The organism is Bovifimicola ammoniilytica (assembly GCF_025567085.1).
Taxonomy (GTDB): Bacteria; Bacillota; Clostridia; order Lachnospirales; family Lachnospiraceae; genus Bovifimicola; species Bovifimicola ammoniilytica.
Map to the genome: position 1 here is coordinate 116,838 of NZ_JAOQJN010000006.1, position 57,671 is coordinate 174,508.

Consider the following 57,671-nt stretch of genomic DNA (forward strand, 5'->3'; position numbering starts at 1 on the left):
GTGGATAGAAGATTTATGTAGAATGATTTAAACTTTTTTACAAAATCATGTTGAGAAACACCTAGCAGATAGAAGGTTTATGTAGAATGATTTAAACTATATGAGAAGCACGGGAAATATGGCATAGATAAAGGAGTAAGGCAAGGGTGTTATCAATGTTCTGGCATATCGGTTCAGTAAAAGCAACAAGATTTTCAAAAACTGATTGTAAGTTTACTAAAAAATCCTATTTAGAGCGTGTGATTTTTGAAACACCTAATATTTATTAATGATTGAAGGAGGTGCCCCCAGTGGCAGATATAAGAAAAACACATGATTTCGACGTTAAGCGGCTTGATAAGTTCCGTGGCCGGAACATCAATTACATAGAACTGGTAGATTATTTTATTGCTGACGATTGCGCAACCCTTGGTTTTAATATGGACAAATGTTATATTAAAGATATAGATGATATTTAGGATGCAATATGATAGAATAGTTACAACAAAAAAGCAGGAATATGAAAATATGGAATTAAGACTATTACGCTATTTTCTGACAGTAGCAAAAGAACAGAGCTTTACAAAAGCAGCAGAACAATTGTATATTACACAACCAACGCTTTCAAGACAAATGGCGGCATTTGAAGAGAAGCTTGGAGTAACATTATTTATTCGAAGTGGGAAGAAGGTTTCGCTTACTGATGAGGGGATTCTATTAAAAAGAATTGAAAGAGATAACATTGACAAATATAAGAAAAGCCTTTAACCTAAAAAGAGAAGTGATTATGGATATTGTGAAATCTAAGCCGATATTTGTTATGAATATTAAGAGAAACAAATTAATGTAAGGAGCAAAGAAATTGATACAGAATAAAACGAATAAACCTATTTATTTAACAATGCAGAATATTAATGAGATATCGGAATATGATATTATAGCTTGGACTTTTGCTCAGCTTGGAGCAATGGGGTGTCCGGGTGAGATTACGATTATAACAATTCATGGGAATGCTATGTGGCTATATAGATTCAGTTATATACATAATGAAAACCTAGAGGTAGAAGTAAGGAGAAGATTTCCGAATACAATAACAAAAGAACCTAAAGAGATGAAACACATAGGTATGGGTATGGGAAATGGTTTATATCTAAAAAAAATGCTTGTTTCAGAATTTGAAAGAAGGCTAAAAGAATCTGGAAAGCACATATATTCAAGTCATGTTAGGTTAATCTATGAAACTGTTTCAAATATGAATTATAAAAGTCAAAGCAAAAGCAATGTCAAGGCGAAGAAAATGTACTTAATCAAGACGCTAAAAGGCGATATTACGAAAATAACAGATGCACAGGCAATCGTGAATGCAGCAAACAACTCTCTTCTTGGTGGAGGCGGTGTAGATGGTGCGATTCACAGAGCAGCAGGACCGGAACTTTTGGCAGAGTGTAGGACACTTCATGGATGTGAAACAGGAGGAGTAAAAATTACAAAGGCATATAATCTGCCATGTAAGTATGTGATTCATACTGTGGGACCGATATGGAAAGGTGGCAAGAATAAAGAAGAGGAACTTCTTGCTAACTGTTATTTTAACTCATTGAAGCTGGCAATGGATAATGGAATCAGGTCTATTGCATTTCCTTCTATATCAACGGGAGCATATAGTTTTCCAGTTGAACAGGCAGCAAAAATTGCAGTACATACAGTAAACAGATTCTTACAGGATAATCAGGATTGCTTTGAACTGGTGGAGTGGGTACTATTTGATACTCATACTGAATCGGTGTATGAAGCCGAGGTTAATAAGATATATGAGGAGAATGAGTAGTATTTAAAAAATATTATGATTGAAATAGCTCTGATAACAAAGAGGAATGAATGATAGATATAGAAAAAATAGCAATGACATTTGGAATAAGTTTCAAGACTGTAAAATGTTATATTAAAGATATAGATGATATTTAGGATGCAATATGATAGAATAGTTACAACAAAAAAGCAGGAATATGAAAATATGGAATTAAGACTATTACGCTATTTTCTGACAGTAGCAAAAGAACAGAGCTTTACAAAAGCAGCAGAACAATTGTATATTACACAACCAACGCTTTCAAGACAAATGGCGGCATTTGAAGAGAAGCTTGGAGTAACATTATTTATTCGAAGTGGGAAGAAGGTTTCACTTACTGATGAGGGGATTCTATTAAAAAGGCGAGCTCTGGAGATTCTTAATCTTGAGGAAAGGACGATTGAGGAACTGAAAGGAAAAGAAGAGGTTGTAGAGGGTACGATAACCATTGGATGCGGTGAATTTGCGGCAGTGGAGATATTGGCGAAGATATGTAAAACATATAAAGAAAAGTATCCGCTGGTACAGATTGTATTGCATACCGCAACAACAGATGCAGTGTATGAGATGATTAACAAAGGACTTGTAGACATTGCATTATTCCTGGAGCCGGTGGACACCGAAGGGCTGGATTATATCCGGATTACGGATTGTGATCACTGGTGTGTTGGAATGAGACCGGATGATCCACTGGCCGAAAAGGAGTTTATAAAAAAAGAAGATCTCATTGGAAAACCATTGATTCTACCAGAAAGAGTGAATGTTCAAAGTGAACTTGCCAATTGGTTTGGAAAAGACTTTTCGAAACTGAAGATTGCTTTTACAAGTAATCTTGGAACGAATGCAGGAGTCATGGCGGCAAATGGACTGGGATATCCGGTATCCATCGAAGGTGCTGCAAAATATTGGCGAGAGGAGATTCTTGTACAGAGAAGAATCTTTCCTGAAATCACGACAAGTACTGTGATTGCATGGAGGCGAAATATTCCATATTCTCTGGCAGTCAGTAAAATGATAGAAGAAATAAATGCTTTTCAGGCATAGAATGGAATTCAATATAAGCATTAGACATAATAAAATTATCAGGTATAAAATAGATGTATAAGAGAAAATCAAATCTTATACATCTATTTTTATGCGAGAAATTTGCGAAGAAAGGAGCTTTTATTATGAGTAAAAAATTAGTGGCATTTTTCAGTGCAAGCGGAACAACAAAAAAGGTAGCAGAGATGATTGCAGAGGAAGCAAAAGCAGATTTATTTGAGATTGAGCCGAAAGTTCCATATACAAAGGCTGATCTTGACTGGATGAATAAAAAATCCAGAAGCAGTGTGGAAATGAGTGATAAGAAATACAGACCGGAGATTATGAATAAAGAGATGGATATGAGTTCTTATGACGAGATCCTTCTAGGATTTCCTAAAATGGAGTACAGTTTATAGTAGTGTATAGCGTGTACCAAGTTATAATTATGGGGTTGAAAATAACAGTATACACAGATAATGTGGAAAAATGTGTATGACGTTTATATAGAAAATAACATTGAAAAAGAAATTCAAGAATGGGTAAATTCATTAAATTTAAAATAGAATAATAATTACATGAGTGACAGAAGATAAGAATCTGAATTCCCTGTCACTTTTATATTATTTGATAAGAAAAAAGAACTGGTTTATATCCGATAAGAATATAGACTGGTTCTTATTTTTAATATGCTATTATATACACAGGGAGTCGGGGAATGTCGAACTATAGCAAGCCGGAAAAGAAAGCATTGATATCGGTATGAAAGAGTTTTGCAAGTGCAACTAATTCAGATGCCTTAATGTTCATGCGATTTGTTTCCAGTTTGGCATAGGTACTTTTGGTGATGGAGATACCCATAAGATTTAATTTTGCAACTACTTGGTCTTGAGTCATATTGTTTTTATATCGAATTGCTTGGATATTTTTACCAATATCCATATCTGGTCTAATCTTTTGCATAATGATGAACTCCCCTTATAAAATAAAAAGATTCGTAATACAGAAATATATATATTGATTCTAAAGAATTTAAATTTTATAATGTTTCGTAATAAGGAATTATTTTTAACAGGAAGAGGTAAAAGTATAATGGATGTGGAGATGGAAAAGAGAAAATTTTTAAATCTATGTGGCAAAAGAGATCGAGCATTATTGTCAGGTGAAAAAAGAATGACATTGGGGGATATGGAACGATTGACATATCTGACAGAATTTTTTGAACTGGAGAACTATGGAATCGCCTTATGGAAAGAATTTGGTGATGATGTAAAAGAGCCATTTGAAGCGATGATGAAAATGTTAGATGAGCCGGAGTGCATAGAAGATCGATGGCTTGATGACGAAGCAAAAGGGGAAAAGTGGTTGTTAGAATTTCAGGAACTGGCATTAACGGAAGAATACAGGGAATGGATTCGAAATTATATCGATAAAAAATATGAAGAAAGAGGATTACCATATCCGACAGGAGCAGACTTCGATTAAGAGGTCTGCTTTTTTCTGGTCTTTTGGGAGGTGATAAGAGGTGGAAGTAAGTATTTATGAACTCTTGGCGGCAGCAAGAGAATCGGCTAAATCTGATTATATAAAAGGGGACAGCATTTTGTGTGAGAAGAGATTTCATCCAGATACCCATTACATGGTAGAAATGGAGCTGTTAGGAAATGATAACAAGCTGGGAGAAAAGGGGAATTACATACGAAAGTTTCTGACAGAACCGGAGTATCTTCCCATTTTACAAAAGCAGGAAAAACACCTCATAAAAATAAAAAGACAGGCGATTGTTCAAAAAGGAAACTTGCGATATATCCCTCCCCCGGACAGGCTGGACCGCCGCCAGGAGAGGGATATTTTATAACCGGCTGCGAAGGAACAGTAGTGTTCCTCTGGCGATAGTGGTATAAAAAAGCCAGATTTTCCGCAGGTTTTGGGACGCTGGAACATGGAAAAGTGTTCACGAATGGCACTTTTGCAACAATCCGTTGCAGCAGTGAAAGCATTTTTGACCTTACGTTAAACAGAAAAATGAAAGGGTGTGATTGTGATAATCATAGGAATTGATCATGGCTATTATGCCATTAAAACAAGACAAGTGTCTTTCCCAAGTGGAATTATTGGGTATGATTACGAGCCGTATACCATGCAGAATGTTCTGCAATATCAAGGAAAGTATTATGTCTGCGGTACGGGAAGACAGACGCTGGTAAAAAATAAAACGTCAAATGATAATTATTATCTGCTGACGTTGGCAGCCATTGCAGAAGAAATCAAGCATCGGAAAGCGGAACGAAAGACAGAGGTAATTCTGGCTGTCGGACTTCCGCTTTCAAGTTTTGGAAGAGAGAAACAGGGATTCAGGGAGTATCTGTTGCGGAAAGAGCAGCCAGTGCGATTTTTATATGAAAGTGAGTTATATGAGATAACAATAAAAGATGTGAAACTGTTCCCACAGGGATACTCTGCGCTTGCTCTGCATCCAGAGTATCTGAAGAATGAACCGTCTGTTCTGCTTGTTGATATTGGTGGCTGGACCGTTGACCTTATGAGGCTGGACAATGCTGTTCCGAATGCAGCAACGTGCAGAAGTCTGGAACTTGGAGTAATCCGATGTATTGATGAGACAGCAGAACAAGTGCGTAGAAATACCGGACTGTCTGTGACAGAAACTCAAATTGAGCGTGTGCTTCGGAGGGAATCTTGCAGTATGGCAGAGGAGGCCAGACGGATCATACAGGAAAACGGACGGAAATATATAGAAAGAATACTGTCTGCGGTGACAGAATCCGGGTTTGATCTCCGGGCAGTACCCACCGTATTTATGGGGGGAGGCTCCGCAATTTTAAAACGCCACGTGACCGCACAGGACGCGATTTGCCGCCCCGTTTTTATAGAGGACGTCCATGCCAACGCAACAGGGTATGAACGGATTGTAGAGCAGATGTGGACGAGATGACACGCCCGGTATATTCGTTCCGCCCGAACCTGAAAAATCCAGAACACCAGAGGGCATGGGAGAAATTTCAAAGTGTTCCAGAAGGGCAGAAAAGCCAGTATCTGGTTCAGGCAATTCTGGAAAAAGAGGATCGGAAATGGATGGAAGAAGTCATTCAAAAGACGATAAAAGAAAGTGTTCGGGAATTAGGAATATGTGGCACTACGGAACAATCGACAACGAAACTATCATCGGAAGAAATACCAGATCAGATGATGGATTTTCTATCTCAAATGGAAAATTTGTAAAGGGGGTGAGGCCTATGATTGCACGATACATACATTGTTGGATCTGCTAGGGGTAAGGCAAGAAATGCATCGATATCTTTGGTGGGTATTGTGAATAGCTTTCCATGCGGCTTTGGAGTATGTTGTGTGTAGCAAAAGTGAAAGGAGAAAGGTTATGGCAGAGATGAAAAATATCTGCGGAAAGATCCCGATGGACTTACATGAGAAAGTAAGAGAAGAGATTGAACTCACAGAAAGCAGCACACAAAAATTTTTACAACAGGTCATTGAAGAACATTTCAACAGAGTGGAAGGAAAAGGAGAAATAAGCATGGGAGCAGTAAGAACAGTAGCAGTACAGGTATCAGAGGAATTATTCCAGAGATTAAAAGTAGTCATCGGAAAGAAACACATGAAACAGAAAGACTTCTTAATTCAGATTATAGAAGAAGCACTGGAAAAGGTAGAGGTCGAATGGCAAAGCAAAGAGCAGCCTGAAGAATCCGAACAGACAACTGGAGAATTGGGAACAGAAGAAACTCAACCGGAAGAAAGAACTGAGCCGGAAAGGGAAAGTGAACCAGAAGAGGAAGCCGAACCGGATGGAGAAAGTGAACCGAAAGAGGAAAACAAACCAGAAGGGGAAAGTGAACCGGAAGAGGAAACTGAACCAGAAGGAGAGACTGATCCGGAAGAATCCAAAGCAGAAGAACCAACAGAATGGTAACCAATTGATACAGAATAACGAAGGGCGGTATGAGAGATCATGCCGCCTGTTTTTATCAGCAAAAAGGAGGTTGATAGCCGCAACCATTCAATTTTTTGATCTCTTTAGCGGAATCGGGGGATTTCGTGAAGGCTTAAGACGGGCAGGAAACTTTGTCTGTGTCGGACATTGCGAGGTGGATACTTATGCGGATAAGAACTACCGATTGCTGTTTGATACGGAAGGGGAGTGGTATTGTAATGACGCAAGAACAATCGAACCAGAACGAATGCCAGATTTTGATTTACTCTGTGCAGGATTTCCTTGCCAGGCATTCTCTATCGCCGGAAAGCGAGAAGGATTTGCAGATGCAAGAGGAACCCTCTTTTTCGAGATTGCCCGGCTTCTTAAAGCTAAAAGACCCCAGTATTTTATCCTTGAAAATGTTCCCGGTCTGCTTTCGCATGACAAGGGGCGGACATTTTGCACCATCCTCAGTACGCTTTCGCAACTGGGGTACCATGTCGAATGGAAAGTGCTTAACAGCAAGGATTTCGGAGTCCCCCAAGCAAGGAAACGGGTGTATATTGTCGGATATCTTGATTTCAGATGTGCCGGAAAAATATTACCTGAACCAGAAACAAATGGAGCAGCTCTTGTTCAAATCCGGGCAGGAAGTCAGGGGAAAAGAGTCTACAGTCCCAAAGGACTAAGCTGTACCCTGACATCACAGGCAGGTGGAATGGGCGGCAAGACAGGATTATATGATGTAGGTGTTCCAATCAAAGAGAATACAAAACTCGGCTACAAACTTGCAAGAGAAGGGGACAGCATCGATCTGGGCTATGCGAATCTCAACAGCAGGAGAGGAAGAGTCGGACACCAGATTGCACATACCCTGACAACAGGTATCCAACAGGGAACACTTCATTTTGTAGATTTGTCTCCGCCACCACTGGTAACTGAAGAATGCAGAAGCCTTAATACCCGACAATGTGGAATCCATAAATACAAAGGAGAATGTTCCGGCGTATTAAGTGAAGAAGGGGCAAGAGCAGTCCTTACACCAGCCAAAGAAAATGTCCGTCAGAACGGCAGACGCATGAAAGAACCAGAAGAACCGATGTTTACAATTACTGCAACCGATCGTCATGGCATCTTGTATCACGGAAGAATAAGAAGATTAGTTCCAAGGGAATGTCTGCGACTGCAGGGGTATTATGATTGGCAAATAAATAAAATCATAGACAGCACTTCTGATGCACAGCTTTATAAACAGGCTGGAAACGGAGTAACTGTCAATGTTATCGAGGCAATTGGCAGATTGTTACAAAAGGCAGACTCCGAACTCAACACACAGGAAGTGTCTGAGAAAGGAATCCATTAGGCATGATCGGTATAAAAGACCAATACTTTGGCACAGAAATCGAGATGACAGGAATTACCAGACAACGTGCTGCAGAACTTGTTGCTGAAATGTTTGGAACAGAAGCATATTATGACGGCACTACTTATGGAGTCTGGTCAGTGATAGATTTGGAAGGAAAAAAGTGGAAATTTATGTCTGATGGGAGCATTTATACACAACGAAAAGTATACGGTCGAATTGTAGACGCAGGTGGAGAATATTCAACAGAAATGGTATCTCCGAAATTATCCTATGATGAAATGGGTAAGTTACAGGAAGTAGTACGATGTCTGCGACAGCATGGCGGTTTTGTAAATGAGTCCTGTGGTCAGCATGTTCATGTAGATGCATCGAATCATACACCGCAGAGTCTGAAAAATGCACTGACAATTATGTATGCAAAGGAAGATATTCTGTTCAAAGCACTGAAAGTGCAGGAGAGAAGAGCAAATAGTTATTGTCAGAGGGTGCGACCGGAGGTATTGGAGAAAATCCGAAAAATACCAAATAAATCAATCACAATGGACCGAGTAAGAAATGTCTGGTATGGAGGCAGGGATGGAAGTCATACCCATTATGATCATACCCGTTATTATGCTCTGAATCTTCATGCTGTGTTTTCAAAAGGAACTTTGGAATGGCGCTGTTTTGAAAGCACACTTCATGCAGGAAAGGTAAGAGCAAATATTACTCTGGCATTAGCCATTTCCGCACAGGCGATCAATCAGAGATCGACACAGATGAAAAAGACACTGATATCAGAAAATCCAGCATTTACATTTCGTACATTTTTATTGAGACTTGGGTTAATTGGAGACGAATATAAAAATGTCCGAAAACATTTGCTGGCAAATCTGGATGGTGATCTTGCGTGGAGATATGATAAAAGCACGTATGAGTGTTTGAAGAAAAATCAAAGGACAGAAGGAGTCAGATAGAGGTGAGAAAAAATGGAAGATAGATATTACTTCGCTTATGGCAGCAACATGAATCTGGAGCAGATGAAGTACAGGTGTCCGGCTGCGGAAGTTGTGGAAAATGTCCGGCTTGAAGATTATCGGCTGGCATTTCGAGGAAAGGCTCCGGGTAACGGAGTAGCAACGGTACTGCCGGAAAAGGGAAGCTGTGTCGAAGGAGTTTTATGGAAAATCACAGAAGCGTGTGAGAAGAGTCTGGATTTCTATGAAGGATTCCCAAGTTTTTATGGGAAAGAATCGATTCAGGTAAAAAATCAGGATGGAGTGGAGAAAGAGGTGTTTGTATATATGATGAACGCTCCGCACAAAGATGTTCCGGCAAGACCATCGAAGTTTTATCTGGATGGAATTCTGGAAGGATATAAGGATAACCAGATTCCAACAGATTCTGTCATGAAAGCGGTGAAGCGTACCAGACAGGAAGTGAAAAAAGAAAAAAATCGATATACAAGATAAAACGTACCGCAGAGGAAACATCTTCTGCGGTATTTAATTAAAAAAATCTATTTATAATTAGGAAGGAAAAGCACATGAAGGTTAGAAAATTAAAGACCAGAATAGCTGCTTTTGGACTGGCTGTCCTGATGGGCATCAGTACCTTGAGCAGTGTAAATGCGTTTGCGGTCGAACAGACAGGCTCGGAACAGCAGACGGAAGTACAGGCGGTAACAAGCCAGAAAGATACATCGGTTACAGCAGATGATATCACAAAAGCGGTTTCGGATGAAACATTTGCGGTGGAAACCTGTATGGAAGGAATCCATTATGATGCAGAAAAAGAAGATGTTACGCTTGTAAGTATCAAAGATGAGAATGGTGGAGAGTATCATTCTGACAAAGCAGGAACATATATTGCCACTTATATGGTCGTTCCAAAAGATAAGAGTGACAGCTATACCATCACCCGGAAAGTGACTCTGACGGATACAGAAGGTCAGGCACATTCTGAAGAAAATGGTGGAGAGAAACAGAAGTCAGATACAGAATCTGAAGATGATTCGGATTCGCCTGTGCAGAACTACACAGATGTAGAAATTGAAACATCCGAAGAAGATGCATCTGCACAGGCAGTCAAAGAACTGAAAGAGGACATCGAAGAGGGAAATGTGATGGTATTGTCTGCGGCTGAAAGAGCTACAAGCAGCGGTTCCACAGTTACATTGACAAAGGGGAGAACTATTTATTATCCAAGTTATATTGGAAATTATCTTACGTGTCTGTTTACCGTAAACGGAAAGATCGCATACTGTCTCCAGTCCCAGAAAGCATCCCCACCGAGTGGAAGTTATGTGGCACAGGTACTGGACAGCAATAAAAATTTGCAGAAAGTCCTTTACTATGGCTATGGCGGGGCAGGAGATCTGACAGGAAGTTATCTGTCCGGGAAATCAGAGGATGAAAAGTATGTGTATACGCATATTGCAGCCAGCTACGCTTACGCAGGAGAAGCCGGATTTACCGGATGTAATTATAATGACCTTGTAAATGCAGGGGTTATCGCATATATCAATTATCTGTTCGGACAGGAAGAACCGCCAAAAGGTGAACTGAGCTTTTCAAGCACAAAGCTGAATGCAGTACGGGATGGAAACATCCAGAAAACACCAAATATCACACTGTCTGGAGATCACAGAAACTATGTGACATTGAGTGTGCCGGAAAATGTGACTGCACATAATCTTTCTAAAGGAACAAGTGTTACAAATGGAAAAATCCAGATTTATGGTGGAGATACATTCTATCTGTCTGCGGATTTATTACTGACAGGCAGTTATGCTTCCGGCAGCTTATATGGTTCTGTCGGAAAGACATGGAGAACGCTGGTGCTGACAACCGGAGATTCCAAGCAGGATATCGGTGTATTTGAAAGCGAAACAGCAGCTCCGGTAAGTTTCAGTGTACAGTGGCTGAATATGACACGCATTGAGTTGATGAAGAAAGATATCAATACACAGAACCCACTATCTGGAGCAGTTTACGGTATTTACACCGATAAGAAGTGCGAAAATCTGCTAATGACGATGACTGCAACCGGAACAGACGGAAAAGCAGTCAGCGATTATTTTGATGCCGCACTCAAAACTGTGTATGTAAAAGAAGTGACTGCACCGACCGGATATAAACGGAATCAGGAAGTCTATCAAGTGGATGTTGCAGCCGGTAAGACATTGACGGTAACAGCAACGGATGAGAGGGTCACTGGAAAAGTAAAGATTGCAAAGATTGATAAGGAAACATTTGCATTCCAGCCACAGGGAGACGGCGCTCTTCGAGGTGCTGTGTATGGTCTGTATGCCAAAGAAGATATCGTGCATCCGGATGGAACAACAGGAGTTCTGTATAAACAGGACAGCCTGATCGCGCAGGGAGTCATCGGAGATGATGGAACACTGGAGTTTTCAGAATTATACCTTGGAGAAATGTATGTAAAAGAAATCACTCCACCGGAAGGATATACACGGGATACTACAAAATATGAAGTATCCGTAACTTATGAAGGTCAGGACGTTGCAGAAGTGACAAGAGAGCTTACGGTAAAAGAGCAGGTAAAGAAACAGGCATTCCAGTTGATCAAAGTCAGTGAAGATGGAGAGCAGACAGAAACAGACCTGGTTGCAGGAGCAGGATTTAAGGTATATCTGATCAGCGACCTGACACAGGTGAAAAATGGGAAACTGAAACCGTCCAATGGAGAAAGCTACACGGCAAGTGATTTCAAGAATTATGACTTCAGCAAAGAGCAGGTGGCAGTCACCTATGAGAATGGAACAGCTGTACCAGTGCCGGAACTGATCACGGATACAAAAGGATATGCAGTCAGCCCGGAACTGCCGTATGGAAGTTATGTTGTAGTGGAAAGCACTACCCCGGAGAATCTGAAAACCATTGATCCATTTGTTGTAAATGTGGAAAATGACAGCAGAGAACCTATGCAGTGGAGAGTGTTTGATGACCGTCCGTTTGAGTTCCTGTTAAAAATCGTGAAGAAAGATGCACAGACTGGGAATACTGTTTTAAAGGCAGGGGCATCTTATAAGATTTACGATGTGACAAATAAGAAATACATTGAACAGGTCGTTCAGTATCCAAAAAAAGAAAAGATCAGCGTATTCCAGACCAATGAGGAAGGATATCTGATCACACCGCAGGAACTGAAGTGCTCTACCTACCGAATCGAAGAAGTGAAAGCACCGGAAGGATTTGTAAGACAGGGAAGCGAAGAGTCCCTGTATGATGGAACAACGATTATTTCACCATTAGAGCAGACTACAAAAGGAACATATAAAGAAAATCCACAGAGCGGTATTGTAATTACAGTATCCTCAAACACTGCACATCAGATTGATCCAGATACAGGAGCAGCGATTGTAGAGGTAGAACAGAAAAACGATGAACAGGTAGGAAGCCTGCTCCTGACGAAAAAGGGAGAACAGCTTACCGAAGTAACAGGAGATTCTGTTCTGGCAAAAGTAAAAGCACTGGTCTCTAAAGTAAGAAATGCTGTATCTGGTAAAGAAGAAACAGGTATCTATAAAGACTTTAAATATGAAGAAACCGGAGTAGAAGGTGCCCAGTTTGAAGTATATGCCAAAGATACCATCTATTCACCGGACGGAGCAAAGGATGAAGAAGGAAATCCAGTTGTCCGTTATGAGAAAGATGACCTGGTAGCCAAACTGACTACAGATGAAAATGGAACAGCAGTTATCTACAATCTGCCACTGGGAACGTATTATCTGAAAGAGGTTGTAGCAGGAGAGAATTTTGTCCTGAATACAGAACAGAAAGAATTTACCCTGACAGCAGAGGATGATACACAGGCAGTTGTTTATGAAGGCGTTACCTATAAAAATGAAAGACAGAAAGTTTCTGTATCGGTAGAAAAGAAGGATTCTGTCACAGGAGAAAAGCTGGAAGGTGTTATTTTTGGACTGTATGCTGCGGAAGATATCGTTTCTAATCAGGGAGAGGTTCTCGTAGAGAAAGATACCCTGCTGGAAAAGAAAGCAACAGATACAAAGGGAACACTTACTTTTGACAGTGATCTTCCACATGGAAAATACTATGTCAAAGAGGAAGTCAGAAAAGCCGGATATCTTCCAAATGAAGAAGTATGGAATGTAGATGCAACCTATGAAAATCAGAATCTTGCAAAGATTGAACTGAACAAAGAAGTTGAGAATCAGCCGACAGAAACACGTATTACCAAAACAGATGCAACAACCGGAAATGAGCTGGAAGGAGCAAAACTGCAGGTCATTGATAAAGACGGAACTGTTTTGGAAGAGTGGATCAGTACGAAGGAAGAACATGTCATTTACGGACTGCCGGAAGGAAGTTATACCTTACATGAAGAACTGGCTCCTTATGAAGATGGTTATGTGTCTGCCAGCGATGTGACGTTTGAAGTCAAAGAAGATGGCAGTGTGACAAAGGTTGAGATGAAAGACGAATATTCCAAAGTGGAAATTTCAAAAATAGACCTAACAACCGGAAAAGAACTGGAAGGGGCAAAGCTTCAGATCATCCGCAAAGACGGAACTGTTTTGGAGGAGTGGATTACGGATGGAAAGCCACATTCCGTTGCAAAGCTCCCGGTCAATGAAGAACTTACTCTGCGTGAGATCACAGCGCCGGATGGTTACGAGATTGCGGAAGATGTTACATTCACATTGAAAGATACAATGGAAGTCCAGAAAGTAGAAATGAAAGATGCCAGAACACCGGAGAAAACAACAGAAAAAACAAATGCACCAAAAACAGGTGATAACCAGAAAGTATGGCCGTTTGTTCTGCTTGCACTGGCATCTGCCGGAACAGCTACAGGAGTGACTGTATACCGCAGAAAGAAGTCAAAAATGACAGACAACAAAGAAGAAACAGAAGAAAAATAAAATAAAAATTACAGGATAAACCAATCTGACAGGGCAGGAGATGCGCATAGAGCAGCTCCTGCCCTGTCTGTAGATAAGGAGAAGAAAGATGAGACGTTTTTATACAGCAGAATCAGTAACAGAAGGACACCCGGATAAAGTATGCGATCAGATAGCAGATGCAATCTTAGATGAATGTCTGCGTTATGATCCATCTTCGAGAGTGGCATGTGAAGTCCTTGCCACAAGAGGAAATGTGTTTGTGGCAGGAGAAATCAGCAGCGGATATGAGCCGCCAGTATTTGATGTGATCCGAAAGGTTCTGGAAGAATGCGGATATTGTACAGATGGAATAGAAATGGATACGTTTGTACACCAGCAGAGTCCAGATATTGCGAAAGCAGTGAGTGTGTCGAAAGAATTTCGGGATAATATTGGTGCAAAGATAAGAGATAGAAGCAGGGGAGCTGGAGATCAGGGTGTTATGGTCGGATATGCTTGTGATGATACTCCGCAGCTTATGCCAATGCCGACTGTTCTGGCACACCGGATCACACGTGAACTTTCGGCTTGCAGAAGAAGCGGATATATCAAAGATATCTTTTCGGATGGAAAAGCACAGGTAACAGTAGAATATGAAGATGGAAAACCAGTGAGACTGGAAAGTGTTGTTGTTTCCTGCCAGCATGGTGCAGAAAAGAACCTGAAGAAGTTAGATGCCGAGATCAGAGAGAAAGTGCTTCGCTCAGCACTCAGATTACTGCCGCCGGATGAGGATACGAAGATTCTGATCAATCCGTCAGGAAAATTTGTGTGCGGAGGATTTGATGCAGATACCGGACTGACCGGAAGAAAGCTGATGGTGGATACTTATGGCAGTATGGTTCCGCATGGCGGCGGTGCATTTTCGGGAAAAGACTGTTCGAAAGTAGACCGTTCGGCAGCTTATATGGCAAGGTATATCGCCAAAAATATAGTAGCTGCTGGGTTTGCAAGCAAGTGTCAGGTGTCTCTGGCTTATGCAATCGGAGTAGCAGAGCCGGTTATGATTGAGGTAGACACCTTTGGTACAGGAAAAGTGTGTGCGGATGATTGTCTGGCGGCAGCAATCCCACTGGTGTTTGGAGTGACACCCGTTCAGATCATGGAATCCCTTCGACTGAATCGTCCGATTTTCCGTCAGACGGCAGTTTTTGGTCATTTTGGAAGAAAGGAGTTTCCTTGGGAGCGGACGGATAAGGTACTGGCTCTTCAGGATGCAATTCTGTAATGCCCTGGGTAACGGAAGAAGAGATTCAGGCAGCAAAAAATATGACTGCGTATGAGTATTTGCGAACGCATCAGGCACAGCGACTGCAAAAGACAAGGACCAGAAATGAATGGCAGTTGACGGATCATGACAGTTTTAAAATCAATGAACTGTCCAGCAAATGGCATTGGAAATCCAGAGATATCGGTGGCGTGTCCGCACTGCGGTTTCTGATTGAAGTAGATGGAATGAAATTTACAGATGCCGTAAAACTGTTGTGCGAAGAGAGTCCGTCTTTTATTCCGACACAGGCTGTGGAAAGGGAAAAACTGCCATTTAAGTTGCCGGAGAGGTATTGTAATTGCAGACGAATCAGGGCTTATTTAAACCACAGAGGAATCAGCGATGAAGTGATCACATATTGTATTTCACATGAAATCCTTTATGAAAGTGTCCCGTACCATAACGCTGTTTTTGTTGGGAAAGATGAATCCAGAAAAGCAAGATATGCATTCCTGCGAGGAATCTATGAAAAAAACGGGAAGGGATTCAAGATGGAGCAGACCGGGAGTGAAAAAAAGTACAGCTTTTGCATTCCACCTGAAAGAGAAACAAAGCGAGTTGCCGTATATGAAGCGTGTATTGATGCATTGGCACACATGACACTGGAAGAGGGAAATAGGGATAAATATCGTCTTTCCCTTGGGGGAATCGCTGCTCCGAAAGAAAACGCACAGATACAGGGTGAACGTTTTAAAAAGCCGCCGGATGCACTGGAAGAGTTTTTGAAGAACCATCCGGAAATCAAAGAAATTGAAATCTGTACCGATAATGACTTTGCAGGAAGATGGGCGAAAGAACAGATGAAAAAGCATTATGAGGGAACGTATCAGATTATCTGCAATCTGCCGGAAAAAGAAGGGGCAGATTACGCAGACCTTGCGAAAGAAAAAAAGCAGGAAAATAAATGCAGGGACAGACCATTAGAAAGAAGGTGATAGAGAATGGAAGAAAAAGAAACGATACACGTACAGATGTTGACGGAGCTGACTGGAAATCTTTTTTCCGAAGAATCCGAATGGGAAGAAGATTGGTCGGAGAGTGATGAATATGGAATGCCGTTAGATGGAACAGAACTTGCCGATTATGAAGATGCCATCCGAGAAGAACTGGAACGCTATGGGGAAGATGATCTCATGCAGTATTTTGATGGAAGTGAGTCCATTCATGGAAAAATACAAAGTGCAGTTGTTACGATAGAAAACAAAGATGGAATCCTGTACGGCTGTACCAAACTGGAATTAAATGAATTTTTAAGTCAGGAAGAACTACAGGAATTCACCGAATACATTACAGGGCAGTACAGTGACGGTTGGGGTGAAGGATTTGAGCAGAGGGATATCAAGGTAGATGGTGGAATGCTGAATGTGCATTTCTGGCATCCTGATATGGAGCAGCCGAAAATCTATGAAAAGAAAACAGAGCAGATCCCGATAAAGCTTGAGAAACAACGTCCCAAGTTACAACTCCTTGGACATGATGGGAATATTTTTTCCATTATGGGCGATGCCTCAACTCTTTTGAAAAAGAATAAACAGACAGCAGAAGCAAAAGAAATGTGTAAAAGAGTATTGGAAAGTGGGGATTATTACAAAGCACTTTTGATTATCAGTGAATATGTGGAAACCGAGTTGAGTCCACCACCAAAAGAAAATAAAAAGACAAAGAAGAAAAATCAGCCGGAACGCTGAGAAAAGAAAGGATGATGCCTATGACAAATGGCCTGAGTTTGGAAGAACTTATGAAAGAGGGAACATACCCGGAGGAATATGCCGAAGGGAAGAACTGGAAGATTTTACATGGAGATACGCTGAAACTGGTCAAAGCATTCCAGCCGGGAATCTTTGATGCAGTCATTACCGATCCACCGTATGCGTCCGGTGGAACAAAGCAGAATGAAAGAAATCGTACTACAAACCAGAAATACAGCAGTATGAGTGCTGCAAATGCACTTCCGGATTTTGATGGGGACAATAAAGATCAGAGATCATGGACTCACTGGATGGCCGAGTGGCTTTACGATGTGCGGAAAGCCTGCAAGAAAGGAGCTCCGATCTGTCTGTTCATTGACTGGCGTCAGTATCCATCGATTACCGATGCATTGCAGTGGGCAGGATGGATTTGGCGAGGAACAGCGGTGTGGGATAAGGGAAACTCCCGTCCACAGAAAGGCCGTTTCCGCCAGCAGGCTGAATACATTGTGTGGGGCAGTAACGGACCGATGCCAATCAACCGTCCAGTATCTTGTCTGCCGGGCGTCTTCCGATATGGAAATCCGCAGAACCGGATTCATGTGACAGAGAAGCCGTTGCAGCTTATGAAAGATGTCATCCAGATTTGCGAACCGGGAGGTCTGATCCTGGACCCGTTTGCCGGGGCAGGAACGACTGTCCTTGCAGCGGTTATGACAGGTTATCGTGCAGTGGGAATTGAGGTAACAGATGCCTACTACAAACTGGGAAGTGACAGAGTGAAAATTGCATTAGAAGCAGAGCAGAAAGAGGATGAAAAGTAGCCGGGATGTCCAATTGGACATCTTGTTTTTTATAGAGAAAATCAGTGGCATCCAACTGGATGCAGGAAGGAGATGGAGCGTATGGAACAGGCGCTGGCTTATGTGTGCTGTTCAGCAGAAGAAAGCCGGGTAAAAGTGCAGAAATATTGCAGAAAAATCTATGAACTTGGGTATGTACCAATCTGTCCGAGATTTGTATTCTCACCATTCTTGGAAGAGTCCGATGCAGAAGATATGCAGGGATATGGAAGAATGTCCCATATTCTTTTGCGGAGATGCCGGATGGTAGTTGTATGTGGGAAAGAAGTGACAGGAACAATGAATACCGAAATCAGTATGGCAGACAGACTCCATATCATTTGTACGACACTTGATGGACTGGTGCAGATAAAAGAATCAAAATAAATCAGAATCGAGTTAATCCGGTGCTACAGAAACTGGTGGTACTCGTTTTGCAAGCATAGCGTTTGGATATCCAAACGCACTTTGGGGAGAACCCCAATCCCCCGAATACAAAATGAAAACGGAAAGGAAGGATAAGCTATGTTAAGAGACGGAGTCATGATTATGATCGCATTGATGTGTGGAGGTTGTTTCGGAGTCGTGGTGACCTGCTGTATGGTAACTGCGAAACGGTCGGATCAGGAGCTTGGCGATATGATGAAAGAGAAAAGAGAAGGGACGGTGATGCAATGCGAAAACGAAACCATGTGATCCCGGTGCGGTTAAATGCAAGGGAACTCAGGGAATTGGAGGAACAGGTGGAAAAAAGCGGACTGAGTCGGGAAGAGTTTATGCGTTCGCTGATCTTAGGAGCACAGGTACACGCAAAACCCTGTGAGCATCACCCGGAACTGCTTAGGAAGATAGCGGGTCTGTGCAATAATGCGAACCAGCTTGCCCATGTTGCGAATGCTTCGGGAATGGCAAGTGAGCAGAGTGTGCAGGAAATGCTCCGGCTTACCAAAGAGACATGGCATCTGGTAAAGGAAGAGTGGTAATGACAGATGGCTTATACAAGTGTTATCCCCGTCCACCGCCTGGACCGTTCCATCGAATATGTGAAAGACAAAGAAAAAACCACACAGAAAGCAGACTCTCTGGAGGCTGCCATTGATTATGCCATGAACCGGACAAAGACGGAACAGGCGGTCTTCGAAGATACCATCGGATGTACCAATGAAAATGCGTATGCAGATATGGTGGCAACGAAAAAGAGATTCCATAAGATGGGCGGTGTGGAAGGATACCATCTGGTACAGAGTTTTGCAGAAGGTGAGGTGACACCGGAACTGGCACATCTCATCGGACAGGAACTGGCAGACCGGCTCTTAAAGGGACAGTATGAAGTCGTTATCACAACGCATCTGAATACCAGACATTATCATAACCACATTGTCTGGAACTCTGTGAGCATGGCAGACGGGCGTAAGTACCACAGTAATGCAAAGAGTTATTATACGGAGATCCGGAAGATCTCCGATGAGCTGTGCAGAAAATATGGTCTGTCTATCATTGAATCCGACCAGAAAAAATCAATCCCTTATGTACAGTGGAAAGCGGAACAGGAAGGGAAACCGACATGGAGAAGTGCGATCCGTCTGGATATCAGGGAGTCTGTACAGGAAAGCTACTCCTGGTCACAATTCTTAAAAGAAATGGAAAAGCGTGGATACACATGGAAACTGAACCGGAAATATGTCGCTTTAAAGGCTCCGGGGATGGAACGGTACATCCGGCTACGGTCTCTTGGAAAAAACTATTCCGAAGAGGAGATCCGTGGACAGATCTTACAGCCAAAAGTAAAACGCATCTATCAAAAGACGGTGCAGATTTCTCCAAAGAGGAAACTGACCGGGATACAGGCATTATATTATTCCTATCTATATCAGATGGGAGTACTGCCAAAAAGACCGAGAAGAAGTCCGTATGCCATCAGAGAGGATATCCGGAAACTAGATCAGAGGATTGAACAGATTGAGTTTTTAATGAAGCATGATATTACGACCAGAGAACAGCTTGCCACATACCGTGAGCCGTTACAAAAGCAGATTTCAGAACTGATGAAGGAACGCAGAAAGCTCTATCGGAATGACAGTGAAGACAGTGGAAAAGTACGGCTGTCCGAAATCAATGAGGAATTAAAAAATCTCCGAAAAGAAGTCCGTATGACCGTCCGGATTGAAAAGCATTCATTGGAAATCGAAGAAAGACTTCGAAAGGCAGAAGAACAAATCCAGAATGAGAAACGTGTGGAACACAAGGAAAAAGAGAGTCAGGAGGTGAGATAAGTATGAATTACGGAGCAGAACCGGCAGATCAGGTGGTGCGGTACAGTCTGGAAGGAATGGAATACTCTTTGAAGATTACCGGAAATGTGGCAAAGCATGTGGCAATCTTTATTGCGGCCACCCTGAAAGATCAGAAAAAGACAAGAGGGAAAACAAGGCTTACCAGAATGTTAAAGGAACAGCGCCCGATGAAATTTTTTACCGTTCCGGGTGACCGCTTAAAAGAATTTGCAAAAGAGGCCAAGGCAAGGGGTATCTTATATGTAGTTATCAAGGATAAGGTGAATCCGGATCAGACAGAGGTCATGGTATTTGCAGATGATGCAGCAAAGATGAACCGGGTATTAGACCGGATGAATCTGGATTTTGTAAAAGCAGAATCAGGCTCTATGGTTACAGAAGCAGTGGAAAAAGAGACTGCACCGGAAAAGGCAGAAAACCAGATGGAAAAAGAATCAAGGGAGAATGTACGGACAGAGACCGTTGTCCTGCCGGAAGGCAAAATAGAATTTGAACTGGACGATGCGGAAGAAATGTTCCAGATCGGGGATGAGGCTTTCCCGGAAGGAAATTTTACACAGGCGCAGGAGGGGGAAGAAAAGAATCCATCCGAACCTTTCTCGCGCAACAGAAATACTTCTTCCGATCGGGAAACTAGCTGGAAAGAAAAGAATGAAAAACCATCTGTGCGGAAAGAACTCGGAGATATCCGCAAGGAACAGGAAGAGAAACGCAAGCGTCCAGACAGACGGAAAAATGCCAGAGAGAGCAGGAAGAAACGCAAGAATATGAAAACGAAAGGCAGGTAATGTATATGGATTTAACAGATATGATTTCAGGGGGAACGGAAGAACAGCCGATTCCTGAACAGAAATTGACGAAAGAAGAATATGCAGCCAAAAAACAGCAGGAAAGAGAAGAGGTATGGGCTGAAGTAGATTCGCAGGCACAGGGAGTTTTTCAGGATGGAGAAAAACTGAAAGGTTTTCTGGATTTTATGGCAGAGTGTAATACACAGAGAACACCGAATCTGCTTTTGATCTATGGACAGCATCCGGATTTTAAGGTGGTAAGGTCTTATGAACGCTGGAGAGAAGAACATCGTTCGGTAAAAGCAGGGGAGCATGGCATTACTTATATGATTTCCACTGAATATGAAAAAGATGGAGAAATGCGGAGAGGGTATACGATCGGAAAAGGATTTGACATCAGTCAGATGTCTGGAAAGCCATTGGAAGAACGCCCTCAGCGAAGTTTGACAGAACTGATAGGAACTGTCTTAAAAGACCAGTCGGTACGTGTGCAGATTGAGGATGATCTGCCAGACAAAGTGCAGGCCCAGTACAATCCGAGATACCGTACCATTTATATCCGCAACGGAATGAGTGAAGTAACGACATTCCATGCACTGAACAGAGAACTGGCGTGTGCAGCACTGGACCAGCATACCGGAACCTACAGCCGACAGAAAGTCAGTGCACAGGCTTATTGTGCAGCCTATGTGATTGCGAAACGTTATGGTGTGGATGTTACCGGATTCAATCTGGAGTATATTGCACAGAGAAATGAATGTGGAAAGAAAGATCCACAGGAACTGAGAGACTTTTTAAATGATGTCCGTCAGGCTTCCTATAGTATCCGAAACCATATCGAACGGAATTTTGGTGCAAAGGAACAGGAGTATGTAACCGATGAGTTTGCAATCGGAGACCCTGTAAAAACACCGGAAACCAAGGATGAAAAAGCATCCGGAAAAGAGAAAAAAGCAAAGAGTCAGCCGGAACGATAAAAGTGAAAAAGCTGGACGGTTGGAGTAGCTATTACGGAGGTCTTGTGATATGGTTGGTGTAACAAAAAAAGGAGGTCAGCCAGATGACAAAATACTATTTGAAGATGGATAACATTATGAAAAATATGTTCGTGGTGGCACTGAATGATGAGCTGCAGGCACAGAGTGAGCAGGATGAATGTTTGGAAGAAACGAAAGCTCTTCTGAAAAAAGTAAGTGAATACGACCTCGCCCAGAAACGGCTGCAGATTACAGCCGGGGAACAAAGGCAGATCCGTAAGGCACTGAACAGGCTTAGAAGTAAATATCTTGCAGCCGGAAGATATAGTGATGGAATAGATAAAATCATTATTCAGGTTGCAAAACCGAATACCACCAGACACATGTTCTGGTAGAGAAAGGAGTGGTTGATTGGTCATTTATTCAAGAGAAAAAGTGGCAAGACTTAGAGAACAGTATCCGGCAGGAACAAGAATCTGTCTGAATTCGATGGACGGAGAAGCGGGTATGCCGCAGGGACTGGAAGGAACTGTGCAGTATGTGGATGATGCAGGCCAGCTTGGTGTTAAGTGGGACAACGGCAGAAGTCTCTCACTGATACCGGGAGTGGATTCCTTTCATAAGAAAGAAGGACAGGGACATCCAGAAGAAAAGCCACGCAAGAAAAGAGAATCTGACTTGCAGAGATAAGTACAAAAAAGCAGGACTGGGTTCTGTATCTTGTCTTTCTGCCATTTGTCTGGTGGGTGGCAGCGATTACCGCTTGTGCCATTACACCGGATAAGAATTTTATTCAAATTTTAGAAACGCTGAGCGAAAAACTCGAACAGCCGTTTTTTATCACGTATGCACCGTATACGTTCAAATGTATTCTGATATTCACAGCAGCCTATTTCTTAGGCATTGGTATTTATGAATCCCAAAAAAGAAATTATAGAAGAGGCGTGGAACATGGTTCCGCAAAATGGGGCAACGTGTCCGAAATCTGCAGACGTTACTGCGAAAAGCAGTACACGAATAATCTGCTTCTGACACAGCATTTCCGCATGGGACTGGATGGATATAAGCATAAACGAAATTTAAATGTGCTGGTAGTCGGAGGTTCCGGGGCAGGAAAGAGCCGGACCTATGCGATTCCGAACATCATGCAGTGCAACTGCTCGATGGTGATCACAGATCCGAAAGCAGAACTTCTGCGCAAAACAGGAGGTGTTCTGGAACGGAATGGATATGAAGTCCGGGTTTTTGATTTGATCAATCCGGAGACTTCCTGGTGTTATAACCCGTTTGCGTATGTCCGGGATGATAAGGATGTACTGAAGCTGATCAATAACCTGATCCGCAACACAACACCGAAGGGAGCGCAGAGCTCAGACCCGTTTTGGGAGAAGTCCGAGACTGCACTTTTACAGGCACTTATGCTGTATTTGCTGCATGAAGCTCCACCAGAAGAACAGAACTTCCCGATGATCATGGAAATGCTTGGAAGCGCACAGGTCAAAGAAGATGATGAGGATTACCAGTCACCATTGGACATTTTGTTTGAAAGACTGGAAATGCGGGACCCAGAGAGTATTGCGGTCAAGCAGTATGCCATTTATAAGCAGGCGGCTGGTGTTGTATGCTTTAAGAGACTTATTCATCACGATATGAGTAAGTCTCTTAAAACATATAAGGCTACAAAGCAGAAAGGAGACCCCCATGAGCAAACAGAAAATAACCGCCCTGTATGAGCGTTTGAGCCGTGACGATGAACTGCAAGGCGAGAGTAATTCCATATCCAATCAGAAAAAATTATTGGAGGAATACGCCGCACAGCAAGGCTTTACAAACTGTGTCCACTTTACGGACGATGGAATAAGCGGGACTTGTTTCGATAGACCCGGCTTTCTTGATATGATGCGGCAAGTCGAAGCCGGAAATGTGGACTATCTGTGCATTAAGGACATGAGCCGTCTGGGGCGTGATTATCTCAAAGTCGGTCAGATTATGGAGATTTTACGCCAGAGAGGTGTCCGTCTCATTGCCATCAATGACGGTGTGGACAGTGCCAGAGGAGACGATGATTTTACCCCTTTTCGCAATATCATGAACGAATACTACGCCAGAGACACAAGCCGCAAAATCAAGTCCACTTTCAAGACCAAAGGCATGACAGGCAAGCATCTGACAGGGACGGTCATTTATGGTTATCTCTGGAATGAGACGAGAGACCAATGGATTGTTGATGAATACGCCGCCGAGGTTGTCAAGCGTATTTTTGCTATGACGATTGACGGCTACGGACCGTATCAGATTGCAAAGAAGCTGTCCGAGGACAAGATACTCATTCCCTCTGCCTACCTTGCACAGCATAACGAGGGCGTGAACAAAAACAAGACTTTCAAGGATGTGTACGGTTGGGGTTCTTCCACTATCGTCAATCTGTTGGACAAGCGTGAATATCTCGGTCATACCGTCAATTTCAAGACCCGAAAGCACTTTAAGGACAAGAAAAGCCATTATGTCCCGGAGGACGAATGGACGATTTTCGAGAATACCCACGAAGCCATTATCAGCCAAGAGACTTTCGACCTTGCACAGAAAATCCGAAGCAAGGTCAGACGATACCCCGATGGATGGGGCGAAGCTGCTCCCCTCACAGGCTTGCTCTACTGTGCCGATTGCGGCGGCAAGATGTATGTCCACCGCACTAACAACGGCAAGCGTATCTCTCAATACACTTGCTCACAGTACACAAAAGTCCCTTGTGGAACGCTCTGCAAGACACAGCACCGTATCAATGAAGATGTGGTACTTTCCCTTGTCTCCGATATGCTCCGAGCCATAGCCGAGTATGCAAAGCATGAGCGAGCCGAGTTTGTCCGAGTGGTACAAGAAGCACAGTCCAGTCAGCAGACAAGCGAGGTCAAGAAGCAACGCACAAGGCTTGCTACGGCAAAACAGCGTGTTTCAGAACTGGAAGTTTTGCTCTGTAAAATTTATGAGGACAATGTATTGGGCAAGCTCCCCGATGCCAGATATGCCGTTCTGGATGCACAGTACGCAAAGGAACAGGCGGCACTTACCGCCGAGATTGCAACACTTGAAAAGGCTGTCGGAGATTATGAGAAGCATGAGAAATCCGCAGACCGCTTTATCGCTCTGATTGACAAGTATCAGAACTTCGACAAGCTGACAAATACCATGCTCAATGAGTTTGTCGATAAAATCCTTGTCCATGAGCGAGCCAGAAAAGGCAGTCGAGAGACTACGCAAGAGGTTGAAATCTTCTTTAACTTTGTCGGGCGTTTCGTCCCTCCGGCATTTGCCGAAGTGGAGCTTACACCGGAAGAATTAGAGGAAATCCGCAAGCGTGAGGAACGCAAGGACAAACTTCATCAGAACTACTTGAAGCGTAAAGCCAGCGGTGCCCAGAAGCGTTATGAGGACAAAATCAAGGCGGCAAAGAAAGCCGAGATGGACGAAAAGAAAAATGCCATTCGAGCCGAGGATATTGCAAGGGGCGTATTTATCCCTGTCAGCAATCTTCCGAAGCGAGAACCACAGAAAGGAGCTATCACAGCATGAACGAACTGAAAGCGAGAATCCATGAAAACGGCATTGACTATGTCCTTGTGGGAGATTACTATGTGCCGGATTTGAAGCTGCCGGAGGAAAAGCGACCTATCGGGCATTGGGGCAGACTTCACAAAGCCTATTTGCAGAACTACCGCCCCACCGTTTACAACGAGCTTGTTTTGTCCTGTCGGCTTCATTCCGTCCTTGCGGATCTGAACGAACAGGCAAATGACCGCTTCTCTCTGATTATGGAGCAGATGGCAAGAGCCGAGGGCGTGACAGAGCAAATGAAAGCGGAAAATCAGATGTTGTGGGTGCAGTCTATGAACTCTATCCGCAACCGAGCCGAGGAAATTGTCAAGCATGAAATGATTTACTGCCATTATAGCGGAGGGGGTGATTAAATGATTATGGAAGCGATTTTCGGCGGCGATATGTACCCATTGGAGAACATTGTACCGCAACAGGACGGCTACAAGGCAGAGGTCAAAGCCATTGCCGACCTTATGGACGAACTGGCGAACAGGTTTTCAAAAGCTGACTTTTCCAAAGTGGAGGAGCTTCATCAGCGAATGACGATTATTCAGCAGTACGAAAGCACCGAGCATTTTAAGTGCGGACTGTCCACAGGATTGCTACTTATGAAAGAAGCCTATGAATATCCACTCAATCCCAAAGAGGATTAAAAAAACAAGGTCTGAACCCGACAATTTAATACCGTAATTCAAGCGGCAAGTGTTTCGTTCTTCGTGAAATGCTTGTTGCTTTTATTAACCTTAAATCTTAATCTTTCAAGGAGGAACCCACTATGAATATGAACATCAATGAAAAGAAAGCTCTTTATGCTTTTGGCTGTCCGAATCGAGAAGCGACCGTTCAACGCTTGCGTCTTGTGGCTGCACTTGCTCCCGACCCTGCGGCTAAGAAGCTGTTTTTCGCTCTGGCAGTCAAGTTGAATGACAAGGACTGTGACCGTTGGTATCGCTGTTTCTTCTACAACATGAGGGTGGAAATGGAACGCTTTGCTCACCACAAGTATGTGCCGGACAGCTATCCTGTTCCGATTATGGAGGGGCTTTATGAGTAAGCTGACGAAGTATGAGAAAGAAACAATCGTCCTGTTTAATGAAGCAGACGAAGAAGCTCATATCCAGACTTACAATGCCGGACTTCGGAAACGCCTTGAAGCGTTCAGCAAGAAGTACCCCGACCTCTGCCGTTTGGATATGAGTATGGGGCAAGGCGGTGTGTCCTATTGGATTGACAAGTCCAGATTGTCTATCCGCTTTCAGCCGCCCATGAGCGAGGAACGCAGACGAAAAGCAAGCGAATTGGCGAAGCAAAACGGTTTTAACGGTCAGAACGGATAATGTAGCTTTTCGGGTCTGTTTGCGGTCAAAATGTCGGGTCTGTACCCGATGTTTTGACTGTTACATATCGTCAAGGTATAAAGTCCTTACCTACCCAAAAAAGGAAAAGTATGCGTTATGGAGCTAATATGAACTACGAATTTACCGCAAGAGTGTTGATTTATTCACACTTGCGTGATATAATAATAGAATATGTAAGCACAAGGAGGGTAAGCTATGGCGGTAACATATAAAAAGTTGTTTCATTTAATGATTGACAAGGGTATGAGCAATGCGGAATTGATGGAACAGGCAGGTTTTAGTGCCAACATCATAACCCGATTGAAACGAGATAATTACCTTTCCCTTGACACCATCGAAAAGATATGCAACACACTCCATTGCGGAGTTGATGATATTCTTGAATTTATACCTAACGAAAAAGGCAATGATGCCAGAAATCCTTTCAGCAAGGAGAATACATGATGAGTAAATTATTATTAGTGGAGGATGACCAAAGTATCGTATCCTCATTATCGGACTATTTAGGAAATGAAGGGTTCAAAATCGAAAGTGCTTCCGGGCAAAAAGAAGCAATAGAAAAATTGGATAACGACCAATACGATATAGCCTTGGTGGATATTCAATTATCAAATGGAAATGGCTTTTCTGTTTGTTCTGCAATTAAAGAAAGAGGAACTATGCCGGTTATTTTCTTAACGGCGTCTGATGATGAATATAGTGTTGTGGCAGGACTGGACATGGGAGCTGACGATTATATCAGTAAACCATTTAGACCAAGGGAGCTTCTTTCAAGGATCAACAGCGTATTAAGGAGAACTAAGAACACGCAAAACATTATCAGCTACCATGACTTAGTTGTGGACACAAATCAAGCAACCGTGGTAAAAAACGGAACAGAGATTTTATTGTCTGCTATGGAATATAAGTTGCTGTTAGTCTTTTTGCGTAACAAAGGTATTGTCCTTTCTCGCAGAAGATTGTTGGAGCTTTTATGGGACACTACCGGAGAGTTTATCAATGATAATACGCTGACTGTTTACATGAAAAGGCTGCGTGACAAAATTGAAACAAATCCACAGGAGCCGGAAATCATAATTACCGTTCGTGGGCTTGGCTATAAGGTGGGTTGATATGGACTTTATCAGAAATAAAGAAGTTAAAAGGCAGATTGTTGTCAGCAGTATTCTTATTCTATTTTGGGGCGGCATTGGCATTATCGTTGATAGCAAAGCTGTGTGGATTGTTCTGTCGGCTATCATTTCATCAAGTGCAGTTTCCCTCTTTTTTACATATCAGAGATACAAGAAAATTGCTGATTTTAGTTTGCATATTGATAGGCTGCTGCATGGAGATGAAACGATTTCTTTTGGGCAGTTTCAAGAAGGCGAATTATCTGTTTTACATGATGAAATATCTAAGATGACAAGACGACTTATTGAACAGGCAGAAGCTCTGAAAATGGAGAAAGGTAATTTGGCGAATGCTTTAGCCGATATTTCACATCAATTAAAAACACCTTTGACATCGCTGAATATCCTAAATGCTTCTCTGTGTAATGAGGAACTGACTGACGAAGAAAGGTATGAGCTGATCCGCAAACAGACTATGCTCTTATCAAGAATGGAGTGGCTGATAGCCACACTTCTGAAAATATCCAAGCTGGATGCAGGAACGATTACTCTAAAGCCACAGGAGATATACTTAAAAGATGTGGTAGAAAAAGCAATTCGTCCTCTGGAGATTGCGGCAGAATTAAAAATGCAGACAATAACGCAAGTGATTCCGGCAGAACTGAAACTTGCTCTTGATGCTGATTGGACTGCTGAAGCCTTGGGGAATGTAATTAAAAACTGTATCGAACATTCACCAGAGAGCAGCAGTATTGAAATCAAGGCAATAGAAAGACCTCTTTTGACACAGATAATTATAGCGGATAATGGAGCAGGTTTTCGGAAAAAGGATATACCGCATCTATTTGACCGATTTTATCAAGGAAGTGGCTCTACAATCGGTAATGCCGGTTTGGGGTTGGCTCTGGCAAAAACAATCATCGTCAATCAGGGCGGCGTCATCCAGGCGAAAAACCGGAAGTCAGGCGGTGCAGAATTTGAAATCTGCTTTTATCGGGGGACTGCTTAATGCAGCCCCTTTTTAAGTGACATTTTTGTAATGAAAAAGTAATGAAGCAGTCACTTGGCTTTGCTATACTGAATTGCAAAAATATATGGAGGAACTTTTTATGGAAATATTAAGAGTAGAGAATATCTGCAAAACCTATGAAATGGACAATGCTCCTGTCCATGCTTTGTCAGATGTTTCTTTTTCCGTCGATAAAGGAGAGTTTGTTGCAATCATTGGAGCATCTGGGTCTGGCAAGTCTACCCTGTTGCACATTTTAGGTGGTGTTGACAGACCAACTTCGGGAAAAGTATTTGTGGATGGACAGGATGTTTATGAGCAAAACGAAGATGAATTGGCTGTATTCAGAAGAAGGCAGGTTGGGCTTGTCTATCAGTTTTATAATCTGATCCCGGTTTTGACTGTCGAGGAAAATATCACGCTGCCGATTCGATTGGATGGGCGTAAAATCAATAAGGAGCGTTTGAAAGAACTGCTATCCACGCTCAAACTGGTAAAGCGTAGAAAGCACCTGCCAAGTCAGTTATCCGGCGGTCAACAACAAAGAGTGGCAATCGGACGAGCGTTGATTAACGCACCTGCGATTATCCTTGCGGACGAGCCGACGGGAAATCTGGACACGGAGAACACAAGGGATATTATGAAACTTCTGCGTGAATCCAATGAAGTCTATCGCCAGACAATGATCCTGATTACCCATGACCGTGAAATCGCAATGCAGGCAGACCGTATTCTGGAAATTCAGGATGGCAGACTTGTGAGGGATGAGGTGATACGCTGATGAATATGATTTTCACGCTTACACTCAGGAATCTGCTGTCGAATAAAAAGCGTACCCTACTCACACTTTTAACCATTCTTTTGTCAATCAGTATGATAACCGCTATTCTCTGTGGGGGATGGTCGTTGGTTGATTTTTTGAAAGAGAAAGAAAAAGTGTATGGTGGCGATTATGACTACTACATGGAGGATTTGACTTGGGAGCAGGTTCAAGAGCTATATAGTCAAAACAATGTAGGCGAGGTTTCGCTTCTCCGCTTTGCCGGAAACAGTTTTTACGGGGAGAAATCCAACAGTACAATGCTCTCCGTTGGCGAGATTGACGAGAACTTTACCCAAAGATTTTCGTTAAATCAGTATTTGCTTGCGGGGCGTTTCCCGCAAGATGAAAATGAGCTTGTTATTTCAGAATCTTTTTTGAAGAAAAACAATATGAACACAGAGATTGGAGATACGATTTCTTTAACCCTTGGTTCAAGAATTTGGGATGAATATAATGCCCAGCTTTCCGGGCTGACAAATTATAGGGGCGAAGAAGAAAGTTTCGTTCCAACGAAAGAGAAAGCGTATGTAGTTGTTGGTATTCTGTCAGATGTGAATGACTCAAAAATCGCAGCAAACTATAATGCCTTTGCAGGCGTTGACAAAACGGCATCCGATTTTGCTGCGTATGTCAAGGCAAAGAATTTATCCAATTCGATCTATACAGAAGCCGAAGAAGTGGCTGCGGCAGTAGACAGTCATGTAGCAAAGTTTCATTCTGAACTGTTAGTCTATCATGGAATTACCGGCGGCAAAGGAGCTGCCAAACTGATTGCTTTGGTAGTCATGGTCATTTGCCTTTTGATGGCTGCATCCGCTTCAATGATCAGCAACGCCCTCTCCATTTCCTTGCAGGAACGAATTAAGCAGATGGGAATGTTATCCAGTATTGGAGCCACAAAAGGGCAAAAACGCCTTAGTGTATATTTAGAAGCCTTTCTTTTGGGTGTGGTAAGCATACCTTTGGGATTGGTTGTCGGCATACTGCTGTCTGCTCTGTTGTTAAGTGTGGTCAGGGCAGCTTTTGGAGAAACATTCACTTTTGGCATTGTAGAACTGTCCTTAAAGGTAAACGGACTTATCCTACTCGTCAGCGGATTATCCGGCATTGCTTCTTTGTACTTCGGAAGCAGAAAGCCTGTGAAGCAAGCTGCTAAAATTACAGTTATTGAAGCTATCCGCCAGTCTAACAATGCGGTATCAAAAAAGAAATTCCGTGATGGAAAAATCGTTTCTTTGGTTTTTGGCATTTATGGTTCGCTGGCAGCTAAAAATATTAAGCGTAATCCAAAACGCTTCCGAGCAATTACTGGCTCTATTTTCTTGTCGGTGGTAATTGCCCTTTCCTTATACAGTTTGTCTGATTTTATGCTTTATCAGACATCCTTGGACATGAAGGAGGACGGTTCCTGTTATACTGATGTGATTTCGACGATTCAATACAAAGATATTCCTACCGCAATCGGGGCATTATCGGATGAAAATATCACTGCGGATGTTTCCTATTCTTTTCAGCGATATATGACTGCTGAATTTTCGCAGGAACAAATCAATCCTGATATGCAGGGATATTTTATCAATGGTACGAAAGCAGAGGTATATGTCGTAGGACTGGACGAAGAACATTTTACTTCCTTTTGTGAGGAAAATGGCTTTCATATTATGACTGGCAGCTCCAATCGTGGAATCCTGCTCAATCAGACAATGGGATATTATAATGCGGGTCAAAATCGAGTGATTGCAGGCTCCCCGTTTCTTATTGAACCGGGAACTGAAATCATTCCGTTGGGGGCATCCGAGGATGCCTTGCCGATTATCGTGGAAGAAATCGTTTCAGAAGAAAATGCAAATATCCAATCCATGTTTGTGAGAGATCGAGCTGTCCTCATTGTGCCTTTAAGTTATTTTAACTGGCTGATAGATGATAACGCCTATGTGGAAATGAGAATACAGACAGCACAGCATAAAGAAGCAATGGACTGTCTGGCTGACAGAGGATTTCCGCAAACTGTGGACATTGCAGCCGCAACGAATAATTCCAGACAGGTATATACGATTGCAAAACTGGTAATCTGCCTGTTCTCGATCCTGATGACGGTTATTATCAGTTTGAATGTTTGCAACACTATCTCAAATACAATTCATTTGAGAAGAAGCGAATTTGCTGTTCTGCGTTCTGTTGGTATGACTGCCAAAGGATTGAAATGTACGCTATTGCTTGAAGCTGTTTTGTACGGCGTAAAAGCATTGGTTCTTGCGTTGCCTGTGAGCTTTTTGATTCATTGTGCCATCTACTACTTCATATCGTCGGGTATGACACCATTTGCTTTTTATATCAACGGTGGTATTTATGCTCTTGCAGTTCTGGCGGTCGGTGCTATGGTATGTATCGCTATGCTGTTTGCTGTCAGAAGCGTATCAAAGGTGGAAATTGTAGAGGAACTGAAATTGAGCAATATGTAATCATTCAATCTAACAAAGCAACTGAAACGGAGGTAATAGAAATTGCGTAAAAAGAAACTGGTAAAGAGAGTTGCAGGCATTGCTTTGACTGTTGGTGTAGTTATACTTGCCATTGTATGTGTCGGTAAAGTAAATCGCATTCAGAACGAAAAAGATATTATTGGCACATGGAAGGATACAAATGCGGAGGAGGTATTTACCTTTCAAGAGAACGGGGAACTTGCTGTGAGTAAAGATATGCCCGATTCGGGTCTGTCCTGCGGTAACGCATCTTATGGTTTTTCTTACTCGGATATAATCTGCGTGACACAGGGAGATAGTAGTGTAGAATTTGAGATAGAAGTAGATCATGACGAATTGACAATCTTCTTTATGGGGCAAGAATACTTAGCGTTAGAAAGGTAATGGTAGAAACTCTCTTGTTTCGTAAAAACTGAATAGAATGAACAAACCAAAGGCGACTAACCGTAAAAAGTTGGTCGCTTTTGCTTTGCTCATTTGCAAAGCGGATGTGTCGGAAACGGCATATCCGAAAAGTGGAGAAATCCGATTTGACGAAATTGGACTTCTCCATTTTTTTGTGAAAGTCTCCGATGGAGAGTTTCGCAAAAACCGATGGACTGCAAATGTCGGCAGCTGACGATGTGAAGCAGTTTATCGGGCAGGAGTACAGAGGGCGGCAAGCCCTTTGTGCATGGGTACAGGGAATGCAATATCCCTGTGCAGGTCAAGGGCGGCAGCCTTGCCCAGTTAAGTGGCGTTTCGCCACTTAGTACTGGGTATTACTTGTCGCAAAATTGCAGCAAGGATGGCAGCTTCGCTGCCCCTTTCCCCTGCGGGGAAAATCTGAACGGAGGTTAGAAATGGTTTGAAATTAACAAGACACAACGGTCGCTCCGGCAAGCATGGCACTTACAACCCGAAGCACAATGACCGCACTTTTGATGTGAGCAACAGCGAACACATTGACGAAGAACGAGCCAAGCACAATGTCTATTGGGACTGCTTCAACGGCTATCGCACCTTTGCAGAGAAGCAAGTCCAGAGCGAGCTTGCAGACACTTTCGAGGAAGTGGAGGAACTGTTCTACTCCGCAAAATACGGTGCTTATGTCGAAGCACAGAACGCCAGAAACGATAAGAACAGGCACTCGGAACGCAACCGCACCACAACGGATTTGCTTAAAGACAAAAGGACTTGCCCGGAGGAAACCATCTATCAGATCGGAAAGATGGGCGACCATGTTTCGCCTGATGTTCTGCTGAAAGTCGTGACGGATTTCTTCGTGGAGATGGAACGGCGTTTCGGCTCTCATGTTCACATTCTGGATTGGGCATTACATCTGGATGAAGCGACACCGCACATTCAAGAACGCCATGTATTCGACTGTGAAAACCGCTACGGCGAGATTTGCCCACAACAGGAAAAGGCACTTGAAGCATTAGGCTTTGAACTGCCAGACCCCACCAAGAAGCAAGGCAGACACAACAACCGAAAAATGACTTTCGATTCTGCCTGTCGTGCCATGCTCTTTGATATTGCAAAAAGGCATGGTCTGCATTTGGAGCAAGAGCCGGAATATGGAGGGCGAGCCTATCTTGAAAAACAGGACTTCATTCTTGCCAAACAAAAAGAGCAGTTGGAGGTACAGGAGCAGAGATTAGAGGAACTGACTTTGAAAATCGAGGATGTGGAAACGCTGATTGATGATGTTGCCGATATTGCCTATGACAAGGCGGTGGAGGTCGTGACAGATACAGTCAGAGTGGAAACCCACAAGGAGGACATTCGGCTGATTGAGGAAACAAAGACATGGCTTCAATCGCCGGAACGCAAAGCACCGAAGAAAGAGCGTGACTATGCAATCAGCCGTTTGGATGGCGTGATTGGCAAAATCAAAAATGCCATGCAGTCTGCATTGCAGAAAATCCAGTCCAGACTTCTTTCGCCGGAGGTCAAGAAAACGAGCAAAGAGCAGATTAAGGAAAAGGTCAAGCCCTCCATCCTTGCCAGACTTGAAAGAAACAAGGAACTGGCAAAACAGGAAAATGAAGCGAGACGGAGCGAACACCGTCCGCACAAAAAACAGAATATGGAGCTTTAAGGCACTTGCCATTTTCGATTTGAGAATGACAGGTGCTTTTTCCATTTTGGGAGGTTGATAATGAATGTATTTGAAGCAGTAAAGCAGTCGGTCACGACAAGGCAGGCGGCAGAGTTTTACGGCTTTCGTGTAAACCGAGCCGGAATGATAGCCTGTCCGTTTCACAATGACCGCACACCGAGCATGAAAGTGGATAAGCGTTTTCATTGTTTCGGCTGCGGTGCGGATGGGGATGCCGTTGACTTTGTTTCCCGACTGTTTGAATTGCCGAGCAAAGAAGCCGCTATGAAACTGGCTGACGATTTCGGTATCGCTTATGACCGAAACGGCAAGCCGTCCATCGTGGCAAAAATCCGAGAGCCTACCGCCAAACAGAAGTTTGAAGCGGAGGAAAAACGGTGCTTTCGTGTGCTGTCCGATTACTTCCACAAGCTCCGAGCGTGGGAAAAGGACTATGCACCGAAGCAGCCAGAGGACGAATGGCATCCGCTATTTACAGAAGCCTTGAACAAGAGAGATTATATTGAATATCTCCTTGATATTTTGATTGACGGAACACTTGAAGATAGAAAGGCACTTGTAGCCGAGCAAAGAAACGAGGTGATGAAACTTGAACGAAGATTTGCAGACAGCCGCCAGAGAGGAAATTCGAGACCGATTAGAACTGACACAGCAAGGTAAGCCTGCGAATACCGCCATGAATTACAAGACGGTATTTCAGAATGACCCTCTACTGAAAGGTGCTATCCGCAAAAATCTGTTGACGGAACGCACCGACATTGTAAAGCCGCTTGGTTGGTATCGTGAAAGCTCCACTCTGACCGATGTGGATATTAAATATCTGCTTCTCTACTTTGAAGAACACTACGGCTTGACGGTTGAGAAGAAAATCGAGGATGCCGCATTGGTTATTGCCAACGAAAACCGCTACCACCCTGTCTGCGATTTTCTGAACGGCTTGGAGTGGGACGGACAGGAACGCATACGCTTTTGTCTGCACCGCTTTCTTGGGTCGGATGCCGATGATTATACCTATGAAGCCTTGAAGCTGTTTCTGCTTGGGGCAATCAGCCGAGCCTTTAAGCCGGGGTGCAAGTTTGAAGTCATGCTATGCCTTGTCGGAGGGCAAGGAGCCGGAAAGTCCTCTTTCTTCCGTCTGCTTGCGGTCAAGGACGATTGGTTTACCGATGACCTTAAAAAGCTGGATGATGAAAATGTGTACCGCAAAATGCAAGGGCATTGGATAATCGAGATGTCGGAGATGATAGCCACAGCCAATGCAAAGAGTATTGAGGAAATCAAGTCCTTTTTGAGCAGACAGAAAGAGACCTACAAAGTCCCCTATGAGACACATCCGGCAGACCGCAAGCGACAATGCGTGTTTGGCGGTTCGTCAAATACTCTGGACTTCCTACCCCTTGACCGCACAGGCAACCGCCGTTTCGTGCCGGTCATGGTTTACCCCGAAAGAGCCGAGGTGCATATCCTCGACAATGAGGAAGAATCCAGAGCCTACATTCATCAGATGTGGGCAGAAGCAATGGCGATCTACCGAAGCAGAGACTTCAAGCTGCGGTTTAGCCCGACAATGAATGAGTATCTGAAAGCACATCAAAGGGAGTTTATGCCGGAGGACACCAAAGCCGGACAGATACTTGATTATCTGGACAGCTACACAGGCAATGCCGTCTGCTCCAAACAGCTTTACAGAGAAGCATTGGGGCATGAGTATGACGAGCCGAAGCAATGGGAACTGCGAGAGATAAACGACATTATGAACAATGTTGTCAAAGGTTGGAAGTCTTTCAGCAATCCGAGACACTTCCCGAAGCCGTATCTTCGTCAGAAAGGTTGGGAGCGTGAGTTGCCCGACAACGGAGAAGCTGACAACGGAGACGGAAGATTTATTCCTCTCTCCGATGCGGAGCTTGAACAGATGGAACTGCCGGAGGGATGGCGATAGAAAATTGCTATCCTGTTGTCAGCTTGTTGCCGAGCCGGTTGTCAATCCCGTTGTCGGGCAAAATCCGAAAAAGCCTTGTCAAGACTGGACTTTTCTCTCTCTGACAACCTTGACAACCAAGATTTCAAAGAAAAAGTAAATAGTAAGCAATAAGAGCCGCCCGATAAGATAAAAGGTTTTTGAATGTCCGTTGTCAGGACTTCGTTGTCAGCCTTTCCTTGTCGGGCATTTTTCATTCACAGGAGGTATTGAATGACAGAAAACAGAAACACAGCAGCACAGACCACCACCCAGCACACCGCACCCACCGTCAGAAAGCAGATAAACGGCACGACCTATATCGTCCGTGTCCACTTCAACGAGAACGCCAGAGAGACAATGGAGGACAAAATCAAGCGTCTGCTTCGCAACGAGATTCAGCAAAATGTAACTTGTTTGTGAATTTGATGAAAAAGTCCTTGACTTTTCGTCTCTGGCAAGACTGCGAAGTCGATTTTGATATCGGTTGGTGTCCGTCTGGCAGCTTTCAACCTGAAACAGATCGCCAATCTGACCTGTACGGACGAACTGGATTTATACAGTATCGGGGAGAAAAAAGTAGCACTGTTTTGCTGTATTCCAGATGCGGACACCAGTATGAATTATCTGGTCGGCATGATTTACAGCAATCTGTTTCAGACACTGTATTATGTGGCAGACCGGAAGTACGGAGGAAGGCTTCCGATTCCGGTACACTGCATTATGGATGAATGGCCAAACGTAGCATTGCCGGATGACTTTGACAAGATTCTGGCAACCATGCGTTCCAGAGGGATTTCCTGCAGTATCATCATCCAGAACATTGCACAGATGAAAGCTTTGTTTAAAGATTCGTATGAGAGCCTTATCGGTAACTGCGATGAATTTTTATATCTGGGTGGAAATGAAAAAGAAGGACATAAGTATGTCTCGGAATTATTGGGAAAAGAGACATTGGATACCAATACCTACGGACAGACAAAAGGGCGTAGCGGCAGCTATTCGGTGAATTATCAGCAGACTGGAAGGGAACTTTTAACACCGGATGAAATACGGCTTTTAGATAACCGCAAAGCGATTTTGTTTATTCGTGGGGAGCGTCCGATCATGGACGATAAATATGATTTAAAAAAGCATGTGAATTTCAGATACACAGAGGACGGTGGTGCATCGCCTTATGATTATGCGAAAACACCACTGGCTCACGACGACCTAAAGATTGACATTAACAGATTAGACGACTACGAACTGCTGTCTACCGAGGACATTCTTGGTGAATAGCAGTTTTTTGATGGATTGGAGTGATGTGTATTGAAGAAACTTCTCACAGGAGAAAAAAATAGAATAAAAAAGAATACAACGAAAAAAATGACAACCCCGATGCCGATGGGGAGAAAGCAGAAGAAATGGATGGGGCTTTATATGACACTGGTTCTTATTGCAACCGTAGGGGCAACCACGGTGTTTGCAGCCGGAGATCCGCTGTCGGTAATCAATAACCTGTCTACATTCATCTTCTCGCTGATTCGTGCCATCGGCTTGATCCTGCTTGGATTTGGAGTGGTGCAGGTAGGACTGTCCTTGAAAAGCCATGATCCAAGCCAGAGGGCAAATGGATTTCTGACACTGGCCGGAGGCGTGATTATTACGTTCGCCAAAGAAATCCTGGATCTGATCATGGCGTAAGCCTCTTTGAAAAAAGATAGAAGGAAACCGCAGGAGTGCCGAAAGGCGCTCCTGTATTCAAAACCATTTTCTAGGAGGTGAGAATTTTTGAGTGATAACTGGATTGTACAGAATCTGAACTCGGCACTATCCACATGGAGTGAAAAGATGGCAGAACTTTGGACGCTGCTTACCGAAAATCCGGCAACTTTTAAAGGCGGCGGTATCTGGCGCATTATGACCAATATCAATGATGCACTGACAGCCATCGCTTATGGACTGCTGGTGCTGTTTTTCGCAGCCGGGATCATCAAAACCTGTGGGAGTTTTACGGACCTTAAGAAACCGGAACACGTATTAAAAGCATTTATCCGGTTTGCACTGGCGCAGGGGGCAATCACCTATGGGATGGAGCTGATGCAGGCACTGTTTTCCATCGTGCAGGGAATCGTGACAACCGTAATGAGCGGCTCCAGTATGGCAGGAAGCGTGACGGAACTGCCGACAGAGATCGTAGATAAGATCGAAAGTGTGGGAATGCTGGAATCTATCCCATTATGGATCGTGACACTGCTTGGAAGTCTGCTGATCACAGTACTGTCGTTTGTCATGATCCTGACGGTGTATGGCAGGATGTTCAAGATCTATATGTATACCGCAATCGCCCCGATCCCGATCTCCTCGTTTGCAGGAGAACCTACACAATCCATCGGAAAGAACTTTCTCCGTTCTTATGTGGGTGTGTGTCTGGAAGGGGCAATTATTGCACTGGCGTGTATTATCTTTTCTGCTTATGCGGCAAGCCCTCCGGCTGTCGGAGATACAGAGCTGAGTGCAGTTACAATCGTGTGGAACTATGTGGGAGAACTGGTATTTAATTTACTGGTGTTGGTTGGAGCAATTAAGGCATCTGACCGTATTGTCAGAGAAATGATGGGACTTGGAGGCTAAAAATATGGATACAAAGAAAACATTAAGATATAACTGGGAATTCGGATGTGAGACAGTAGCGATACGAGTGAGCTCTTATCGGAACAATGGAAATTTATATGTAGGACTCTGCCATAAGGAAGGGAGAGAATGGGAAGATTTTGGAGATGTAACCATTAATCTGCCCTATCAGTTCTTAGAGCCAAATGAGGCTTTTATAACAGGAGATTTTACCAAGGATATGCTTCATTTTATCAAGGAACATAAACTTGGAAAAGTGTTGAATGAAACAGGAAGATCAGGATATGCAACCTATCAGAAGGTAGCGTTTGATCTAGCAAGACTTGCGGAATTTGATCCGGAAGGCGTTGCAGAACATTGTTGATTTGCCGGGATAGAAGTACCAAAAGAAAAACCACAGAAAACGAAGAAACAAAACAGGGGAGAGGAACGATAATTTATGGAAGTAAAGATGAACAAAGAAATCAGGGACTATCAGGAATCCATGTTTATGGGACTGGACCTGAGACAATGTGTGTGTTCTGTTCTTGCGATTCTTACAGCAGTCGGAATTTACTTTGGAATGCGTGATATTACCGGACAGGAAATAACCGGATGGCTGTGTGTGCTTGGTGCTGCTCCATTTGCTGCCTGTGGCTTTTTCAAATATCATGGTATGACAGCCGAACAGTTTTTATGGGCAGTGATCAAATCCGAATTGCTGTATCCGAAGAAACTGGTGTTTCAGTCGGAAGATATCTACTACTCCTGCATGCAGGAGACCATCTCGCTGGGAGAAAAGAATCAAAAGGATGGAGCAGAAATCATAAAAGAGCGGGAGCAAAAAGCAGAAGCAAAACAGAGAAAGAAACGCAAGGGAAGGAGTGATGCCTTTGATTAAAACCTTAAGTCAGGCACTTCGGATGGATAAGGAACGCTTCAAAGTTCCGAAATCCGTCCAACAGGCAATTCCCATCCAGCGAATCTGGCCGGATGGAATTTTTCAACAGGGAACGAAATTCTCAAAAACATATCGTTTTACAGATATCAACTATTATATTGCGAGTAAGGACAATAAGACAGAAATGTTTCTGGATTATTCTGAACTCTTAAATTCACTGGATTCCGGCATTTCTGCCAAAATTACCATCAATAACCGGAGAATCAATAAAGAAGAATTCGAAAAGTCTATTCTGCTTCCAATGAAGGAAGATGGACTGGACCACTATCGGGAAGAATACAACGAAATGCTCCTGTCTAAGATTACAGGAACAAACAACAGCATCTATCAGGAACGGTATCTGACCGTCAGTGTACATAAAAGATCGATTGATGATGCAAGAACCTATTTTGCACGTATCGGAACAGACATCGTAACACATCTGGCAAAGTTATCGTCCACAGCAGAAGGACTGGACGCAGAGAGCCGGCTCCAGATTTTCAGGGATTTCTTCAAGGGAGATGTCCCACAGGCATTCCCATTTGATCTGAAACAATTTGCCAAGAAGGGAACAAGTTTCAAGGACTGGATGTGTCCGGATTCTATGGAATTTGAACGTGACCATTTTAAAATCGGTGACAGGTACGGAAGAGTCCTGTATATGCAGGATTATGCAAGTTATGTTAAAGATGACATGATTTCAGAACTGTGTGACTTCAGCCGGAATCTGATGTTGTCGATTGATATCCTGCCAGTCCCTACGGATGAAGCGGTAAGGGAAATCCAGAACCGACTGCTTGGTGTGGAAACTAACGTGACCAACTGGCAGAGAAGGCAGAACGCTAATAATAACTTCTCGGCAATCGTACCATACGATATGGAACTTCAGAGAAAAGAAACCAAGGAAATGCTCGATGATCTGACAACCAGAGACCAGCGTATGATGTTCGGGATTTTGACAATGGTACATCTGGCAGACAGCAAAAAGCAACTGGATTCCGATACGGAACTGATTCTGTCAATCGCAAGAAAGCATCTGTGTCAGATGGCAACATTAAAGTGGCAGCAAGTGGACGGACTCAATACAGTGCTTCCTTATGGACTGCGAAAGATCAATGCCCTGCGTACACTGACAACGGAATCAACGGCTGTTTTAATCCCGTTCCATACACAGGAAATCCTGCAGCCGGGAGGTATCTATTATGGGCAGAATGCAGTCAGCAAGAACCTTCTGGTAGCCGACCGGAAGAAACTGATGAATGGAAACAGTTTCCGGTTGGGTGTCAGTGGATCAGGAAAGAGCTTTTCAGCAAAAGAAGAGATTGTGCATCTGGCATTGAGTACCGATGACGATATCCTGATTCTTGATCCGGAGTCCGAATTCACAAAATTAGTAGAGGCCTTGGGTGGACAGGTTGTAAAAGTATCTGCGACATCAGACAATCACTTGAATGCAATGGATATGGACGCAGCCTACGGAAATGAAAAGAATCCACTGATTGAAAAATCGGAGTTTATTCTGTCTGTATTTGAACAGTTGGTTGGAGCAGGAAACCTGTCGGCAAAAGAAAAGTCGATTCTGGACCGCTGTGCTGCAGATGTGTACCGGGATTATATCCGAAGTGGTTATACCGGAGAAGTTCCGACATTGAAAGATATGTACCGACAGCTGATGTTACAGCCGGAAGAAGAGGCAAGAGGACTGGCATTATCATCCGAACTTTTTATCAATGGAAGCCTGAACACCTTTGCACAGCCGACCAATGTGAATAAGAAGAACAGGATCATGGATTATGACATCCGGGAACTGGGGGAACAGCTTATGCCTCTTGGAATGCTGGTTACCTTAGACAGTATTTTCAACAGGGTAATTCAGAACTGGAAAGAAGGAAAAACGACATGGATATTTGCCGATGAGTTCTATCTGTTATTCCGCTATGAATACAGTGCAAATTTCTTCTACCGACTGTACAAGAGAATCAGAAAATACAATGGATTCGTGACAGGTTTAACCCAAAATGTTGAGGAACTTCTGAAATCGGACACTGCAAGACTGATGTTGGCAAACAGTGAGTTTTTGATTCTTTTGAATCAGGCAAGTACAGACAGGGAAGAACTGGCAGCTCTTTTGAATATTTCCGAAAACCAACTGTCCTATATTACAAATGTATCGGTCGGCAGTGGTCTGATCCGTTGCTCTGGGAATATCGTACCATTTGAGAATACATTCCCAAAGAATACAGACCTTTATAAACTAATGACAACAAAACCGGGAGAATCATAATGAAGAAAAAAGAAGAAGTAACGATAACTTTTTATGCTGCAGAGTGCGGTGAGTTCCATGATTTAGGAGAATATACAAAATGCAGAACGCTGGAAGAGGCATATAAAAAGTACCAGAAATATTGTAGAACATCTGCCAATATGTGTCCGGCTATTGAGTTTTCTATTCATGATCCAGAATCAATTTATTCAGACATGGAATATCCATTACCGTTGTCATCAAAAGACAGGGGAGACTTGGAACTTGTGCCATATTACAACGAACATCCACTGGTAAATGAGGCAATCAGACAGGTGGAGCAGTTGCAGAAACAGCAGGAAAAAAAGAAACATCGGGATGTTGCCCGATGAGATAAGAGATACGGAAAGAGGGTGACCGGATGAAAGATATCAAGGAACGGGTAAGGGATAAGAATCCGAAGATTCGAAATCCGGCTGCCCGACTTCCGAAAGAACTGGTTCGCTCAGCGGTTCTGGAAGCAAAAGAAAAGCCAAGGGAACTACATGAAAAAAGCAGTGGGCAGTCAGAATCCCCAACACAGTATGGAACTGAAAAAATAGAATCCGTACAGTACAGAGCGGCGAGTGTGGCAGGAAAAAGTATAGGGAAAACCACATATCAAGGTGGAAAAAAACTTGCTGGAGTGACCTACAGGAAGATAAAGGAAAGAAAAAGCAGACAGGAAGAAGCGAAAGCTGCCGAAGAAGCAATGGAGCAGGGGGCAGAAAGCGGAAAGAAATTAATCAAGTTGAAACCGGAGCAGGCAGCACTTGCCAAGGAGAATGGTAAACGGCAGGTGAAAGCAGCACCGAGAGTGGTAAAAGTATCCGGTCTGTCTCAAGAAAAAATAAAGACACAGGCATCCATGCAGAAACAGCAGATGGAAAAAAGTCTTCAGGCGATGCAGAAAGCAAGAGCAGCCCAGATGGCAAGAAAGTCAGCACAGGCATCGGCAGAAAGTGGAAAAGCAGTCCTTCAGGTAACTGGAAAGGGTTCAAAGTTATCCGTACAGGGAATTACAGCAGCGATTCAAAAAGGGGTAGTAGCTCTTGAAAAAATGGGAAAATGGATTGCTGCCGGAGGTAGTGCATTTCTTCTGGTATTTATTCTGATTGTGGGAATCATTGCAGGAGCAGCTTTCAGCAGTAATTCGGAAAGCTCCGAATCCCTAAGTGAAGAAGTGCTTGCGTATACTTCTGTGATACAGCAGTATGCATCCCAATACGGCATTCCGGAATATGTGTCTGCGATACAGGCCATCATGATGCAGGAATCTGGAGGCAGGGGAACAGACCCGATGCAGTGTTCGGAAAGTCCATATAATACAAGATTCCCACACACTCCTGGTTCTATTACTGATCCGGATTATTCGATAGAGGTTGGAGTACAGACCTTTGCAGACTGTATCAGACAGGCAGGATGCAGCAGTCCACAGGATCTGGACAAGCTGAAACTTGCATGGCAGGGATATAACTATGGAAATGGCTACATAGGATGGGCATTGCAAAGAGGCGGTTATACAGAAGCCAATGCATTGCAGTTTTCACAGGAACAGGCAGCTTCGCATGGATGGAGCAGTTACGGAGATCCCCAATACGTTCCCCATGTGATGCGGTATTATTCCGGTGGCAGCCTGTTTGCTGGTTTGTTTGGTAATCAGCAGATTGTGTCGGTTGCAATGGGGCAGCTTGGAAACAGTGGCGGTCAGAAGTTCTGGAGCTGGTACGGATTTGACAGTCGGGTAGAATGGTGTGCCTGTTTTGTAAGCTGGTGTGCGGATCAGAGCGGTCTGATTGCAAGTGGGAATGTTCCTAAATTCTCATTGTGCAGTGATGGAGTGTCCTGGTTTCAGGGAAAGAATAAGTGGCAGAGTGGCGGAACAACTCCGACAGCTGGAATGATCATCTTTTTTGACTGGGATCATGATGGAACATCGGATCATGTAGGAATAGTAGAAAAGTGTGAAGGTGGAAGAGTTTACACGATTGAGGGAAATTCCAGTGATCAGGTACGGCAGAGAAATTATGCAGTAGATTACAGTTCTATAATGGGATATGGGGTGATAAATTGATGGTTTCTTTCATAATTTGTTAAGGATTTTATAAGGGAGTTAATGAATCCTTTGGAAAATAGTCACAAAATAGGCACAGTTGATTGATAAATTGTTATTGTAACTTTTAGTGATAGACATATAAAGAGTTAGAAATCTTTATAATTGACTTGAATTAGGAGGTAGTGAATATGAGTGATCAGAATGTAAAAGCAGCACAAAAATATTTAAATGCGATGTTTGGTGGACATAAGGATTGGGTAAAACTGGATGAAGATGGAAAGACCGGAACAGCCGTGATGCAGGGAATCATTCGTGCATTTCAGATTCAGAATGGAATCTCAACGATTACAGGAACGGTTGGACCACTTACTATTAATACCATGAAGAAGTTAGCCATTATTACAAAAATGGATCCGAATGATACTCCGCAGGTTAATGTATGCTTGATTCAGTGTGCTCTGTTTTGCAAAGGATATGCTGCTGGAGGAATTACTGGAATTTATTATACATCAGGAGTAAATGCAGTTAAAAAGATGCAGGAAAATGCAGGACTGGAAGTTACGGGCAAAATTGATTGGAAAGTTTGGTCTGGATTGTTATCCCTAAACTGGTTTACAAAGGTTTCTGGTGGGGATTCCAATATTGTTCTTATTCAACAGCAATTAAATAGTGACTGGTCAGATGTTATTGGTGTTGGACCTTGTGATGGAATTGCCTCAAGACAGACAATTTTGTCTTTAGTTGGTGCATTGCAGGCGGCTGAAGGAGTTACAACTGAATTAATTACAGATTTGAATTCAGTTAATTTTGGCGATGCAACAACAAATGCGTTTCCGGGTACATTACAGAACGGACAGAACTCGACGAAATATGTTCCATTTAATAAGATTGCTCAATACGGACTATATTTTAACGGATATAATCCGGGAAGATTCGATGGTGTGTTTGATTCGACTACAGAGTCAAAGGTGTCAGAATTTCAGGAGTTTTATGGTCTGACAGGAATTGGACTTGTAACAAAAGGAAAAGTAAATGTTTCTACTATGAAATCATTGCTTACGAGTAAAGGCGATACAAACAGGGCAGCAAAAGCGTGTGACTGTGCAACAGTATTAAATAAACAACAGGCATTAGATATAAAAAATGCAGGGTATACTCATGTAGGACGTTATCTGACAGGTTCTGTTGGAAAAGAACATACACCGAAATATTTGACATCAACAGAAGTGAAAAACATTGAAAATGCAGGATTATCGGTATTCCCGATATATCAGGATGGAGGATATGAATTAAACTATTTTAAGGATCCGTCCCAGGGAAGTGTTGATGCACAGACAGCAATTTTAGCAGCCGAGAGAATCGGTATACCAAGTGGAACGACTATATACTTTGCAGTGGATTTTGATTGTTATTCATATCAGATTGATACATTTATTATACCTTATTTTGAACAGATTCACATGATCTTTTTCAGTTCGACAAATGATAAAAATTATAAAGTCGGCATTTATGCACCAAGATATGTATGTACTAAAGTTTATGAAGCAGGATTGGCAAGTAAATCATTTGTGGCAGATATGTCAACTGGATTTAGCTGTAATTTGGGATATTCGATGCCGAAGAACTGGGCATTTGATCAATTTTGTGAGTTGAACTCATTTTCTTCATCACCTTCGTTCCCACTGGATAAAGATGCATATTCAGGGAGAGATACTGGATTTAAAAAGTTCGATGCCGTATCGACAAAAACAGATGAGGAAATAGCGCAAGAAAATCTTCGGGCAAAGGTAAAAATAGCACGAAATCAATATGTCTATAATGTAATGGAGCCGCTTGGTTATCTGAATAAAATTATGGATGTGGGTGTGGAGTATGATAAGGAAATTTCACTGGGAACAATGATGAGTCCTCAAGGAGCAATTGATATTTCTACTAAAATATCCACATCGCTTGAAAGTTCAACTGGTAAAATTTATAATATAAAAGTGGATATAGGAAATGATGGAGAATTGACACAAACTTGCAAAAATCAAATTATGGAGATTTCATCAAATTTATCAGATACAGGTATAGAGGGAGCAGATAACTTTGGAAATACGATAGAAAAAATTGCTTTATCGGTTAAATCTGGTAATATTGCTTTTGAAATAAATAATGTTTTTGCCAATAGTGTAGAGTTTTCCATTGTATTTAGTACATCAGATTTGCTGCCAGAAGAGGAAAAAGAGTGGACAATATCGGTTGCTTTGATTTTTACAATGACATTAAATTCTAATAGTGGTCTTGAATTTAATGTTGTAGAATTCACAAAAGAGCATAGTAATATACTGGCAGGAGCCGTAATATTAGTTCTTGCGGGTGCATTAGTTGTAAATGCAATTCCGTCAATTATTGCTTTATTTTCAGCTGGAGCAGGTACTGTTTTTGGTTTGTTGATTCAAGCGCTGTAAATTGTAAAAGAATAAAAGAGACAATGGCCAGAGGTTCGATTTTATAAAGAGGACCTCTGGCAAAAGGGGGATTAAGAAGAATGCATATTAAATCAATTGTGTCAGATGAGGATAGGGAAGAATTAGAAAGAATGCTTTCGCTTGGGTTTATAATTCCTAATCAATTATTTAAAACAAGACAGAAAAGTAGAATGATTATCTATATTTTTACACCTGTAGAATTTTTACTGTCGATTAATTGTTATCTGTCGGAAAGTTATTTGATGTTTGGAATAGGGATTGGAACTTGTGTGGCTTGTGTGGCTTGGATTATTTGGTATCAAATGATTGGTAAAAATTTTGAAAAAAATGTTCATGAATTTGTCTGGGGTAGATCAGGATATGAAACGGTGGATATCGATGAAAACGCAATTAAAATAGATGAAGATCAAATTTATGAATTTAAAAATATTGATAGAATGTTCTTATATAAAAACTTCTTTTTTTTCATAACAAATGAAAAGAAAATATTTATATTTAAAACGACAGATATGGAGTCGGATGAACTTATAAAAATTATTAAAACAACAGGGATTTTATTTGAAAAAAAAGAAAAACCATTTAATATTTATAAGTATTGTAAAAAAGGAAAAAGTTTTTAAAAATAAGCAGAGGATGGTGGATTTATCATCCTTTTAGAGAAGAGCATGTATTTTAAAGGGAATCTGGTTTTGCAGGTTCCCTTTTTGCCATCAAAAACGTTGATGTTTTATCAAATGACGCTAAAAATAAAAAGAATAATGCAGGGGGTGACATTATTAGTTATCGCTGTAATATTTGGATAAAATATAAATAAATTATAAAATGGCGACAGTTTTTTCTTGTTCAAGTGTTTATTATATAGAGGACAAAATAAGACAGCAAAGGAAGTGGTGCTGTTGCATCGGAAAAATGACACAAAATTAGTGATGTCCATTCGGGAAAAGAATTGAAGGGGATTCTTTTCCCCATTTGTCGTGTTACGAAAGACTGAGGGTAAGAAAATATGCTAGAACTTGCAATCTGTGATGATGACATCATCCTATGTAATTGGTTAGAACAGAAGCTGCTCCATTATGGGAAAGCGAATGACTGTCAGATATCTATAGAAATATACTATTCTGCGGAGCAGCTTCTTAACAGGCTGGAAGAAGAATCCTACGATATGTTATTCCTTGATATTTGTCTGGAACATGAGAATGGAATTGATATCGGAACGGAGATACGAAAGAAAAATTATGGAAAAGAACTGCGGATTACCTATATTTCAACATATCAGGAATATGCTATGAAATTATTCCGTATTCATCCATTTGATTTTCTTGTAAAGCCAATCCGAGAGGAAGAACTTTTCCGGGTGATAGGTGAATTACGGGAACTGTTAAAAGAACGGAAGAAAATATTTGAATATACGGATACAAAAGGAATCCACAAGATTTCTTATGACAAGATCCTGTATTTTTATAGTCTGGGAAAAAGAGTACATATCGTGACATCGGAAAAAGAATATGAATATCGAGGAAAATTAAAGGATGTAGCGGATGTAACAGAAGAATATTTCTTACTGATTCACAAGTCCTATCTCATCAATATGGAACACGTGGAGCATTACGAATATGACAACGTGGTTATGAAAGACAAGACACGTCTCAGTATCAGTAAAGCAAATCGCAAGAAGGTCAGGGAAAGACTATTACAAACGGAGAAGAAAAGATTATGAATATCCATTTGATCACTTATCTGACAAGTAAATTATTCTGGATTTATACTGTGTTCCGTTACAATACCATCCTGTATCCAAAAAATGAGGATACACAAAAGCTATTTGCATATTTTTGTGCATATCTGCTTTCATGCTGGGGAAGCATGCAGTGGGGAACGATGTACGGAGATCTGATCTTTGAGCTGATAGCTCTGTTAATTATAACAGTGGCATATCAGGCAGACTGGCAACATCATGTCTGGAATACACTTATGGTATATATTATGGGAATTTTATGTGATGACCAGTGGTACAGATCCGAAAGGAAATCAGATCAGCTACGTTTATGATAAGAATTATCAGCAGGTCAAAGCAACCGATGCAAAAGGAAATACAATTACTTATAAGTATGACAGCATGGGACGTGTCATAGAAGAGAGTAATAAAGATTTTGGAACAAAGCTCTATGAATATGACAAAGCAGGAAATCTGAAAAAATATACCGATGGAAATGGAAATGCAACCGTATCCAAGTTTGATTCTCTTGGACAGGTGCTTCAGTCCAAAGATGCAGTTGGTAATATAACCAAATATGAATATGACGCATTAGGAAATGAAACCAAGATTACTTATGGAGATGGAAGCAGCCATTCCAAGGAATATGATAACTGCGGAAGACTCGCTAAAGAGACAGATGAATTAGGTGCAGTTACCACTTATACTTATGATGCGGCAGACAATCTGGTATCAAAATCAGATGACAGTGGAAGAACCTGGACTTATACCTACGATAATACAGGAAACCGCTTAAGTGAAACCAACCCAGAAGGTGGAACTACCACATATACTTATGATAAAGCAGGAAATCTGGTATCTTCTACCGATGAAGAGGGAAGAACAGATACTTATGCTTACGACAAGGCAGGAAATCTGACTACATCCAAAGATGCCCTTGGATATACCGTATCCATGAAGTATGACTTAAATGGAAATCTGGTATCCTCTACCGATGAAAATGGAAATACCAGTACCATGACTTACGATGGTAATGGAAACATGACATCGGTAAGCGATGCAAAGGGCAACATTACAGCAATGAAATATGATTCCACCGACAATCTGGAACAGACGGTGGATGCCCTGAAAGGAAAGACCACTTACGAATACGATTCACAGGGCAACAGCACAAAGATGACAGATGCCCTCGGCAATGCGTATAGTTATGTGTATGATAAAGAGGGAAATAACACATCCATAATACTGCCGACAGGGGACAAGGTGCTGATGGAGTACGATGCCATCGGACAGCTTGTAAAATGTACGGATGCACAGGGACTCGTAATTACCTATCAATATGACGGAGCAGGCAACCTGATCCATTCCTCCGACAATGGTGGAAACAGTATGGATTATACTTATGATGGTGCCGGAAATGTACTGACACAGACCGATGAACTCGGCCGGACAGCAACCTATCAGTACGATCAGTATGGCAGACTCCTGAAACTTACTGAAGCAGACGGAAGTACCACATCTTATGGGTATGATGTTATGGACCGTATTACAGCGGTAACGGATGCAGAAGGACATAGAACCACCTTTACTTACGATAAAGTTGGCAACCAGTTATCTATGACAGAAGAAGACGAAGCCACTTACCAGTACGCATATGATAAGAAAGACCGGGTGATCTCCCAGACAAATCCTCTCGGAGCATCTAGTACCTTTAAATATGACGGAAATGATAATGTGACGGAAGCGGCGGATGAAAACGGTACAGTCACCAAATATGCTTACGATAAAAACGATAATCTCGTATCCCAGACCGATGGAAATGGAAATACGACAACCTACCAGTATGATGAACTGGACCGCAAAATTGGAGAGACATCTCCATTAAAAGAAACCAATGAATACCGCTATGATGCCATTGGTAATCTTACCAAATCGAAAGATCCGATGGGACTTATTACGGAATACAAATATGACAGCTTAAGTAATCTGACAGAACAGATTTCTCCAAAGGGAGCAGTTACCAAATATGATTACGACAAGCATGGCAATGTCATTTCTGTAACGGATGCAAAGGGAAATGAGACACAGTACAGTGTTGACCTGAATGACAATGTCACAAAGATGACACAGGCGAATGGCGGAGAGTATACCTACAGTTATGATAAAGCCGGACGTCTGAAGAGTATGACCAGTCCACTGGGTTATACTAAAAATTTCTCTTATGATAAAGTGGACAATGTGGTAAAAGAAAGCGACAGCTTAAAGAGTACCACCACTTATACTTACGATAAGCTCCATAACATGAAGTCTTCTACCAATGCACTGGATGGAACAACCAGCTTTTCTTATGATAAGTATGGCAATCTGGTGAAGGAGACAGATCCACTTGGACGGAGCAATACCTACAGTTATGACATGGCAGGCCAGATGACTTCTGCAGCTGATCCGCTTGGTAAGATAACTGCTTATACTTACGACCCGGCAGGAAATATTACTGAGATCACCAAACCGGGTGGAAGAAAGACCAGCTATGGATATGATAAGAATTATAATGTTACATCTGTAACAGACCCGATGGGCTATGTTGCAAAGACAGTCTACGATAAAGACAACCGTGTAACAGAAGAGACCGATGCACTGGGGCAGAAGGAATCCTATACCTATGATAAGGACAGCAGGGTAACTTCTATTACAGACAAGCGTGGATTCACAACGGGATTTGATTACGATGCACATGGTAATATTCAGGTTGTTACAGATAAGACCGGATTAAAGAGCCATCTGGAATATGACAAGAATGACAATCTGACAAAAGTAACCGATGCCCTTGGCGGTGTAACAACTTACGGTTACGACAACATGGATAACCTGGTGACCTTCACCAATGCAGCAAATAAGACAACGAATTATACTTATGATTTGGAAGGCAACCTGACATCCATCAAAGATCCGGCAGGAAGAACAGAGAAATTCGACTATGATGAAAAAGGCAGACTGACCGGACATACACAGGCAAGCGGCAAGAAAACCACGTATGATTACGACAAACTGAATGACCTGTTGGAGAAATCATATCAGGACGCAAAAGGCGAGAAATCCGAAAAGGACGTGACCTACGCATATAACAGCGCCGGGGAACGGGTATCCATGAAGGATCAGACTGGTAAGAGCAGTTACGAATACGATGCGCTCGGAAGAATCACAAAAGTAACAAGCGGTTCGAAAAAAGATGTCAGCTACGTCTATGATGATGCAGATAATCTGCAGGCAATCGTATACCCGGATGGTACAAAGGTCAGCTATGAATATGACTTAAATGATAATCTGGTAAAACTGACAGACCGTAATGGAAAAGTAACCACCTACAAGCATGATGCACTGAATCGTGTGACAGAAGTCATTAGAAGCAATGGAACAAAGACGGAAGTATCTTACGATGCAGAAGATCATATCACAAAGATTGTGAATACCTGTGGTTCCTGCGGCAAGGTAATCAGCACTTATGAGTACAAGTACAATGATCAGGGATATGTAGTCAGCGAGACAGCGACCGAACTGGAAGCCGGAACAAGAAAGGCACCAAGCTGGGAAGACTGGTACAACTGGGGCGACACACAGAAAGAGACAGACAAAGCAGACTGTGAGCATCAGGAAAAAGAGATCCAGACGACTCGTACCTATGAATACGATGACAACTGGGAACTGACGCGCTGTACAGAAAAAGCAGAGGGCGGTAAAAAGACAGTCCATAATTATACTTATGACAAGATTGGAAACCGGACCTCTTACGAGAAGATCGAAGATGGTGTCAGCAAAGCAAAATATAACTACAAGTACAACGATTCCAACCAGCTCATCAAACGCACGAATGCAAAAATCTGGGGCGATCCGGGAACAACCTACAGCTATGATAAAGATGGCAATCTGATCCAGGAATGTGATAAGACAAACAGTGCAGATCCGGTCACTTATGAATACACAGCTGAGAATCGACTGGCAGTCGTAAAACAGGGTGGAACAGTCCTGATGGCAGCCATGTATGATGGAGATAACAACCGGGTATTCGAACTGGATAACACCTATAAATGGGAAGACTGCTATGGCGATGAAGTCCTGATCCCGGAGAACCAGCGTACAGAAGATGGTGACAGTCCGAAAGAACAGCTTGCATCTCTGGTAAAAGGTGGTTCAAATGCTAAAGGTTATACACTGACAGAGTATATCAACGATATCAATCGTGAAAATACAGAAGTCCTTGCAGAGTATGGATCAGACGAGAAAGTACGTCAGGCTTATACTTATGGAGAAAGTGGAATCGGAGAACGGGTAAGCGTTGATAAATCGAAAGAAAGCAGTTATTATTTATATGACGGAAGAAACAGCGTGACCGGAATCCTGACCGAAACAGCTAATCTGACGAACAGCTATCAGTATGATCCATACGGAAACCTTACATCAGGAACCGCAGATGGAGTCAATTATTATGGCTACAACGGGGAGTCCACAAATGTAAAAACAGGACTTCAGTATCTGCGGGCAAGATACTATGACGCAGAGAACGGAACCTTTACAACTGAAGATAGTGACCTTGGAACGACAGAAAATCCATTAACCAGAAATCGCTATGACTATACGACCAATAATCCGTTGAATTACAGTGATCCAACAGGACATTCATTATGGAGCAGGATTAAGAGTACAGCTAAAAAAGCAGCAAAAGCAGTCAAGAGTGTCGGCAAGAAAATCGTTAATACTGCAAAAAAGGTAGTCAAAACAGTAGTAAATACAGCTAAGAAAGCGGCAAAAACTATTGTTAATGCAGTAAAGGGTGCAGCAAAAACTGTAAAAAATGCGGTTACACATCCAAAAAAGACATATCAATCTGTGCGGAGTAGCGTGACGAATTCATACCGAAAAGTTGTATCAAGAGGTAGCAGTTTTGTCCGTTCGGTAAGTAATGGTGTTCAGAAAATTGGAAAAACTTATACATCTTTTAAATCCTATGTTTCAGAACGAACATCAGAAATTCGTTCTGAAGTAGTACGCCACATGTGTACCACAACGAATCGTATTACAGATCAGTTGGGCAAAGTAAACTGGAAAAATGTAGCGATTGGTGTAACAGCAATGGTAGTGTCCGGTGTTGTGGTTGCGGCAACAGGCGGTTTAGCAACTGGAGCAGTTCTGGCAGCATTGCCAGCAATGGGTGGATTAGGAACTGCGATGGTTTCAGGAGCTGTAGCAGGTGCAATTGGTGGTGCTTCTTATGGAGCAATAAGTTCTGGATTGTCAGGAAATAGTTTGAAGCAAGTTGCAAAAGATACCTTAACAGGCGGATTAACAGGAGCAATATCTGGAGGTGTTTTGGGTGGTCTTACTTATGGCGCCGGTAAAGCACTTAGTGCAGTGAAGGACTTGGTAAAAGGAAAATCTAGTTCAACTAAGCCGGGGCATATCACTGAAATGGCTACAAAAAAACTGGATTATACAAGTGAAAATGAAGCACCTTTATTAACACAAACAGATCAATCTTCCGCTTCAAAGGTTACCGCAAGAAATAATTCCGCTTCTATATCGGACAATAATATTGAGTCAGTGGCTGCGGGGAATAATACTACTAAGTCGACTACAGCATCAAAACAAGGAAATAATGTAAAAACAGCTACTACGAATACCGCTGAAAATAATGCTGAAGCAACATCGGGATACTATAAAGATAATAATGGTAGATGGCATAGGAAAAATGGACAGTTTGCATCAAATGAAGAGGTTGGCATACCATCTAAGAAAACAAGTGCTAGTCATAATCATGGAAACTCTTTGGAAGATACAAGAACAAATTATGGATATGCATTAGTGGATAAAGATACTAATGAAATATTAAAATTTGGTGAAACATTGAATCCTGAAAAAAGATATTCTCAAAAGTATCTAAATGAAAATAATGCGGTGATGAAAGTTATAGAAAGTGGAAGTAAGCGAGATATTCATATGTGGCAATATGATATGAACAAATATTATGAATCAAAGTATGGAGAATTTCCACCATTATTAAAAAGTAAGGGATGGTGATGAAATAATAAATAAAAGTTTAATTAATGAAATTGTTTAGGTAGTTGGTAATGAATATAGAAGGAGGTTATAAGAAATGGAATTGAATATTAATTCGCCATCATATTTTACAAAACAATATGGGGTTATCGATGAAATCTACAGCATGTGCAGAGGTATATCAAAACATGTTGAAAATAAGCAGTACAGTGATCTTGTAGATATAGTTGGTATAACACCAATTATAGCACCTAAAGATATTATAGAACAGGGCCTTTTTAAACAAGAAAAGAAGTGTGATATAAAATATGGTTTTGCATCGGTTAGTCTCTGGATTGATTATGATGAATACTTAAAAGCTGATATAACGGATAAACAGATTATGATAGTAAAAAATATATTAGCATCCATAAAAACGATATCTCGAAAAGCAAAAATAGATTATAAACAGTTTTGTGAGGATATATTTCAATATTGCAAGCTGATAAATCTTCCGATAGAATCAAATTTAAAAGTATAAATTATAGAGATGAGCAAAACATATTGATCCAAAAGTAGAACTTGGCAGTTAGCTCCCATAAAGTTTGAGGTTGCGATTTTATGGCATAGCAAAGCTAACGTAAGTCCAAAACTTACGAAATCATAAGACTATGAGAATTTTTTAATCAAGCAATTCGTTTTATTGTTTTTAGTTTGCGATAAGACTGACCAGAATGGCTAGTGATTGCGGCAACGGCAACTGCTAGTAAACTGATATGGGCAAGTGTGTTTAAGTTTGTAACAGATGCTTTATTTCTTACCCACATCCGCTCTTGACCAGTATTTTTAAAACGCGAATTATAGCGTTCACATTCTGTGCGGAGTGAATAATTACTTTTAAAATATTTGCTGTCCCTATCAATGGAAAGTCTTAAATCATCAGGAATGGTGAGATATCTCGTACAGCCACGATGCTTTTTACCATTATAGAAATTTTTGTGGTGGCATGGGCAAAGGGTATCTTTACTTGATTTTAGAGGACAACAAAACTTTTGACGGGTACGACCACAATCGGAAAACTTACCATCCTTCCACATGGCAAGCCCTGCTTCGCAAATGGGATTCCCTTGAGGAAGAAGTTTCGGATTTTTGGTATTACGTTTGTTTAATGGAATGATACATTCTCCATTGTAAAGTTCCTTAACCTGATTGTAGATATTTTTGACATCGTAACCTTTGTCGGCAAGGAATATGCAGTCCGTTATTGGTTGAAAGGAATGGGTAGCAGCAAGGATATCTAAAGCGACGGTAGCATCATGAACTTCCGCGGTTGTGGTCATTTCATAAATAGGAAGACCTGAAATACAGTCTACAAGGACATGGTTTTTATAGCCCCAATAAAATTCATATTTTTTCTCATTCGTTTGATTGGATGCAGTGTGGACGCCGAGTCTACAATCTGAATCCGCCCTTGGTTGATTTCCGGGCTTAAACTTATTTGAGAGAAAAGATTTCGGATTATTCTGTGAAGTATTTGCAGAGACAGGAGTTGAATCTAAGCCAATAAAAGAAGTGTCTACAATACCTTCTTTAGAAAGGAATAGCACCTGAGTTTTCATGATTTTAGAGAGAACTTTGTTATCAAAATTTTTCAAGAAGCGATCAAAAGTCCAATAAGAAGGAAGTGGACGAGAAATATCAAAGCCACAAAAATGCGCAATCAGAAGATTATTGTGAAGATAATCGACAAGATCGGAAATCATGGAGAAACCTTCGCATTTCATGACAATAAAGGAACAAATCATAGCGTGGTTTGAAAACCCTTTTCTTCCTGTTTTGGGGAATTCCGGAACAAAGGATAAATCAAGATTCAGAAAAAGAGAATCATAAAACTTTGCAACTGGTTGTGAAGTGAAAAGACGGATGTCTTTCAAAATTTCTTGACGATAGATAACAATCAGCTCCTTTCGGTGAATTGATTTTGACAACTTAATTATACCATTTGGAGTTGATTGTTACTATAAATTTGGAGTGATAAAAGAGGTTGCCATGCCTCGCAAACCCGCATAAATACTGAATGTGTGGAGTTTTGCTCATGGCTAATAAATTAGTCAGTGGAGGTGAGAGGCATTGTTAATAATTACAATGCCTCGAAAATATGAGACGAAAAATTATAATAGTAATTGTAGTTGTGGTTCTGGTTATAGTAGCTACAATAACATTTTTTGTGATAAAAGATTTACAGCAGGAGAAAAGTCTTCGAAAAGAAATTGATGAAATTCAAAAAGAAATGGTAGATTTTGAACAAATAGATGTAGACAAAATAAGCAAAAAATTAAAAGCTACAGTAACTACAGGAGATTATGCCAAAATTGAGAAAGCCATAAAAAACTATATGGCAGATAATTTAAATACGATGCTAACAATTTCAGAGGCTTTAAATGATGAAGTAATACCAAATGCGCTTACTGCAGAAAATTATCAGAATGATGGTCCCGATTTTGTAAAAACAAGGAAAATTTTAAAAAATACACAAGATAAACTCAGTGCTTCAAAAGAGACGATGATAATATTGTCAAAAGACGATACGGTTATGTCTTATTTAAAGAATGTTGATGATTCGTATTATATTGATTTATATAAAGAAATGGTGGGAGAAGAAAGTTCGGTTGATGATATTAAAAAAAATATTGACGATATAGTGAATTTGATTCAATCCCAGCAAAATGTTTTGGAATTTCTTTCAGAAAATAAAAATATGTGGAATGTGCAAAACGGAAAAATTCAGTTTGATGATGATATTTTATTAAATCAATATAATCAATTACTTTTAGCCGTTCAATAAAAAACGAAGGAGAGAATATGCAAAAGAAGAATTGTGTTTTGTGCATAAGTATAGGAATTATAGTATGTATATTGTTATCAGCTTGCTCCAAACAACCAGACTTCGATGCCAAATCCTACGTCCAAAGTTCTCTTGATGCATACTATCATGGAGAATATAAGGACTATGCGAATCTGTTAGAAATCTCGGAAAAAGATGCCAAGAAAGAAATCGAAGAGGATTTTAATGAGAGCATCCAACAGCAATTTGATGATTCTGATAACATTACGGACAAAGGAATTGCTGATTATGCGGAAAAACTGGCAGAAGTAAAGAAACTGGCAAAATACAAAGTACAGGATGTGAAAGAAGAGGATG

Annotated in this window: 56 protein-coding genes and 3 pseudogenes (2 of these 59 cut by a window edge); 57 read left to right on the top strand and 2 right to left on the bottom strand. The window is 41.9% G+C overall.

Going from position 1 to position 57,671, the window contains the following annotated elements:
- The 6 genes and pseudogenes from OCV48_RS09275 to OCV48_RS09300 all read left to right on the top strand — a co-directional run.
- Window positions 1-31 carry the 3' end of an ADP-ribosylglycohydrolase family protein gene (locus tag OCV48_RS09275; protein ID WP_262559544.1) on the top strand. 1,352 nt of this gene lie to the left of the window's left edge, so 31 of the gene's 1,383 nt are visible here — the last part of the coding sequence; its start codon lies beyond the left edge, outside the window; the stop codon is at window positions 29-31.
- 259 nt (window positions 32-290) lie between these two features.
- Entirely contained in the window at window positions 291-458 is a 168-nt protein-coding gene (locus tag OCV48_RS09280; protein ID WP_262559546.1) for a hypothetical protein, read from the top strand.
- Window positions 459-507: 49 nt separating this feature from the next.
- Window positions 508-744 (top strand): annotated as a pseudogene (locus OCV48_RS09285) (LysR family transcriptional regulator); the annotation flags it as partial.
- 532 nt (window positions 745-1,276) lie between these two features.
- Window positions 1,277-1,807: an O-acetyl-ADP-ribose deacetylase gene (locus tag OCV48_RS09290; protein WP_147591829.1), complete on the top strand. Its 531-nt coding sequence runs from the start codon at window positions 1,277-1,279 to the stop codon at window positions 1,805-1,807.
- 186 nt (window positions 1,808-1,993) lie between these two features.
- Window positions 1,994-2,872, top strand: coding sequence for a LysR family transcriptional regulator (locus tag OCV48_RS09295; RefSeq protein WP_147591771.1), 879 nt, complete (start codon window positions 1,994-1,996; stop codon window positions 2,870-2,872).
- Between the two features lie 125 nt (window positions 2,873-2,997).
- Window positions 2,998-3,249, top strand: a pseudogene (locus OCV48_RS09300) (flavodoxin); the annotation flags it as partial.
- 328 nt (window positions 3,250-3,577) lie between these two features.
- On the opposite strand, the gene OCV48_RS09305 reads toward OCV48_RS09300, so the two are convergent.
- Window positions 3,578-3,814 (bottom strand): helix-turn-helix domain-containing protein, encoded by a 237-nt coding sequence (locus tag OCV48_RS09305; RefSeq protein ID WP_005341369.1) that lies wholly within the window; start codon window positions 3,812-3,814, stop codon window positions 3,578-3,580.
- Window positions 3,815-3,955: 141 nt separating this feature from the next.
- Here OCV48_RS09305 and OCV48_RS09310 point away from each other — a divergent pair, with 141 nt between their 5' ends.
- The 49 genes and pseudogenes from OCV48_RS09310 to OCV48_RS09545 all read left to right on the top strand — a co-directional run bounded on the left by OCV48_RS09310 (window position 3,956) and on the right by OCV48_RS09545 (window position 55,010).
- Window positions 3,956-4,336, top strand: a complete 381-nt coding sequence (locus OCV48_RS09310; RefSeq protein WP_226799356.1) for a hypothetical protein — start codon at window positions 3,956-3,958, stop codon at window positions 4,334-4,336.
- Between the two features lie 40 nt (window positions 4,337-4,376).
- Window positions 4,377-4,709, top strand: coding sequence for a DUF5720 family protein (locus OCV48_RS09315; protein ID WP_147591772.1), 333 nt, complete (start codon window positions 4,377-4,379; stop codon window positions 4,707-4,709).
- A 183-nt stretch (window positions 4,710-4,892) separates the two neighbouring features.
- Window positions 4,893-5,804: a ParM/StbA family protein gene (locus OCV48_RS09320; protein WP_238634518.1), complete on the top strand. Its 912-nt coding sequence runs from the start codon at window positions 4,893-4,895 to the stop codon at window positions 5,802-5,804.
- Window positions 5,801-6,091, top strand: coding sequence for a hypothetical protein (locus OCV48_RS09325; RefSeq protein WP_007884594.1), 291 nt, complete (start codon window positions 5,801-5,803; stop codon window positions 6,089-6,091). The genes OCV48_RS09320 and OCV48_RS09325 overlap by 4 nt, the downstream gene beginning before the upstream one ends.
- A gap of 154 nt (window positions 6,092-6,245) precedes the next feature.
- The gene (locus OCV48_RS09330; RefSeq protein ID WP_007884604.1) at window positions 6,246-6,797 is read left to right on the top strand and encodes a hypothetical protein; all 552 of its coding nucleotides are present in this window, start codon (window positions 6,246-6,248) and stop codon (window positions 6,795-6,797) included.
- Between the two features lie 70 nt (window positions 6,798-6,867).
- A complete protein-coding gene (gene dcm, locus OCV48_RS09335) occupies window positions 6,868-8,163 on the top strand; it encodes a DNA (cytosine-5-)-methyltransferase (RefSeq protein ID WP_147591774.1) in 1,296 nt (431 codons plus the stop codon).
- A gap of 2 nt (window positions 8,164-8,165) precedes the next feature.
- Entirely contained in the window at window positions 8,166-9,122 is a 957-nt protein-coding gene (locus tag OCV48_RS09340) for an amidoligase family protein (RefSeq protein ID WP_147591776.1), read from the top strand.
- 12 nt (window positions 9,123-9,134) lie between these two features.
- The gene (locus tag OCV48_RS09345) at window positions 9,135-9,617 is read left to right on the top strand and encodes a gamma-glutamylcyclotransferase family protein (protein WP_015513326.1); all 483 of its coding nucleotides are present in this window, start codon (window positions 9,135-9,137) and stop codon (window positions 9,615-9,617) included.
- Between the two features lie 74 nt (window positions 9,618-9,691).
- The gene (locus OCV48_RS09350) at window positions 9,692-14,056 is read left to right on the top strand and encodes a SpaA isopeptide-forming pilin-related protein (protein ID WP_147591777.1); all 4,365 of its coding nucleotides are present in this window, start codon (window positions 9,692-9,694) and stop codon (window positions 14,054-14,056) included.
- 88 nt (window positions 14,057-14,144) lie between these two features.
- A complete protein-coding gene (metK, locus tag OCV48_RS09355) occupies window positions 14,145-15,305 on the top strand; it encodes a methionine adenosyltransferase (RefSeq protein ID WP_147591779.1) in 1,161 nt (386 codons plus the stop codon).
- Complete coding sequence (locus OCV48_RS09360) at window positions 15,305-16,282, top strand: DUF3991 and TOPRIM domain-containing protein (protein WP_147591781.1); 978 nt, start codon at window positions 15,305-15,307, stop codon at window positions 16,280-16,282. The genes metK and OCV48_RS09360 overlap by 1 nt, the downstream gene beginning before the upstream one ends.
- 6 nt (window positions 16,283-16,288) lie before the next feature.
- Complete coding sequence (locus OCV48_RS09365) at window positions 16,289-17,035, top strand: hypothetical protein (RefSeq protein WP_147591783.1); 747 nt, start codon at window positions 16,289-16,291, stop codon at window positions 17,033-17,035.
- Between the two features lie 11 nt (window positions 17,036-17,046).
- Entirely contained in the window at window positions 17,047-17,859 is an 813-nt protein-coding gene (locus OCV48_RS09370) for a DNA-methyltransferase (RefSeq protein WP_147591785.1), read from the top strand.
- An 81-nt stretch (window positions 17,860-17,940) separates the two neighbouring features.
- Window positions 17,941-18,264, top strand: a complete 324-nt coding sequence (locus OCV48_RS09375) for a DUF7768 domain-containing protein (RefSeq protein ID WP_015513330.1) — start codon at window positions 17,941-17,943, stop codon at window positions 18,262-18,264.
- Between the two features lie 287 nt (window positions 18,265-18,551).
- Window positions 18,552-18,860, top strand: coding sequence for a plasmid mobilization protein (locus OCV48_RS09380; protein ID WP_024852688.1), 309 nt, complete (start codon window positions 18,552-18,554; stop codon window positions 18,858-18,860).
- Between the two features lie 6 nt (window positions 18,861-18,866).
- Complete coding sequence (locus OCV48_RS09385) at window positions 18,867-20,150, top strand: relaxase/mobilization nuclease domain-containing protein (RefSeq protein ID WP_147591787.1); 1,284 nt, start codon at window positions 18,867-18,869, stop codon at window positions 20,148-20,150.
- Window positions 20,151-20,152: 2 nt separating this feature from the next.
- A complete protein-coding gene (locus OCV48_RS09390; RefSeq protein WP_147591789.1) occupies window positions 20,153-20,959 on the top strand; it encodes a PcfB family protein in 807 nt (268 codons plus the stop codon).
- Window positions 20,960-20,964: 5 nt separating this feature from the next.
- Complete coding sequence (locus OCV48_RS09395; RefSeq protein ID WP_227209885.1) at window positions 20,965-21,939, top strand: ArdC family protein; 975 nt, start codon at window positions 20,965-20,967, stop codon at window positions 21,937-21,939.
- An 83-nt stretch (window positions 21,940-22,022) separates the two neighbouring features.
- Entirely contained in the window at window positions 22,023-22,334 is a 312-nt protein-coding gene (locus tag OCV48_RS09400; protein WP_004614509.1) for a hypothetical protein, read from the top strand.
- A gap of 16 nt (window positions 22,335-22,350) precedes the next feature.
- On the top strand, window positions 22,351-22,629 hold the full coding sequence (locus OCV48_RS09405) for a DUF4314 domain-containing protein (protein WP_024852684.1): 279 nt from the start codon (window positions 22,351-22,353) through the stop codon (window positions 22,627-22,629).
- Between the two features lie 56 nt (window positions 22,630-22,685).
- Window positions 22,686-23,672, top strand: a complete 987-nt coding sequence (locus OCV48_RS14080) for a type IV secretory system conjugative DNA transfer family protein (protein WP_394803263.1) — start codon at window positions 22,686-22,688, stop codon at window positions 23,670-23,672.
- On the top strand, window positions 23,641-25,509 hold the full coding sequence (locus OCV48_RS09410) for a recombinase family protein (RefSeq protein ID WP_055163286.1): 1,869 nt from the start codon (window positions 23,641-23,643) through the stop codon (window positions 25,507-25,509). Before OCV48_RS14080 ends, OCV48_RS09410 begins: the two co-directional genes overlap by 32 nt.
- A complete protein-coding gene (locus OCV48_RS09415) occupies window positions 25,506-25,904 on the top strand; it encodes a TnpV protein (protein WP_055163287.1) in 399 nt (132 codons plus the stop codon). Before OCV48_RS09410 ends, OCV48_RS09415 begins: the two co-directional genes overlap by 4 nt.
- On the top strand, window positions 25,905-26,186 hold the full coding sequence (locus OCV48_RS09420) for a DUF6809 family protein (RefSeq protein WP_055163288.1): 282 nt from the start codon (window positions 25,905-25,907) through the stop codon (window positions 26,184-26,186). It abuts the gene before it with no gap.
- Window positions 26,187-26,308: 122 nt separating this feature from the next.
- The gene (locus tag OCV48_RS09425) at window positions 26,309-26,587 is read left to right on the top strand and encodes a hypothetical protein (RefSeq protein ID WP_070101529.1); all 279 of its coding nucleotides are present in this window, start codon (window positions 26,309-26,311) and stop codon (window positions 26,585-26,587) included.
- Entirely contained in the window at window positions 26,580-26,870 is a 291-nt protein-coding gene (locus OCV48_RS09430) for a hypothetical protein (RefSeq protein ID WP_055163289.1), read from the top strand. Before OCV48_RS09425 ends, OCV48_RS09430 begins: the two co-directional genes overlap by 8 nt.
- Window positions 26,871-27,086: 216 nt before the next feature.
- Entirely contained in the window at window positions 27,087-27,335 is a 249-nt protein-coding gene (locus tag OCV48_RS09435; protein WP_055163290.1) for a helix-turn-helix domain-containing protein, read from the top strand.
- Window positions 27,335-28,003: a response regulator transcription factor gene (locus OCV48_RS09440; protein ID WP_055163291.1), complete on the top strand. Its 669-nt coding sequence runs from the start codon at window positions 27,335-27,337 to the stop codon at window positions 28,001-28,003. The genes OCV48_RS09435 and OCV48_RS09440 overlap by 1 nt, the downstream gene beginning before the upstream one ends.
- A gap of 1 nt (window position 28,004) precedes the next feature.
- Window positions 28,005-29,012 (top strand): sensor histidine kinase, encoded by a 1,008-nt coding sequence (locus OCV48_RS09445; RefSeq protein WP_055163292.1) that lies wholly within the window; start codon window positions 28,005-28,007, stop codon window positions 29,010-29,012.
- Between the two features lie 100 nt (window positions 29,013-29,112).
- Complete coding sequence (locus OCV48_RS09450) at window positions 29,113-29,793, top strand: ABC transporter ATP-binding protein (RefSeq protein ID WP_055163293.1); 681 nt, start codon at window positions 29,113-29,115, stop codon at window positions 29,791-29,793.
- Complete coding sequence (locus OCV48_RS09455; RefSeq protein WP_055163294.1) at window positions 29,793-32,297, top strand: ABC transporter permease; 2,505 nt, start codon at window positions 29,793-29,795, stop codon at window positions 32,295-32,297. Before OCV48_RS09450 ends, OCV48_RS09455 begins: the two co-directional genes overlap by 1 nt.
- A gap of 42 nt (window positions 32,298-32,339) precedes the next feature.
- Window positions 32,340-32,702: a hypothetical protein gene (locus tag OCV48_RS09460; protein WP_055163295.1), complete on the top strand. Its 363-nt coding sequence runs from the start codon at window positions 32,340-32,342 to the stop codon at window positions 32,700-32,702.
- Between the two features lie 463 nt (window positions 32,703-33,165).
- Window positions 33,166-34,401, top strand: coding sequence for a hypothetical protein (locus OCV48_RS09465; protein ID WP_055163297.1), 1,236 nt, complete (start codon window positions 33,166-33,168; stop codon window positions 34,399-34,401).
- Between the two features lie 60 nt (window positions 34,402-34,461).
- A complete protein-coding gene (locus OCV48_RS09470; protein WP_055163298.1) occupies window positions 34,462-35,082 on the top strand; it encodes a CHC2 zinc finger domain-containing protein in 621 nt (206 codons plus the stop codon).
- A gap of 16 nt (window positions 35,083-35,098) precedes the next feature.
- Window positions 35,099-36,364: a virulence-associated E family protein gene (locus OCV48_RS09475; RefSeq protein WP_227589489.1), complete on the top strand. Its 1,266-nt coding sequence runs from the start codon at window positions 35,099-35,101 to the stop codon at window positions 36,362-36,364.
- 252 nt (window positions 36,365-36,616) lie between these two features.
- Window positions 36,617-36,805, top strand: a complete 189-nt coding sequence (locus OCV48_RS09480) for a transposon-encoded TnpW family protein (protein ID WP_055163299.1) — start codon at window positions 36,617-36,619, stop codon at window positions 36,803-36,805.
- 30 nt (window positions 36,806-36,835) lie between these two features.
- Window positions 36,836-37,663 (top strand): annotated as a pseudogene (locus OCV48_RS09485) (VirD4-like conjugal transfer protein, CD1115 family); the annotation flags it as partial.
- A gap of 99 nt (window positions 37,664-37,762) precedes the next feature.
- Complete coding sequence (locus OCV48_RS09490) at window positions 37,763-38,068, top strand: glutamyl-tRNA amidotransferase (RefSeq protein ID WP_330620031.1); 306 nt, start codon at window positions 37,763-37,765, stop codon at window positions 38,066-38,068.
- An 87-nt stretch (window positions 38,069-38,155) separates the two neighbouring features.
- A complete protein-coding gene (locus OCV48_RS09495) occupies window positions 38,156-38,998 on the top strand; it encodes a hotdog family protein (RefSeq protein WP_195369207.1) in 843 nt (280 codons plus the stop codon).
- Between the two features lie 4 nt (window positions 38,999-39,002).
- Window positions 39,003-39,362, top strand: coding sequence for a DUF4313 domain-containing protein (locus OCV48_RS09500; RefSeq protein WP_394803264.1), 360 nt, complete (start codon window positions 39,003-39,005; stop codon window positions 39,360-39,362).
- 75 nt (window positions 39,363-39,437) lie between these two features.
- A complete protein-coding gene (locus OCV48_RS09505; protein WP_015513337.1) occupies window positions 39,438-39,878 on the top strand; it encodes a PrgI family protein in 441 nt (146 codons plus the stop codon).
- Window positions 39,865-42,201: a VirB4-like conjugal transfer ATPase, CD1110 family gene (locus OCV48_RS09510; RefSeq protein ID WP_006426971.1), complete on the top strand. Its 2,337-nt coding sequence runs from the start codon at window positions 39,865-39,867 to the stop codon at window positions 42,199-42,201. The genes OCV48_RS09505 and OCV48_RS09510 overlap by 14 nt, the downstream gene beginning before the upstream one ends.
- On the top strand, window positions 42,201-42,551 hold the full coding sequence (locus OCV48_RS09515; protein WP_006426970.1) for a hypothetical protein: 351 nt from the start codon (window positions 42,201-42,203) through the stop codon (window positions 42,549-42,551). The genes OCV48_RS09510 and OCV48_RS09515 overlap by 1 nt, the downstream gene beginning before the upstream one ends.
- Before the next feature lie 29 nt (window positions 42,552-42,580).
- The gene (locus OCV48_RS09520) at window positions 42,581-44,272 is read left to right on the top strand and encodes a lysozyme family protein (RefSeq protein ID WP_006426969.1); all 1,692 of its coding nucleotides are present in this window, start codon (window positions 42,581-42,583) and stop codon (window positions 44,270-44,272) included.
- Window positions 44,273-44,442: 170 nt separating this feature from the next.
- Window positions 44,443-46,704, top strand: a complete 2,262-nt coding sequence (locus OCV48_RS09525; protein WP_007884642.1) for a glycoside hydrolase domain-containing protein — start codon at window positions 44,443-44,445, stop codon at window positions 46,702-46,704.
- An 80-nt stretch (window positions 46,705-46,784) separates the two neighbouring features.
- Window positions 46,785-47,345 (top strand): hypothetical protein, encoded by a 561-nt coding sequence (locus OCV48_RS09530; RefSeq protein ID WP_006426967.1) that lies wholly within the window; start codon window positions 46,785-46,787, stop codon window positions 47,343-47,345.
- Window positions 47,346-47,728: 383 nt separating this feature from the next.
- Entirely contained in the window at window positions 47,729-48,442 is a 714-nt protein-coding gene (locus tag OCV48_RS09535; protein WP_015513340.1) for a LytR/AlgR family response regulator transcription factor, read from the top strand.
- Between the two features lie 282 nt (window positions 48,443-48,724).
- Window positions 48,725-54,511, top strand: a complete 5,787-nt coding sequence (locus tag OCV48_RS09540; RefSeq protein ID WP_262559564.1) for an RHS repeat-associated core domain-containing protein — start codon at window positions 48,725-48,727, stop codon at window positions 54,509-54,511.
- A gap of 76 nt (window positions 54,512-54,587) precedes the next feature.
- Window positions 54,588-55,010: an Imm44 family immunity protein gene (locus OCV48_RS09545; RefSeq protein WP_015513343.1), complete on the top strand. Its 423-nt coding sequence runs from the start codon at window positions 54,588-54,590 to the stop codon at window positions 55,008-55,010.
- 145 nt (window positions 55,011-55,155) lie between these two features.
- On the opposite strand, the gene OCV48_RS09550 is transcribed toward OCV48_RS09545, so the two are convergent.
- Window positions 55,156-56,457 (bottom strand): transposase, encoded by a 1,302-nt coding sequence (locus tag OCV48_RS09550; protein ID WP_055156278.1) that lies wholly within the window; start codon window positions 56,455-56,457, stop codon window positions 55,156-55,158.
- Window positions 56,458-56,627: 170 nt separating this feature from the next.
- On the opposite strand from OCV48_RS09550, the gene OCV48_RS09555 reads away from it, so the two are divergent.
- Together OCV48_RS09555 and OCV48_RS09560 are read left to right on the top strand one after the other, a co-directional pair.
- A complete protein-coding gene (locus OCV48_RS09555; RefSeq protein ID WP_015513344.1) occupies window positions 56,628-57,314 on the top strand; it encodes a hypothetical protein in 687 nt (228 codons plus the stop codon).
- A gap of 17 nt (window positions 57,315-57,331) precedes the next feature.
- Window positions 57,332-57,671 carry the 5' portion of a hypothetical protein gene (locus OCV48_RS09560; RefSeq protein WP_055247014.1) on the top strand. The gene runs 287 nt beyond the window's last position, so only the first 340 of its 627 coding nucleotides appear in the window; its start codon is at window positions 57,332-57,334; its stop codon lies beyond the right edge, outside the window.

Coding starts and splice junctions, on each gene's coding strand:
- OCV48_RS09290 (WP_147591829.1), top strand. CDS start 1,277: ATGTACTTAATCAAGACGCTAAAAGGCGATATTACGAAAATAACAGAT.
- OCV48_RS09295 (WP_147591771.1), top strand. CDS start 1,994: ATGGAATTAAGACTATTACGCTATTTTCTGACAGTAGCAAAAGAACAG.
- OCV48_RS09305 (WP_005341369.1), bottom strand. CDS start 3,814: ATGCAAAAGATTAGACCAGATATGGATATTGGTAAAAATATCCAAGCA.
- OCV48_RS09310 (WP_226799356.1), top strand. CDS start 3,956: ATGGAAAAGAGAAAATTTTTAAATCTATGTGGCAAAAGAGATCGAGCA.
- OCV48_RS09325 (WP_007884594.1), top strand. CDS start 5,801: ATGACACGCCCGGTATATTCGTTCCGCCCGAACCTGAAAAATCCAGAA.
- OCV48_RS09330 (WP_007884604.1), top strand. CDS start 6,246: ATGGCAGAGATGAAAAATATCTGCGGAAAGATCCCGATGGACTTACAT.
- OCV48_RS09340 (WP_147591776.1), top strand. CDS start 8,166: ATGATCGGTATAAAAGACCAATACTTTGGCACAGAAATCGAGATGACA.
- OCV48_RS09345 (WP_015513326.1), top strand. CDS start 9,135: ATGGAAGATAGATATTACTTCGCTTATGGCAGCAACATGAATCTGGAG.
- OCV48_RS09350 (WP_147591777.1), top strand. CDS start 9,692: ATGAAGGTTAGAAAATTAAAGACCAGAATAGCTGCTTTTGGACTGGCT.
- metK (WP_147591779.1), top strand. CDS start 14,145: ATGAGACGTTTTTATACAGCAGAATCAGTAACAGAAGGACACCCGGAT.
- OCV48_RS09360 (WP_147591781.1), top strand. CDS start 15,305: ATGCCCTGGGTAACGGAAGAAGAGATTCAGGCAGCAAAAAATATGACT.
- OCV48_RS09365 (WP_147591783.1), top strand. CDS start 16,289: ATGGAAGAAAAAGAAACGATACACGTACAGATGTTGACGGAGCTGACT.
- OCV48_RS09370 (WP_147591785.1), top strand. CDS start 17,047: ATGATGCCTATGACAAATGGCCTGAGTTTGGAAGAACTTATGAAAGAG.
- OCV48_RS09375 (WP_015513330.1), top strand. CDS start 17,941: ATGGAACAGGCGCTGGCTTATGTGTGCTGTTCAGCAGAAGAAAGCCGG.
- OCV48_RS09380 (WP_024852688.1), top strand. CDS start 18,552: ATGCGAAAACGAAACCATGTGATCCCGGTGCGGTTAAATGCAAGGGAA.
- OCV48_RS09385 (WP_147591787.1), top strand. CDS start 18,867: ATGGCTTATACAAGTGTTATCCCCGTCCACCGCCTGGACCGTTCCATC.
- OCV48_RS09390 (WP_147591789.1), top strand. CDS start 20,153: ATGAATTACGGAGCAGAACCGGCAGATCAGGTGGTGCGGTACAGTCTG.
- OCV48_RS09395 (WP_227209885.1), top strand. CDS start 20,965: ATGGATTTAACAGATATGATTTCAGGGGGAACGGAAGAACAGCCGATT.
- OCV48_RS09400 (WP_004614509.1), top strand. CDS start 22,023: ATGACAAAATACTATTTGAAGATGGATAACATTATGAAAAATATGTTC.
- OCV48_RS09410 (WP_055163286.1), top strand. CDS start 23,641: ATGAGCAAACAGAAAATAACCGCCCTGTATGAGCGTTTGAGCCGTGAC.
- OCV48_RS09415 (WP_055163287.1), top strand. CDS start 25,506: ATGAACGAACTGAAAGCGAGAATCCATGAAAACGGCATTGACTATGTC.
- OCV48_RS09420 (WP_055163288.1), top strand. CDS start 25,905: ATGATTATGGAAGCGATTTTCGGCGGCGATATGTACCCATTGGAGAAC.
- OCV48_RS09425 (WP_070101529.1), top strand. CDS start 26,309: ATGAATATGAACATCAATGAAAAGAAAGCTCTTTATGCTTTTGGCTGT.
- OCV48_RS09430 (WP_055163289.1), top strand. CDS start 26,580: ATGAGTAAGCTGACGAAGTATGAGAAAGAAACAATCGTCCTGTTTAAT.
- OCV48_RS09435 (WP_055163290.1), top strand. CDS start 27,087: ATGGCGGTAACATATAAAAAGTTGTTTCATTTAATGATTGACAAGGGT.
- OCV48_RS09440 (WP_055163291.1), top strand. CDS start 27,335: ATGAGTAAATTATTATTAGTGGAGGATGACCAAAGTATCGTATCCTCA.
- OCV48_RS09445 (WP_055163292.1), top strand. CDS start 28,005: ATGGACTTTATCAGAAATAAAGAAGTTAAAAGGCAGATTGTTGTCAGC.
- OCV48_RS09450 (WP_055163293.1), top strand. CDS start 29,113: ATGGAAATATTAAGAGTAGAGAATATCTGCAAAACCTATGAAATGGAC.
- OCV48_RS09455 (WP_055163294.1), top strand. CDS start 29,793: ATGAATATGATTTTCACGCTTACACTCAGGAATCTGCTGTCGAATAAA.
- OCV48_RS09470 (WP_055163298.1), top strand. CDS start 34,462: ATGAATGTATTTGAAGCAGTAAAGCAGTCGGTCACGACAAGGCAGGCG.
- OCV48_RS09475 (WP_227589489.1), top strand. CDS start 35,099: ATGAATTACAAGACGGTATTTCAGAATGACCCTCTACTGAAAGGTGCT.
- OCV48_RS09480 (WP_055163299.1), top strand. CDS start 36,617: ATGACAGAAAACAGAAACACAGCAGCACAGACCACCACCCAGCACACC.
- OCV48_RS09490 (WP_330620031.1), top strand. CDS start 37,763: ATGCCGATGGGGAGAAAGCAGAAGAAATGGATGGGGCTTTATATGACA.
- OCV48_RS09500 (WP_394803264.1), top strand. CDS start 39,003: ATGGATACAAAGAAAACATTAAGATATAACTGGGAATTCGGATGTGAG.
- OCV48_RS09505 (WP_015513337.1), top strand. CDS start 39,438: ATGGAAGTAAAGATGAACAAAGAAATCAGGGACTATCAGGAATCCATG.
- OCV48_RS09510 (WP_006426971.1), top strand. CDS start 39,865: ATGCCTTTGATTAAAACCTTAAGTCAGGCACTTCGGATGGATAAGGAA.
- OCV48_RS09515 (WP_006426970.1), top strand. CDS start 42,201: ATGAAGAAAAAAGAAGAAGTAACGATAACTTTTTATGCTGCAGAGTGC.
- OCV48_RS09520 (WP_006426969.1), top strand. CDS start 42,581: ATGAAAGATATCAAGGAACGGGTAAGGGATAAGAATCCGAAGATTCGA.
- OCV48_RS09525 (WP_007884642.1), top strand. CDS start 44,443: ATGAGTGATCAGAATGTAAAAGCAGCACAAAAATATTTAAATGCGATG.
- OCV48_RS09530 (WP_006426967.1), top strand. CDS start 46,785: ATGCATATTAAATCAATTGTGTCAGATGAGGATAGGGAAGAATTAGAA.
- OCV48_RS09535 (WP_015513340.1), top strand. CDS start 47,729: ATGCTAGAACTTGCAATCTGTGATGATGACATCATCCTATGTAATTGG.
- OCV48_RS09540 (WP_262559564.1), top strand. CDS start 48,725: ATGACCAGTGGTACAGATCCGAAAGGAAATCAGATCAGCTACGTTTAT.
- OCV48_RS09545 (WP_015513343.1), top strand. CDS start 54,588: ATGGAATTGAATATTAATTCGCCATCATATTTTACAAAACAATATGGG.
- OCV48_RS09555 (WP_015513344.1), top strand. CDS start 56,628: ATGAGACGAAAAATTATAATAGTAATTGTAGTTGTGGTTCTGGTTATA.